Genomic DNA, 55838 nt, shown 5'->3' on the forward strand with positions numbered 1-55838 from the left:
GCCCCTGCCGGGGTGCTGCACCAGCTGACCAGCGACTCCATGACCGAGCTGGGGCACCTGGAAGAAGCCGTGCGCGAGGCCGACCTGCGCGCCGCCGTGAAGCTGGTGGCCGCCGCCAGCCGTGTGCACGTGCTGGCCCAGCGGCGCGCCTTCCCCATCGCCTGCTACCTGAGCTATGCGCTCGGCCAGCTCGAGCTCAAGACCCACCTGCTGGACGGTGCCGGCGGCATGCTCGACGAGAACCTGCGCTCCGTCGACAAGAACGACGTGCTGCTGGTGGCGAGCTTTCGCAGCTATTCGCCCGACGTGGTGCACGCTGCGCAGACCTGCAGCCGCCGCGGCGTGGCGGTGATCGCCATTACCGACGGGCCGCTGTCGCCGCTGGTGGAGCCATCCAAGGTCTGCTTCGAGCTGGCGGACGACTCCTCCAAACCGTTTCGCTCCCTGGTCGCGCCCATGTGCCTGGCACAAGCGCTGGTCATGAGCACCGGCCACCACCTGGCCGAAAAAACCGCGCCCCAGCAGCGCACTGCACGAAAGACCCGCACATGAGCAATCCATCCCCCCGCCGGCTGGACGTGGTCTGCATGGGCCGCGCCGCCGTCGACCTGTACGGCGAGCAGATCGGTGGCCGCCTGGAAGACATGCAGAGCTTCAGCAAGTACCTGGGCGGCTCGCCCGCCAACACCGCGGTCGGCGTGGCACGCCTGGGCCTGAGGCCCGCCATGCTGACCCGCGTGGGGGACGAGCACCACGGCCGCTTCGTGCGCGAGGCCCTGGCCGCCGAAGGCGTGGACACCAGCCACGTGACCACCGACCCCCGGCGCCTCACGGGGCTGGTGTTCCTGGGCATCCAGGACCGCGAGACCTTTCCCCTGGTGTTCTACCGCGACCACTGCGCCGACATGGCGCTCACGGCCGAGGACGTGGACGGCGACTTTATCGCATCGGCCACGGCGCTGCTGCTGTCGGGCACGCACCTGTCGCAGCCCAGGACCTTCGAGGCCTGCCGCCGGGCGATTGCGCTGGCGCGCGAGCGCGGCACGCGCACCGTGCTCGACATCGACTACCGCCCCGTGCTCTGGGGCCTGACCAGCCCCGGCATGGGCGAGCAGCGCTTCGTGGCGGACGACAAGGTCACGGCGCACCTGCAGGGCGTGATCGCCGACTGCGACCTGGTGGTGGGCACCGAGGAAGAGATCCACATCGCCGGGGGCAGCACCGACACCTTGCAGGCGCTGCGCCGGCTGCGCGAACTCACCCCGGGCCTGCTCGTGGTCAAGCGCGGCCCCATGGGCTGCGTGGCCTTCGACCGGGCCATCCCGGACAGCCTGGAGGACGGACTCAAGGGCCCTGGCTTCCCGGTCGAGGTGTTCAACGTGCTGGGCGCGGGCGATGCCTTCATGGCCGGCTTTCTGCGCGGCTGGCTCAAGGACGAACCGCTGTCCCTGTGCTGCGCCTGGGCCAACGCCTGTGGCGCCATCGTGGTCTCGCGCCACGGCTGCTCGCCGGCCATGGCCAGTTGGCAAGAGCTGCAGCACTTCCTGCAGCACGGCTCGCCCACGCGCCGCCTGCGCGAAGACCCGGTGCTCGAGCACCTGCACCGCAGCACCACGCGCACGCGCCGCTGGAGCGAGCTGGTGGTGCTGGCATTCGACCACCGCTCGCAGATCGAAGAAATCGCCGCACGCCACGGGCAGGGCGAAGCCCGCATCCGCACCTTCAAGCAACTCGTGGCCCAGGGCGCGCGCAACGGCGCCGGCACGCACGTGGGTGCCGGCGTGCTGCTCGATGGCCGCTTCGGCGAGGACGTGCTGCCCTCGCTCACCGGCAAGGGCTGGTGGGTGGGCCGGCCGGTGGAGCTGCCAGGCTCGCGCCCGCTGGCCTTCGAGGCCGGGGAGCACCTGGCCATCGAGATGCGCAGCTGGCCCGCCGAGCATGTGGCCAAGTGCCTGCTCTACTGGCACCCCGACGACACCCAGGAGCTGCGCCAGGCTCAGATCGCCCGGTTGCTGGAGCTGCAAGCGGCCAGCCATGCCACGCAGCACGAATTCCTGATCGAGGCGATACCGCCGCGCGAGATGCAGCGCGATGCATCCACGCTGAGCCGCACGCTGGAACAGATGTACGCGGCCGGCCTGCGCCCGGAGTGGTGGAAGCTGCCCCCGGCCGAGAGCGATGCCGAGTGGGAGGAGATCAGCCGCACCATCGCGCGCAACGACGCCCACTGCCGCGGCGTGCTGATGCTGGGGTTGGAGGCGAGCGAGGAAACCCTGTCGCGCAGCTTTCGCATCGCCGCCGCACACCCCGTGTGCCGGGGCTTCGCGGTGGGCCGCACGATCTTCGCCGAGGCCGCGGACCGCTGGTTCGCGGGCCAGATCAGCGATGCCCAGGTGATCGACGACATCGCCAGCCGCTATGCCCGCCTGGTCGTCCTGTGGGACGAAGCCCGTGCAGGCATGTCCGAGTCCGTCAGCGCCATTTTTTGACCAAGGAACACACACATATGACTACACCGAACATCGGCTTCATCGGCATCGGCATGATGGGCCACGGCATGGCGAAGAACCTGCTGTCCAAGGGCTACGCGCTGACCTTCAAGGCCAACCGCAACCGTGCCAACCTGGCGGACCTGCTGGAGGCCGGTGCCAAGGAAGCCACCAGCAATGCCGACTGCGCCCGCCGAAGCGACATCGTCTTCCTCTGCGTGACCGGCTCGCCCCAGGTCGAAGAGATCGTCTACGGCAAGGACGGCCTGCTGGAGGCGGCACGCGAAGGCCTCTTGGTGGTGGACACCTCCACCGCCGAGCCCGAGTCGAGCGCGCGCATCCGCGCCGACCTGGCGGCGCGCGGCGTGAAGCTCATCGACGCACCGCTGGCACGCACGCCCAAGGAGGCCGAGGAAGGCCGCCTGAACACCATGGTGGGCGCCGACGCCGAGGACTTCGCCACGCTGGAGCCAGTGCTCAAGGCCTTCTGCGAGAACATCTTCCACGTCGGCCCGCCCGGCCACGGCCATGTGCTCAAGCTCGTGAACAACATGATGGCCATGAGCTTCGCCGCCTGCATCGCCGAGGCCTTCGCGGTGGCGGCCAAGTCGGGGCTGGACCTGAACAAGCTCTACAGCGTGGTCACGGCCGGCGGCGTGAACTGCGGCATCTTCCAGATGATGACCAAGGAGACGCTGCAGAACGGCGACGTCACCGGCTTCAAGTTCGGCATCTCCAACGCCCGCAAGGACCTGCGCTACTACACCCACCTGGCCGAGATGCTGCCGGTGGCGAGCTTCATGGGCGAGGCCGCGCACCAGAGCTTCGTGCAGGCCGTGAACCTGGGCTTCGGCGACAAGCTGATCGCCTCGCTGTTCGAGGCCCAGGAGCAGGCCAACGCCGTGGCCATCGTTCCCCGCTGATTCGATCCCCGCAAGACACACAACAGGCACCCGCCACCCGAAGGAGACAACCATGAGCGATTCCAAGGACAGCATTTCATCGCGCCGCTCGCTGCTCAAGCAGTCGGCCCTGGCCCTCGCGGGGGCCGGTCTGTACGGCGCGGCCCCCTTCTACGGGCCATGGAAGCACCACCACGCCTGGGCGCAGACGGCGCAGAAGAAGCCGCTGGTCATCGGCCTGACGATGGACGCCTCGGGCCTGTACGCGGCCTCGGGCGGCGAGGAGCGGCTGGGCGCGATGATGGCCATCAAGGAGTTCAACGACCGGGGCGGCGTGCTGGGCCGGCGCATCGAGGCCATCCACATGGACACCGAAACCACGCCCGCCACGGGCTCGCGCATCGCCGAGCGCATGATCACGCGCAACGACGCGGCCTTCCTCATCGGCGCGGTGCACTCGGGCGTGTCCAACGCCATCTCGCAGGTGGCGCAGAAGTACGGCACGGTGTTCCTCAACACCAATTCGAGCTCGCCCACCGAGGCCGGCAAGGACTGCCACCGCACCAAGTTCGTGTGGGACGGCAACGGCACCAATTTCTCGAACGCCATCGTCAAGAACGCCATCAAGGCCAGCGGCCGCAACTGGGTGCTGCTGACCAACGACTACGTCTGGGGCCACAGCACGGCCAAGGCCACACGCGCCGCGGTGGAGGCCAACGGCGGGCGCATCATCGAAGAGCTGATGGTGCCGCAGAACACGCGCGACTTCTCGGCCTACCTGCTCAAGCTGCAGCAGCTCAAGCCCCAGGTGGTGGCCACCGCCGTGGGCGGCGACGACATCAAGGCGCTGCGCCAGCAGGTGGTGCAGCTGAAGATGAACACCAGCATGGCCTGGATCAACAACCAGCAGGACTGGCCCGACGTGTACGGCCTGGGGCCGGATGCGATCTTCGGCGTGTTCGGCACCACCTGGTACTACCGACTGAACCTGCCAGGCGTGCGCGAGTTCGTGGCTGCCTACCAGAAGCAGTTCCCGGGCATGGCCATCCGCGTGCCGGGCAACGTGTACCACAACGCCTACATGGCCACGCGCGAGCTGTTGCGCTGCGTGGAAGAGGCCGGCACCACCAACAACATCGCCATCATCAAGAAGCTCGAGGGCCGCAAGATGGCGGCTGCCGACCGGCTGCAGCACTTCGACGCCTGGATGGACCCGGTGACGCACCAGTGCCAGCAGACCATCTACATGGCCAGCTACAACGACCAGCCGGCCGAGAAGGACGACATCTTCAAGATCCTCTCGCAGATCGAACCCCAGGAGGTGGTGGACAAGGATGCGGCCGGCGCCTGCAAGCTCGAGAGCTACGAGGCCACACCCAGCTACGAGGCCTGAGTCCGCACGCCATGAGCAGCAGTAGCAGCATCACCCGGCGGCGGCTGGTCCGCGGCGCGGCAGCGGCCGTGCTCGGCGCCATGGGGCCGTGGCAGGCCCACCACGCCTGGGCCCAGGCGCGCGGCAAGAAGCCGCTCCTGCTCGGCCTGACCACCGACGACACCGGCCAGTACGGAGCCAGCGGGCAGGACGAGCAGCGCGGCATCCTGATGGCGGTGCACGAGGCCAACGAGCGCGGCGGCGTGCTGGGCCGCCGCATCGAGACGGTGCATGCCGACACCGGCGGCGACGCCGCGAAGGCCGCGGCCGTGGCCCGCCACATGGTCGCGCAACAGGAGTGCGCCTTCCTCATCGGTGCCGTGCATTCCGGTGCTGCCAGCGCGATCTCGACCGTGGCCCAGCAGCACGGCTGCATCTACTTCAACACCAATTCGAGTTCGCCCACCGAGGCCGGCAAGGACTGCCACCGCACCAAGTTCGTCTGGGACGGCAACGGCACCAACTTCTCCACCTCCATCGTGCGCGGCGCCATGACCGGCTTTGGCCGCGAGTGGGCGCTGATCACCAGCGACTATGCCTGGGGCCACAACACCGCCAAGGGCATCCGCGCCATCGTCGAAGGCAACGGCGGCACCATCGTGCAAGAGCTGGTCGTGCCCCAGAACACGCGTGATTTCTCGGCCCAGCTGGAGCGCATCCGCCAGGTCAAGCCCGGCGTGATCGCGACTGCCGTGGGCGGCGACGATGTCAAGGCCCTGCGCGAGCAGGTTCGCAGCGCCCGCATGGACCGCGCCTTCGGCTGGATCAACAACCAGCAGGACTGGCCCGACGTGTACAGCGCGGGGCCCGAGGCGCTGTTCGGCATCTTCGGCACCACCTGGTACTGGGGCATGCGCCTGGCCGGCATCGCCGACTTCAACGCCCGCTACGAGAAGGCCAACCCCGGCTACCGCATCCGCAAGCCGGGCAATGTCTTCTACAACGGCTACATGGCCACGCGCGAGCTGCTGCGGTCCATCGAGCGGGTGGGCGGCACGAACAACATCCGGCTCATCAAGGAGCTGGAGGCGCTGCGCATCCCCGCGGCGCAGCGCATGCAGCACTACGACGCCTGGATGAACCCCGCAACGCACCAGCTGCAGCAGACCATCTACATGGCCGCCTACAACACCCAGCCGCGCGAACCGGACGACACCTTCCGCATCCTGGGCCAGCAGCGGCCCGAGGAAGTGCAAGACCGCGACAGCCTGCGCACCTGCCAACTCGAGTCGTACGCAGCGACTCCCACCTACGAACCCTAGGACCTCCATGGACTGGCTTTTTCAATTGCTGCCGCACCTGGTCAACGGCATCTCGCTGGGGCTGCTGTTCGCGCTGATCGCGCTGGGCTTCATGCTCATCGTCGGGGTCATGGAGACCATCAACCTGGCGCACGGCTCGCTGTTCGCTTTGGGCATGTACGTGGCGCTGTTCTTCGTTTCGCCCCAGCTGGGCTGGTTCCCGGGCCTGCAGGCCTGGTACATGGCCCTGCCGATCGAGACGCGCTACCTGGTGGCGCTGCTGCTGGCGCCGGTGTTCGTGGGCCTGTTCGGCATGCTGCTGGAGCTGTGCATGCGCCGCACCTACGGGCGCGACCCGCTGTATGGGCTGCTGCTGACCTTTGGCGCGGCGCTGGTGATCGAGGAGACCATCCGCCTGGTGTGGGGCTCCAACGAGAAGCAGTTGGCCCTGCCCGCCGCGATCTCGGGCGCCTTCCTGCTCGGCGACCTGATCTACTCGAAGTACCGCTTCTTCGCCAGCGGCTTCGCGGTGCTGATGATCCTGGCGCTGTGGCTGTTTCTGGAGCGCACGCCCTACGGCGCCATCATCAAGGCCGGCGCGCACGACAGCGAGATGGTGCGCGCGCTGGGCATCAACCTCAAGCGCCTGCGGCTCCTGGTGTTCGGCATCGGCGTGGGCCTGGCGGCGATTGCCGGGGTGGTGATGGCGCCCATCTGGGGCATCCGCCCGCACGTCGGGGTGGACGCGGTGGTGCCCGCCTTCCTGATCATCGTGCTGGGCGGCGTGGGCTCGCTCTGGGGGGCCGTGATCGCCGGCCTCATGGTGGGCATGGTCGTGGGGCTGACCGGGGCGTATGCTTCGGAGTGGTCGCTGATGTCCATGTACCTGTTGTTCATTGCCGTGGTGACCTTCCGCTCCCGTGGCCTGTTCGGAAAGAAGAGTGTGCTGGATGTCTGAACCCCTGAAAGACAAGGTGGCCATCGTCACCGGTGCCGCGGGCACCATGGGCCTGGCGGCCGTGAAGGTGCTGCTCGAAGACGGCTGCAAGGTGGCCCTGGTGGACGTGAACGAGAAACGCACGGCCGAGCTGGCCACCGCGCTGGGCCCGCGCGCCCTGCCCTTCGCCTTCGACATCAGCGATGCGGCCGCCGTGCAGGCCGGCCATGCCGCCATCGAACGCGCGCTGGGGCCGGTGGACATCCTGCTCAACAACGCTGGCGTGCTCTCCAACAACAAGGCCGAGGCCACCAGCCCCGCCGAGTGGCGCCATGTGCTGGGCGCCAACCTCGATGGCGCCTTCTACCTGGCGCAGTGCGTGGTGCCCGCCATGAAGGCGCAGCGCTTCGGCCGCATCATCAACACCTGCTCGCTGGCCGCCAAGACCGGCGGGCTCACGGCGGGCACGGCGTACTCGGTGTCGAAGGGGGCCATGACCTCGCTGACGTTTTCACTCGCGCGCGAGCTGGCGTCCTTCGGCGTCACGGCCAACGGCATTTCTCCCGCCTACGTGAAGACGCCCATGATCACCGAGCAGCTCGACGAGGAGCAACGCCAGAAGCTGCTGCGCGACATCCCCGTGGGGCGCTTTTGCGAGCCCGAGGAGTTCGCCCACGTGGTGCGCTTCCTCGCATCGCCGCTGGCCGGCTTCATCACCGGGGAGATCGTCGATCTCAACGGTGGCCTGCTGATGGACTGACGCATGGCAGCCAACGACACGGCGGACCAGGGCATCACGCCGCGCATCGCCTTCACGCAAGAGCTTTCGGGCCTGTTCGACCTGGCCGGCAAGGTGGCCTATGTGCCGGGCGGCTACGGCGGCATCGGCGAGGCCATCGCCTGGGCGCTGGCCCTGGCCGGTGCGAAGGTGGCCATCTCGGGCCGCGATGCCGCGCGCGCGCAGGCACTGGCCAGCGAGCTGCAGGCCGCAGGCCACCAGGCCCTGGGCCTGGCCATGGACGCGCACTCCGTGCAGGACATCCGCGAGAGCGTGGACGCCGTGGCCACGCACTTCGGGCGGCTGGACATCCTCGCCAACTGCGTGGGCATGCAGCGCGAGGAATCGCTGCTGGAAGTCACCGAGGAGGCCTTCGACGAGGTGATGCAGGTGAACCTCAAGTCCGCCATGTTCCTCGCCCAGGCCACGGCGCGCCATCAGATCGCGGGCGGCCAGGGTGGCAGCCAGGTGCATCTGCTGTCGGTGCGCGCGCAACTGGGGCTGCGCGGCCGGGGCTATTCGGCCTACTGCGCGAGCAAGGGTGCCCTCACCCTGCTGATACGCCAGCATGCGAGCGAACTGGCGCCGCACGCCATCACGGTCAACGGCATCGCCCCCACCGTGGTGCGCACCGAGATGGCCCGCCACTGGCTGGAGAACCCCGAAACCCGCGCCCAGGTGCTGGGCCGCATCCCCCTGGGCCGCGTGGCCGACCCCAAGGACGTGGCCGGCGCGGCCGTGTTCTTCACCAGCCCCGCGGCCTCGTTCGTCACCGGGCAGGTGCTGTACATCGATGGGGGCATTACGGCGAGCCAGTGACACACGCCAACGGCAGCACCATCCCGATGCGCGTGAGGCCCCCCACCGACGTGGCCAGCGTGCGCCCACCATGCATGCGCGCGATCGCGTCGGTGATGGCCAGGCCCAGGCCATGGTTGGCCTGGCTGTGGCTGCGCGCAGGGTCGGCGCGGTAGAAGCGGTCGAACAGGCGCGCCAGCACCTCGGGCTCGACCCTGGGCCCCAGGTTCTCCACCACCAGTTCCACTGCGCCATCGGGCAAGCGCGCTATGCAGACGCGCACCATGCTGCCGTGCAGCGCGTAGCGCGTGGCATTGCCGATCAGGTTGGACAGGGCGCGGTGCAGCAGCGGCACGTCGAAGTCGCCCGCGGCATCGCCCACGACCTGCAGCGCGAGCCCCGCCTCCTGCAGCGCCGCCTCGTGGTAGTCGGCCACCTGCGCGGCGACGGCCGCGAGGCTGGCCACCGGCGCGCGGCGCGCGCGTGCGCCCCGGTCGGCCTGCGACAGGAACAGCATGTCGCTCACGATGCCGGTGAGGCGCTGCAGCTCCTCGAGGTTGGAGGACAGCACCTCGGCCACCTCACCCGCCTCGCTCGCCTCCCGGCCGCCCCGCCCCAGCGAGCGCAGCGCCAGCTCGTTGTTGGCCAGCAGCGTGGCCAGTGGCGTGCACAGCTCGTGCGCCACATCGGCGTTGAAGCCTTCCATCTGGGCATAGGCCTTCTCCAGCCGGCCCAGCAGCGCGTTGAACTGCCCGACCAGCGGCTGCAGCTCGGCCGGCTGGCCGGTGCCGTCGAGCCGCTGGTGCAGCGTACGGGCCGAGAGCTCCCGCGTCTGCGCCGCCATCTGGCGCACGGGCGCCAGGCCCAGGTGCACCAGCACGAAGCCGCCGAGGGACACCACCACGGTGCCGGCCAGCGCTGCCAGCGCGAGCGTGATGGCCAGGCGGTGCAGCAGTGCCTGGTCGGGCTGCACGTCGATGCGCAGCAACACCTGCAGCGGGGCCCCGGCTGCGCGCGCCACCTCGAAGCGCAGCTCGCGCGAGGCGGCGAACGGGGCCGCGCCGGGCGCGGTGGGGTACATCCGCTGTCCATCGGCGGTGGTGACCTGCAGGCGGAAGTTCTCGTGCCCGGCCAGAAAATCGTCGAGCGCATGGCGGCCCTGGGCCGTGGCACCGGGGTGCCCTTCTTCGCCGGCCAGCAGGTGCCGCAGGATGCCCTCTTTCTGCCGCAGCGCATCGTCCTGCCGCGCCCCGAAGCCCGCCGCCGTGACCAGGTAGACCACCAGGCACACGGCGCCCAGCCCGGCCAGGCTCTGCACCGCCAGCCACCACGACAGCCGGCTGCGCAGCGAGCGCGGCGGCAGCAGCACCAGCGCGCCATGCGTCATGGCGCGCGCGCCTCCAGCACATAGCCCATGCCGCGGATGGTGTGCAGCAGCGGTGCCGGGAACGGCACGTCCATCTTGCTGCGCAGCCTGCGCACGGCCACCTCGACCACGTTGGTCTCGCTGTCGAAGTTCATGTCCCAGACCTGCGAGGCGATCTCGGTGCGCGACAGCACCTCGCCCTGGCGCCGCATAAACAGCGTGAGCAGGAGGAACTCCTGCGCTGTCAGGTCCAGCCGCTGGCCGGCACGCGTGGCCTTGCGGCGCAGCAGGTCGAGCTCCAGGTCGGCCAGTTGCAGCAGGGCCTGGGCCTGGGCCGCTGGCACGCCGGCCGGGCCGCGCCGCGTGATGGCCTCGATGCGCGCCACCAGCTCCGAGAACGCGAAGGGCTTGACCAGGTAGTCGTCCGCCCCGGTCTGCAGGCCGCGCACGCGGTCGTCCACGCCGACGCGGGCGGTCAGCATGAGCACGGGGGTCTGGCGCGTCTTGCGCAGCGCGGCCAGCAGGCTCAGGCCGTCGATGCCCGGGAGCATCACATCCAGCACCAGCACCGCATGGTCGCCCTCCAGCGCCAGGTGCAGGCCATCGACGCCATCGTGCGCGACGTCGACCACATGGCCCGCCTCGGTGAGCCCCTTGCGCAGGTACTGCGCGAGCTTGACCTCGTCCTCGATGAGCAGAATTTTCATGCCCGGATTGTCGAAGAACCGGGCCCGGGCGCAGATTACAAATTCGTCATCTGCGCGTGGGGGTTTGGACGGTGGCGGCTTCCTACAGTGAGGCCATCCATCCACCCAAGCAACCCACCGAAAGGACCCAACCCATGACCATGACCACCGCACGCAACGCCCTCTTCCTGTCGCTGGCCGCACTGGCCATCACCGCCCCCGTTCAGGCCTCGGCCGTGTACCACGCTGCCGGCGGCGAGATCGGCTACACCCAGCACCCCGACCACCAGCCGGCCAGCAGCCGCCAGCGCAGCGAAGTGCTCGGCGAGATCGAGGCCGCGCGCCAGGACGGCACCTTGGTCCTGCTCTCGCGCGGCATCGCACTGCCCGAACCCAGGACGGCCCCAGCCAAGACCCGGGAGCAGGTGCAGGGCGAGTTCCTGGGCATGGACGATGCCGAGAAGCGCCGCCTGCAGGAGATGCATGGCGCGGGCGGTTGATCCAGGGCCCGCACGCCGCACCAGATCCCCGCAATGGTGCGCGCAACGTGGGTGAAGATCTGGATGCTGTAGGCCTGGCTGGGGTGCGCGACGTCGCCGGTGATGCCATCCCAGCAGTCGGTGATGGCCACGCCATTGCGGATGTCCACGTACAGGTACTTCTGGTAGGCGCATGTCTGGCGCAGCAGCTCGGCTGCCGCGGCCAGCGTGCAGATGGCCACGACCCGCCTCACCTTGGCGGGCAGGGCGACAGGGTCTGCAGGGTCGGTGCCGCCCAGGCCGAACAGCACGGCCCCGGCATCGCACCGATGTCAGTGCAGCAGCAGTTGCGGCTGCTGCCCGCTGCCGTCGATCTTGAACACCGAGACCGACTTCACCAGGTCGTCGGCCTGGGTGCGCAGGCTGGATGCAGCGGCCGCCATCTCTTCCACCAGCGCCGCATTCTGCTGCGTGGCCTGGTCCATCAGCGTGACGGCCTCGCCGACCTGCGACACGCCCGAGCTCTGCTCCGAGCTCGCGGCGCTGATCTCGCCCATGAGGCGCGTCACGCTGCCGATACTGGCCACCACCTCGCCCATGGTGGTGCCGGCCTTGTCCACCAGGGCCGTGCCATGCTCCACGCGGCCCACGCTCTCGGTGATGAGCTGCTTGATCTCCTTGGCCGCCTGGGCGCTGCGCTGGGCCAGGGTGCGCACCTCGCCGGCCACCACCGCAAAGCCGCGCCCCTGGTCGCCCGCGCGGGCGGCCTCCACGGCGGCATTCAGCGCCAGGATGTTGGTCTGGAAGGCGATGCCGTCGATCACGCTGATGATGTCGTTGATCTTGCGGCTCGAATCGTTGATGCCCTTCATGGTCTCCACCACCTGGGCCACCACCTCGCCGCCCTGCTGCGCGATGGTGGAGGCCGAATGCGCCAGCTTGTTGGCGTTGACGGCGTTGTCCGCGTTCTGCCGGACGGTGGAGCCCAGCTCCTCCATCGAGGCGGCCGTCTGCTGCAGGGCGCTGGCCTGCTGCTCGGTGCGGGTGGACAGGTTCTGGTTGCCCTGGGCGATCTCCGAACTGGCGGTAGACACGCTCATCGACCCCTCGCGCACACCGGCCACCAGGCCCGAGAGGCTCTGGCGCATGTCCTCCATGGCGGCGACGAGCGAGGCGATCTCGTCATTACCCCGGGCCACCAGCGGACGCGCCAGGTTGCCCTGGGCAAACTCCTGGGTCGCGGCGCCGGCCTCACCCAGTGGCCCGATGATGGAGCGCGTGGTGAGGTAGCCGAGCACCACCGCAAAGAGGACCACGGCCACGCTCAGCACGATGAGCTGCATGCGCAGGGATTCGAACTGGCGCATCGAGCGCTCGATGGCCTGCTGGCTGATCTTGTCGGTCTCTGCCAGGAAGGCGTCGAGGTTGCCCACCAGCCGGGTCAGCAGCGGCCGGCATTCGGCATTGATTTTCTTGATCGCCGTGTCCTTCTCGCCCACACTCGCCAGGCGGGTGATCTCCAGGGCGATGGGGCCATAGGCCGCCTCGGTTTCCTTGATCTGGGCCAGCAGCTTTTGCAGCGGCTCGGCCGCCTCGGGCGGCGCCTTCTTCAAGGCCTCCTCCAGGTTCTTGAGCCCCTTGCCCACGGCCTCATGGGCCGTGCCGATCAGCTTGATCTCTGCAACCTCATCGGGCTTGGAACTGGCGATCACCAGGTTGCGCGCCGACACGGCCCTGGCATTGGCAGCATCGAGCACGCTGTTGCCCAGGCCCTTGATCACCTCCAGGTGGTTGACCTGGACCTCCAGGTTCTGCTGGGTGAGCGACTGCCCGCGTATGCCCATGATCGCCACCAGGACAAGGGCGAATGCGAGGACGGCGTAGCCGATGGCCAGGCGCGTCTTGATGGTCAGACTTTGCAGGAAATTCATCGCGAGGTTCTCCCTGTGTTGGGCGCGCATGCGCGCAATCCGCCGGCCAACGCCGGTCTGCAGCGTGATTTGCCCCAGACCCTTCCTTGCCAGCCAACCTTCACTGGCCGTCTGCACCAATCATTTTTTATGGATTTTTGGCCCCGCGCAGACTTGGGGGAGATCCTTCAACACCGATACCTTGCGCCTCCTGCAGCCGACTGGCAAGCATTTTCTTGTCAACCTGGCACACAACACCCGCGTGGTTCACGCCCTGCGCGCAGCGCCGGAGGCCGCAATCCGCGGGTACGCCACCACCAGCGCCCCCACAAGCATGGCCGTCCCGTTCGCATACACCCACAGCTCCCCCTCGAACAGGAGCGCGGTGAAAACGGTGATCCCGAAGACGATGGCCACGATGGTGAAAAGCGCCATCGCCACCTGCCGGCGGTGCGAAGGCGCCATCGCCACCCCGGCCAGCACGAACACCGCACCCAGCATCGCGCCGGACCCCAGCTCGATGAGCAGCGTGCCAAGCATGCCGTGGCCCATCTGCCAGGCACTGATGAACTTTGTCAGGCGCTGCGCCACAAACGCGGCCGCGAAGGCGGCTGGCAACAGGCAGATCCAGCGCATGAACTTGCTTTTCAACATTCCCTCTTTGTCCTTGTTGGTATCGGCACCGCCGGCGGGATTTCCTGGTTGGCAGGATTCGGGCCCCTGGGAAATGTACCCATTTGTCGGCAGGCCGGGGCACAGGCCTGTCGGTCCCGCCGGTGCGCCCCATCCCCCGAATCGGTGATGGTCAGACGCCCCAGCGGTAGCGACAATGAAGCGCGTTCAAAAAGGGGGAAACCATGCGTTGGATCGTGGTGGCCATCTGTTTCGTTCCAGCCATTGCCTTTGCGGCGATGGACATGCCACGGGCTTCCGTGGCCTTGGTCGGCGTGCTGAACCTGGCCTACCTGCTTGCATTGAGCAGCGGTGTAGGCTGGCTGGTCCAGCAGGTCGCCCAGACCTCGGGGCGCTTCACCCCGAAAGCCGAAGCCGTCCTCAGCGGCTCCTGCGCCCTCATCCTGGGGCCGCTGCTCTGGTTCATGCTGCTCCGGTAGATTCCCGGCTTCCTGGGCACCAGGCAGGTAATCTGCCAGACAGGATGCGCCTTGACTGCTGTCAACGCGCTACAGAAACACCAACACCCCATCCAGGCCAAACAACAAAAAAACCCCAAGCAGATCAACTGCGTGGGGTTTCCTTTTTTTGGCGTAAACGGAGGGATTCGGACCCTAACCCGGCATATTCCAGCACATCCCAGCAAACCGCCCAAAGGCGGTTTTATGAACTACATGCCGTTGACCGGCAACTTCAATGTGCTCTATTGAGCCGAGTACGTCATGGAAGGAACCGGCCGCTTGCTTGGGCGAGTCACGTCCCAGTCTTTTTTGTAGTCGCGGTAACTGGAAATCTCAGCCACCTTCCAATTTGAGCCAAACTTTTCAAGCACATATTTGTACATTTCACCCTCGTCGCGGCGCTTACGATCAAAGCTGTCCGGCACTTCGTCCGGAGCAAGTTGCGTGTTGTTCTTTATGTTCACCAGCACGACTGCGCGCGACTCAGTTTCTGTTTTGACTTCTTTGATGGTCCTCTCGAATGTCTCTCTTCGCCAAGGAGTGCGGCTCTCCTTGTTGATTTCCTCGCTCACCAGCAGATCTTCCAATTCCCGTTTCTTTTTCTCGGCTGGAGAAGATTGGCGCTGGGTGTGGTCGGCGTGACTGATATTGATGTACCAGTCGCGCATCGCCCAATAGGACTTGATGGCGCGATCTGGTGTGCTGGTGTCTGCGGCAGGAGCGGGCAACTTTGCAGTGAGGTCCTCCCCCTCCTTCTGCAAACACCCCGCAACCAACACCGCCACAAGTGCACCCATCAAAATTCGCATATCTCCTCCTCGGTTAAAAAAGGCATGGTAGCCGCTCACGGCTTCGAGGGCTCGGCTCAAACTCTCGGATGGTGAGCAGGACCGATTCCCCATTCACCTGCAGGTTGTCATGCAGATCCTGTCATTCCTTGTCCAACAACCCCAGCTTGCCCATGTCGGGAGTGGTCGCCAGGGTTGACGCGGGCGCCCAGGCTGCGGCGGGGACTTCGGCCTTCACGGCGTGCAGGGCGGCGCGCTGCACATCGTCCTTCAGCGTGGACCACTGCGTCTTGTCTTGCGCAGGGCCTTGCACTGCAAGTCAACCTGCACGGGCGTGCCGTCGAGGCGCTTGAACTCCACAGGCATGTGAAGGATGGCACCCGGCCCTCAGCGAGGCATGCAGCTGTGAACACCTCGATCGCAGGGCCTGCTGCCCCCGATATTGGCGCGGGCCCACTCACTTCCCGGCCGCACAAACAAAAAACCCCTAAGCAATAAATCACTTAGGGGTTCATGTTTGGCGGAAACGGAGGGATTCGAACCCTCGATGAGGCTCTACACCCCATACTCCCTTAGCAGGGGAGCACCTTCGGCCACTCGGTCACGTTTCCAATCCAGCTATTATGCCCCATTTTTGGGGCACTTCAGCCGAGTTGGGGGCTGATGGGTCGATCAGGCGACCGGCTGGTCCAGCTCGAAGGCCTTGTGCAGCGCGCGCACGGCCAGCTCGACGTACTTTTCGTCGATCACGACCGAGGTCTTGATTTCCGAGGTGGAGATCATCTGGATGTTGATGCCCTCTTCGCTCAGTACGCGGAACATCTTGCTGGCCACGCCGACGTGGCTGCGCATGCCGATGCCGACGATGGAGACCTTGCAGATCTTGGCGTCGCCCACGACTTCCTGCGCGCCCAGCTCGGGCACGACCTTTTCCTTGAGCAGCTCGACCGTGCGGGCATAGTCGCCGCGGTTCACGGTGAAGCTGAAGTCGGTCTTGCCGTCCTTGCTCAGGTTCTGGATGATCACGTCGACTTCGATGTTGGCATCGGCCACGGCGCCCAGGATCTGGTAGGCGATGCCTGGCTTGTCGGGCACGCCCAGCACGGAGATCTTGGCCTCGTCGCGGTTGAATGCGATGCCGGATACAACGGCTTGTTCCATTTTTTCGTCTTCCTCAAAAGTGATCAGCGTGCCGGACTTGGCTTCTTCGTTGATGTCGATGTCCCAGGGCGTGAAGCTCGACAGCACGCGCATGGGCACCTTGTACTTGCCTGCGAACTCCACGGAGCGGATCTGCAGGACCTTGCTGCCCAGGCTGGCCATTTCGAGCATTTCCTCGAAGCTGACGGTGTGCAGGCGGCGCGCTTCGGGCACGACGCGGGGGTCGGTGGTGTACACGCCGTCCACGTCGGTGTAGATCAGGCATTCATCGGCCTTCATCGCGGCGGCCACGGCCACGGCGGAGGTGTCCGATCCCCCACGGCCGAGCGTGGTGATGTTGCCTTCGTCGTCGATGCCCTGGAAACCCGTGACGATCACCACCTTGCCGTTGGCCAGGTCGGCGCGCACGCGCTGGTCGTCGATGGACTCGATGCGCGCCTTGGTGTAGCTGCTGTCGGTGCGGATCGGCACCTGCCAGCCAGCGTAGCTCACCGAGCCCATGCCTTCGGTCTGCAGCGCAATCGCCAGCAGGGCCGAGGAGGCCTGCTCGCCGGTGGAGGCCAGCATGTCCAGCTCGCGGTTGTACGCCTCGGTGGCGCGCGGGGGTGCGAGTTCCTTGGCCAGGGCGAGCAGGCGGTTGGTTTCGCCACTCATGGCGCTGGGCACGACCACCAGTTGGTGGCCTGCGCGGGCCCACTTGGCCACGCGCTTGGCGACGTTGCGGATGCGCTCTGGGGAGCCCATCGACGTGCCGCCGTATTTGTGAACGATCAATGCCATTGGATTTCTGGGGTGACGAAACACTTGCCACGGCGCCGGTTGGACACTGTTTTGGCGCGCCGCTGTTTTTCGTGCAGATGGGAAAGCAGGGCCTGGTCCCAGTCCTGTTTTGAAACCACGGGCGGGTTTCATCCAGAAGACACGGATCAGTCCCCAGGGACCAAAACCTGGGGATTGTACCAATCGAGCCCGGTGCCCGAGCGCACCACGAAGCCCGCCCCCACCTTGATGCGGATGCGGTGGCCGCGCGTGGTGCAGGCGCGCACCTGGTCCAGCAGCTCGGCCAGTTGCGCAGCACTGGGCGTGGTGCGGTGCACGCTGCGCAGCCAGTGGCGCAGCACATTGGCCTGGCGCGCACGCCCCAGGCCCTGCAGCGCGGCCAGTTGCGGGGGCACGCCCACCTGGGCCAAGTCGGCCACGGCCACTTCGTCGAGCAATTCGCTGGCCTGCGCCGCGTTGGCGGCCGAACGGGCAAAGGTATCGCGAAACGCAGGGAACGCAGCCTCAAGCACGGGCAGGATCTGCGCGCGGATGCGGTTGCGGGTGTAGTGCTCGTCCGCGTTGGTGGGGTCCTCCACCCAGCGCTCACCCTGCGCCTGCAGCCAGTCGCGCACGGCCTGGCCGGGTACCTGCAGCAGCGGGCGGTGCCAGGGCAGACCGGCACGCTGCCACCGCGCGGGCATGGAGGCCAGCCCGGCCACGCCGGCCCCGCGCGACAGGGCCAGCAGCAGCGTCTCCACCTGGTCGTCGGCATGCTGGGCGAGTGCGACGGATGCCGCGCCCTGCACGGCCGGTGCCTGCAGCAGGGCGTTGTCGATGGCAGCATAGCGGCCCTGCCGCGCGGCATCTTCCGGGCTCTGGCCCGGCTCGGGCCGGGCATCGATGCGCTGCACGACCAGCGGCACCTGCAGGCGGGTGCACAGCGCTGCGCAGTGCTGCTCAAAGCCATCGGCCGCCGCCTGCAGCCCATGGTGCACGTGGATGGCGCGCACCTGCCCCGGCCAGCGCCGCGCGCAGGCCAGCAGCAGGGCGGTGGAATCGGCTCCGCCGCTCAGGCCCACGGCCAGGGGCAGCGCAGGCGCAAAGGCGGTGATGGCGGCCTCGAACGTTTGGGTCATGCCCAGGCCCCGGGTGCCCGGCCTGCGCAGGGCGGGGCACGGTGTACGGAGGGGGCAGGCTGGCAGCGCATGGCTGCCGATTATCGCGGCCCCTGCTCAGCCGCCGGGCCCGGCCAGCCGCGGTGCCGCATGCGCGCCGCCATCGGCCGACAGCCGGAAGGTGCCCACCACCTCCGACAGCCGCACCGACTGGTCCTTGAGGCTTTGCGCCGCCGCCGCGCTCTCCTCCACCAGGGCCGCGTTCTGCTGCGTCATCTGGTCCAGGTGCGAGACGGCCTGGCCCACCTCGTTGATGCTGGTGCTCTGCTCGTTGGTGGAGGCGGTGATCTCGGCCATGATGTCGGTCACGCGCTGCACCGAGTTGACGATGTCGGTCATCGTGGCGCCGGCATCGTGCACCAGCCGCGAGCCGTTCTCCACCTGCGCCACCGAGGCGCTGATCAGCTGCTTGATCTCCTTGGCCGCCTCGGCGCTGCGCTGCGCCAGGCTGCGCACCTCGCTGGCCACCACGGCAAAGCCCCGACCCTGTTCGCCGGCACGCGCAGCTTCCACCGCCGCATTCAGCGCCAGGATGTTGGTCTGGAAGGCAATGCCGTCGATGGTGCCGATGATGTCGCTGATCTTGCGCGACGCGGCGTTGATCTCGTCCATGGTGCTCACCACATTGCCCACCACCGAGCCGCCGTGCCGCGCCACGCTGGAGGCCTGGGCCACGAGCTGGTTGGCCTGGCGCGCCGCATCGGCGTTGTGGCGCACGGTTTCGGTCAGTTGCTGCATGGAGGCCGACGTCTCCTCCAGGCTCGAGGCGGTGAGCTCGGTGCGCCCGCTCAGGTCGTGGTTGCCGGTGGCGATCTCTTCGGCAGCCACGCGCACCGAGTTGCTGGCATCACGGATCTGCGCCAGCACGCCCGAGAGCTTGCCTGCAAAGCTGTTGAAGCTGGCGGCGATCTGCGCCAGTTCGTCCTCGCCCTGCGCGTCGATGCGGCGCGACAGGTCGCCATCGCCTGCGCCGATCTCGTGCATGGCGTCGCGCACCAGGGTCAGCTGGCGCAACCGCCGCGAGAGGATGCCCGCCAGCACCACCAGGGCCACCAGCAGCACCACGATGCCCGCCCCCAGCGACACCTGCAGCATGGTGCGGATGGCGGCCAGCCCCTCGCCCCGGTCCAGCGCAATCGCCAGCAGCCAGGGCGTGCCGGTCACGGGCGCCACGGTGAGCAGCATGGCCCGGCCCTGCAGGTCCACGGCATTGAGGTCGGCGCGCTTGGCCATGTCGGCCAGCGCCGTGGCCGTGAGCGACGGGGCCAGGTCGGTCGCGGGCTTGAGCGCCAGCTTCACCTCGGGGTGGGCGATGATGTTGCCGTCGCTGCCCACCAGGAAGGCATAGCTCGCCGGCGTGGGTTTGATCGATGCCACGTTGGCCACCACGGCCGACAGCGACACGTCGCCCGCCATCACGGCCTTCACGCCTGCCCCCTCGCGTGCGGCCTTGGCAAAGGTGACCACCAGGCCGGCGCCGCCCGCATCGGCGTACGGCGCGGTGAGGATGGTGGCCTGCGCCTCGGCGGCCTGCTTGTACCAGGGGCGCGAGGTGGGGTCGTAGTCGGGCGGCAGGTTCTGCTTTTCCGAGAACACCGTGCGCTTGTCGGCATAGCCGAAGTAGGTGGTCAGGAAGTTGCCCGCCTTGGCCAGCATGAGCAGCGGCTTGGCGGCGTCGGCATCGTCGAGCGCGGCAGCGGCCGACTCGACCACCGTGGCCTTGCCGCGGGCCCAGTCGCGCAGGGCTTCGATGTGGCTGTGGGCCAGGGCCTGCGACTGCGCGGTGAGCGAGGCATAGGCCTGGGATCGGGCCGTGAGGTAGTTGGCCACCGTGAGGGCCAGCAGGCCCGCCACCAGGCAGGCCACGGAGACCAGCAGGATCTGGCCCTTGAGAGTCTTCAGGAACGACATGCTGCCCCCTTCGGATCTACCCGCTACCCAACGGGCGGCGACCCACCATGCTACATCCGGTTACGGCTGGGGCGCCAGAGGGCTGGCACGCCCGGGTTGCGCCGGGCGTAAAAACAACAACGGCCCGCGAGGGGCCGTTGGAGTGGAGGCGTCGGCAGCCGGGTGCTCAGCGCACATCCGCCTTGGTATCGCTGTAGCGGCCGTAGCTCTGCAGGCGCTCGTAGCGGCGCTCCAGCAGATCCTTGGTCTTGAGGTCTGCCACCTGGCGGAAAGCATCGCCCAGGGCACGCTTCAAGAAGGCAGCCATCTGCTTGTGGTCACGGTGGCCACCGCCCACGGGCTCGTTGACAATCTTGTCCACCAGGCCCAGGGCCTTGAGGCGGTGGGCGGTGATGCCCAGGGCGTCGGCCGCTTCCTGGGCCTTCTCGCTGGTCTTCCAGAGGATGGAGGCGCAGCCCTCGGGGCTGATCACGGAGTAGATGGCGTACTGCAGCATCACCACCTGGTCGGCCACGCTGATGGCCAGCGCGCCGCCGGAGCCGCCTTCGCCGATGATGGTGGTGATGATGGGCACTTCCAGCTGCGCCATCTCGAAGATGTTGCGGCCGATGGCCTCGGACTGGCCGCGCTCCTCGGCATCGATGCCGGGGTAGGCGCCGGGCGTGTCGACAAAGGTGAACACGGGCAGCTTGAACTTCTCGGCCGTCTTCATCAGGCGCAGGGCCTTGCGGTAGCCCTCGGGCTTGCTCATGCCGAAGTTGCGCATCGCGCGCTCCTTGGTGTCGCGCCCCTTCTGGTGGCCCAGCACCATGCAGGCATGGCCGTTGAAGCGCGCCAGCCCGCCCACGATGGACAGGTCGTCCGCATAGTGGCGGTCACCGTGCAGCTCGACGAAGTCGGTGAAGATGTCGCGCACATAGTCGAGCGTGTAGGGGCGCTCGGGGTGGCGGGCGATCTTGGTGATCTGCCAGGGCGACAGCTCGGCGTAGATGTCCTTGGTGAGCTGCTGGCTCTTCTTGCTCAGCTGGTCGATCTCTTCCGAGATGTCGACGGCGCTCTCGGTCTGCACGTAGCGCAGTTCTTCAATTTTGGTCTCGAGTTCGGCAATCGGCTGCTCGAAATCCAGAAAGGTCTTTTTCGCCAACGTTGTTCTCCTTGGGTCGCGCCGGAAGGCGGCGTGCCATGAATGAGGCACGCACTGTAACCGACGCGTTACGAGTTTGGTATGACGCTTGTCCAATGCTCAGTAAGAGACGACTGGCTGGGGGTCCATGGACCGCCAAATATACCAAGTCGCCACACTGGCCCATGGCTTCCAGGCCTCGGCGACTTCGCGGGCTTCGCTGCGGCTCACCGTTTCGCCCGAGAAGTAGTTGTGGCTGATGCCGCTGATCAAGCCCACGTCGTCAAGGGGCAGCACATTCGGGCGCATCAGGTAGAAGATCAGGAACATCTCGGCCGTCCAGCGGCCGATGCCGCGGATGGCCACCAGCTCGGCGATGATGGCCTCGTCGTCCATCGAGGCCCAGTCCTTCACGTGCAGCTTGCCGCCATCGAAGTGCAGGGCCAGATCCACCAGGTAGTCGACCTTGCGGGCCGACAGGCCGGCCGCGCGCATGTCGTCCACCTTGAGCTTGAGCACGTTGGCCGGCTTCATGCTGCGCGGCAGCTTGGCAAAGCGTTCCCACACGGTCTGGGCGGCCTTCACCGAGATCTGCTGGCCCACGATGGAGCGCGCCAGGGTGGTGAAGGCATCGCCCTGGGTCTGCAGCGCGGCATCGCCGAACTGCGGGATCAGGCGCTTCATCACCCGGTCCTTCTTCATCAGGTGCTTGCAGGCTTCGGCCCAGTAGGTGGGCGTGGAGACGACCACGGACTTGGCAGGTGCCGCAGCAGACGACGACGCTGCGGCAGATACGACGGCCGCAGCGGCGGCAGCGACTTCAGGGGCCAGCAGTTCTTCTTTAGCCATTTTTTTGCGTACCGCAGCCATGTTGGTTGTTCTTCTTGTCGTGTTCGTTCATTCGTTCTTCGATCGGGGGCATGCGGTTCTTGGTTGTTCTATCTATCTATCTGTCTGACTAACTGACGGTCTATCTATCGGTCGCTTACTGGGCAGCTTCCCAGGTGGTGCCGGCGGCCGAATCCTTGAGCACGATGCCCTGGGCCAGCAGCGCCTGGCGGATGCGGTCGGCCTCGGCAAAATCCTTGGCGGCCTTGGCGGCAGCGCGCGCGGCGATCTGCTCGGCGATGGCGGCTTCGTCCAGCCCGGCACCGGCCTGCAGGAAGGCCTGCGGGTCGCCCTGCAGCACGCCCAGGCAGCCGCCCAGGGCCTTGAGCAGCCCGGCCAGTTCAGCGGAGCGGGTCTTGTTCACCTCGCCCGCCAGCTCGAACAGCACGGCCATGGCCTCGGGCGCACCGAAGTCCTCGTCCATCGCCGCCTTGAAACGCGCGGCATAGGGGTCCGCCCAGTCGATGGCGGCCACGGGGGCCGGGGCCACCAGGCTGAGCGCGGTGTACAGGCGCTTGAGGGCATTGCGCGCGTCGTCCAGGTGGGCGTCGCTGTAGTTCAGGGCGCTGCGGTAGTGGGCACGCACGATGAAGAAGCGCACCGTCTCGGCGTCGTACTTGGCCAGCACCTCGCGGATGGTGAAGAAGTTGCCGAGCGACTTGCTCATCTTCTCGTTGTCCACGCGCACAAAGCCGTTGTGCACCCAGAACTTCGCCAGGGGCTTGCCGTTGGCGCCTTCGCTCTGGGCGATCTCGTTCTCGTGGTGCGGGAACTGCAGGTCCATGCCGCCGCCGTGGATGTCGAAGGTCTCGCCCAGCGTGGCGCCGCACATGGCCGAGCACTCGATGTGCCAGCCAGGGCGGCCAGAGCCGAATTCGCTGTCCCACTTGGCCTCGGGCGGCTCCTCGGGCTTGGACGACTTCCACAATACGAAATCGAGCGGGTCCTCCTTGCCATCGAGCACGGCCACGCGCTCGCCGGCGCGCAGCTCGTCGACCGACTTGCCCGAGAGCTTGCCGTAGCCGTCGAACTTGCGCACGGAGTAGTTCACATCGCCATTGCTGGCGCGGTAGGCCAGGCCCTTGCCTTCCAGGGTGCTGATCAGCGCGAGCATCTGCGGCACGTATTCGGTGGCGCGCGGCTCGATGGAGGGCGGCTCGATGCCCAGGGCCGCGATGTCGGTGTGCATCGCGGCGACCATCTCGTCCGTGAGGGCGCGGATGGTGATGCCACGCTCCAGCGCGCGCTTGATGATCTTGTCGTCGATGTCGGTGATGTTGCGCACGTAGGTCACGCGCAGGCCACTGGCCTTGAGCCAGCGCTGCACCACATCGAACGCCATCATCATGCGGGCGTGGCCGATATGGCACAGGTCATAGATGGTCATGCCGCACACGTACATGCGCACATGGCCAGGTTCGAGCGGGGAAAAGTTCTCCAACTCACGCGAAAGCGTGTTGTAGATGCGCAAACTCATGGGATGTCAGTCAGGGGAAATCGGCAGGGGTGTGGATGAAGCCCGTTCACCCGGCAGCAGCGGGAACAGGCCCCTCGGGGGGCGCGTTCGTCAGCGAACGCCCATCGAAATCACCAGCGGCAACAGCGCACCGTCATGACCACCCCCTCAGCTACAATCCGCCGCAGTATAAGCCCCGCCAGGGTTCAACGCTGCCCATCACCTTGCATATCCTCATGAAGCAACCAGTCCGCCGCACACTCCCCCGACTCCTGCGCCTGCTGGCCCTGACGGCATTGGTGGGCACCACCCTGGCGCACGCGGCCGACGACTACGCCGACATCACGCAATTGCTCAAGGCCGGCAAGGCCGGCGAGGCCCTGGCCAAGGCCGACCAGCGCCTGGCCACCAGCCCGCGCGACCCGCAGCTGCGCTTTCTGCGCGGCGTGGCCCAGTCCGACTCGGGCAAGCCCACCGAAGCCATCGCCACCTTCACCAAGCTGACCGAAGAGTACCCCGAGCTGCCCGAGCCGTACAACAACCTGGCCGTGCTCTACGCCAACCAGAACCAGCTGGACAAGGCCCGCACCGCGCTGGAAATGGCCATCCGCACCAACCCCAGCTACGCCACCGCGCACGAGAACCTGGGCGACATCTATGCCAAGCTGGCCAGCCAGGCCTACAACAAGGCGCTGCAGCTGGACGCGACCAACGCCAACTCCGTCAAACCCAAGCTGGCGCTGATCCGCGAGCTGTTCTCGGCCGACCCCACAGGCAAGACCCGCCCTGCCGCTGCCGCCCCGGCACCCGCACCGGCCGTGGTCGCCACGCAGCGCCCTGCGCCGGCACCTGCAGCCGCACCCGCTGCTGCCCCCAGCCCGGCAGCCGCACCCACACCGGCACCCGCTCCGGCCGCCGCCGCAGCCCCGGCCGCCCCGGCACCTGCCCCTGCTGCGGCTGCACCCGCGGCATCGGCCGCCTCCACGCAGGACGTCACCGCCGCCGTGCAGGCCTGGGCCGCCGCCTGGGCCGCCAAGGACATGAAGGCCTACCTGGCCGCCTACGACAAGGACTTCGACCCACCAGGCCGCCAGACCCGCGCCGCCTGGGAGAAGGAGCGCGAGTCGCGCATCGTCGGCAAGTCCAAGATCGCAGTGCAGGTCTCCGATATCACCGTGAGCGTGAGCGGCACCAAGGCCACTGCACGCTTTCGCCAGGCCTACAGCGCCGACGCGCTCAACGTGACCAGCCGCAAGACGCTGGACCTGGTGCAGAACGGCGGCCGCTGGGCCATCGTGCGGGAATCCACCGGCGGCTGATGGACGTGCACGACATGGCGACGGCGCCCACCACCGCGTGGGCTGGCGGGCATTGCGCCACCAGCCCCTGAGCGAAGCACGGACATGATGGTGGAGCCGTCCCTCTGGGGCCGCCGCACGGCGGCCGTTGTTGTTGCCTTGGCCTGCGCGGTGCAGGCCCTGCCCGCCTTCGCCCAGAACCCGCAGGCCCGCATGCGCACCGGCGCCGCGGCCAAACCCGCCAAGGGCCCCGAGGCGCTGCGCGACGGCCAGGCCGAAACCCGCCTGCTCGAGGTCTACCGACTCACCGGCGAAGGCCGCGGCCGCGAGGCCCTGGCCCGCGCCGAAAGCCTGGCACGCGACTACCCCAACTTCCAGCTGGCGCAACTGGCCCTCGGTGACCTGCTCAACGCCCGCGTGCGCCCCGTGCGCAAGCTCGGCGATGTGCCCGAGGCCGACGCCGCACGCGCCCCCGAAGCAGGTGGCATGCTCGACGAGCTGCGCACCGAGTCGCTGCAGCGCGTGCAGGCGCACAGGAACCGCCCGGGTGCCGACCGCATACCCGCCCAGTTCCTGGAGCTGTCGTCACGCTCGCGCCACGCGATCGCCATCGACGCCTCGCGTTCACGCCTGTACCTGTTCGAGAACACGGACAAGGGCCTGCAACTGGTGGCCGACTACTACGCCTCCGTCGGCAAGCTCGGCATCGAAAAGCTCGTCGAGGGCGACCAGCGCACGCCGCTCGGGGTGTACTTCATCACCAGCCGGCTCGACCCTGCCACGCTCAAGGACTTCTACGGCGCCGGGGCCCTGCCCATCAACTACCCCAACCCGCTGGACCAGAGCCGCGGCAAGACCGGCAGCGGCATCTGGCTGCACGGCACCCCGCCCGACCAGTTCGCGCGCGCGCCATTGGCCACCGATGGCTGCGTGGTGCTGGCCAACCCCGACCTGGAGCGCATCCTGCGCCAGGTGGAGCCGCGCTCCACCCCCGTGGTGATTGCCCGCCAGCTGCAGTGGGTGGCCACGCACAGCGTGCAGGCCGAGCGCAAGGCCTTCGAGGCCGTGCTCAACGCCTGGCGCACCGCCAAGTCGCAGGGCGACATGGCACGGCTGACCAGCTTTTATGCCAGCGACTTCCAGAGCCACCGCCAAAAGCCCCTGGCCGAGTGGACCAGCGTGCTGCAGGCCGAAACGCGCGCCCTCAAGGGCCGCGAAATACAGCTGAAAGACAAGTCTTACCTGCGCTGGACAGACGCTGCCGACACCATGGTGGTAACGTTCGGCGAAGTCGCCGATGGCGCACGCACCGGCCCCGTCAAGCGCCAGTACTGGAAGCGCAAGGGCCAGCAATGGCAAATATTCTTTGAAGGAGTGATTGGATGATTTCCAAGAGAAACGCGGCCCTGTCCCTGGCCAGCATCGCATTGGCTGCCCTCGTCGGCATCGCACCCGCCCAGGCTCAGGACGCGCCCAAGGTCAAGCTCGCCACCTCCCTGGGCGACATCGTGCTGCAGCTCGACCCCGCCAAGGCGCCCAAGTCGGTCGAGAACTTCCTGGCCTACGTGAACGCCAAGCACTACGACGGCACCATCTTCCACCGCGTGATGAACGGGTTCATGATCCAGGGCGGCGGCTTCACGCCCGACATGCAGCAAAAGCCCACGCGCCCGCCGATCCCGCTGGAGGCCAAGAACGGCCTGAAGAACGACACCTACACCGTGGCGATGGCGCGCACCTCCGTCCCCGACTCGGCCACCGCGCAGTTCTTCATCAACGTGAAGAACAACGACAGCCTGAACGCCCCCAGCCCCGACGGCCACGGCTACGCCGTGTTCGGCAAGGTGGTGAGCGGCACCGAGGTGGTCGACAAGATCAAGGCCGTGGCCACCGGCAACAAGGGCGGCCATGCCAACGTGCCCAACGAGCCCATCGTCATCACCTCGGCCACGGTCGTGAAGTGATAATCCCACCCCTTTCCTGAAGAAAGCACTGCCATGAGCAACCCCCAAGTCGAACTGCACATCGCCGGCTACGGCGTCATCACCCTCGAACTCGACGCCGAAAAGGCCCCCAAGTCGGCCGAGAACTTCCTGGCCTACGTGAACAAGGGCCACTACAACAACACCATCTTCCACCGCGTGATCCCCGGCTTCATGGTGCAGGGTGGCGGCTTCGAGCCCGGCATGGCGCAAAAGCCCAGCGACGCCCCGATCCAGAACGAAGCCAACAACGGCCTGAAGAACGCCAACTACACCGTGGCCATGGCGCGCACGAGCGACCCGCACTCCGCGACCGCCCAGTTCTTCATCAACGTGGCCGACAACGGCTTCCTGAACCACACCGCTCCCTCGGCCCAGGGCTGGGGCTATGCCGTGTTCGGCAAGGTGGTCGGCGGCGCCGACGTGGTGGACAAGATCAAGGCCGTGAAGACGGGCCGCAAGGGCTTCCACGACGACGTGCCGAAGGAAGACGTGATCATCGAAAAGGCCGTGGCTCTGTAATCAAGAGCACCGGCAGCGTCACCCCGTGACCACGACCGTGCCCCGGTTCGAGGAGCTCATCGCTCCCTCGCACTGGCGCACGGTCGATTTCATTTCGGACCTGCACCTGCAGGCCAGCGAGCCCGCCACCGTCGCCGCGTTCCGGCACTACCTGCAGGCCACCCCGGCCGATGCCCTGTTCATCCTGGGCGATCTGTTCGAGGTCTGGGTGGGCGACGACGCCATCGAGGAGCCCGGCAGCTTCGAGGCCGAGGGCTGCACCGCACTCTTCGCCGCCGCGCAGCGCCTGCCGCTGTACTTCATGCACGGCAACCGCGACTTCCTGGCCGGCCCGGCCTTCTTGCAGCGCACGGGCATGACAGGCCTGGCCGATCCCACGGTGCTGGTCTTCGCTGGCCAGCGCATCGTGCTCAGCCACGGCGACCTCCTGTGCCTGGACGACGTGGACTACCAGCGCTTTCGCGTGCAGGCGCGCAGCAGCGCCTGGCAGCAGGCCTTTCTGGCCCAGTCCCTGGCCACACGGCGCGCCCAGGCGCGCGGCATCCGCCAGGAGAGCGAGAACAAAAAACAGTCGGGCGCCGTCTATGCCGATCTGGACGGCCCCGCCACCATCGCCTGGCTGCAGGCCGCCCAGGCCGGCACCCTGGTGCACGGCCACACCCACCGGCCTGCAGAGCACGCCCTCGCGCCCGGCCTCACCCGCGTGGTGCTCAGCGACTGGGACGCTGCCGCATTGCCCCCGCGGCTGGAAACACTGCGTTTGTCGCGGGCGGGCTTGGAACGCATCGGACTCACCCCCAGTTAGTAGGTGTCCTGATTCTCCGCGCCTGCCTTTTGGCATGCTCTGACACCATGCCCCCCATCCTCAACCGGCTCTGGCGCCGCGTGCGCACCACCGTGGCCCCCGTGCCCGACATCTCGGCCACGCTGTGGCTCGCCACACTGCAGCGCTACCCCTTCCTGGCCGCGCTGTCGCTGCACGACCAGTCCAAGCTGCGCGCGCTCAGCGCCCTCTTCCTGCACGACAAGCGTTTTCATGGCGCACATGGCCTGGAGGTGACCGACGCCATGGCCATCGACATCGCCGCCCAGGCCTGCCTGCCGCTGCTGTACTGGGGCGATCCGGCCAAGGCCCTCGCGTGGTACGACGATTTCGTGGGCATCGTGCTGCACCCCGGGGAGGCCGTGGCCAGGCGGCAGACCGTGGACGAGGCCGGCGTGGTGCACGAACACGAGCAGGTGCTGCTGGGCGAAGCCATGGACCGCGGCCCCATCATGCTCAGCTGGGAGCACGCCTCCAACGGCCGCGAGAACACCGAGCGCGGCACCAACGTGGTGGTGCACGAGTTCGTGCACAAGCTCGACATGCGCGGCGGCCGCGAACCCAATGGCTGCCCGCCCCTGCCCGCCGGCTTCATGGGCACGCGCACCGGCCGCGGCGCTTATGAAGCCTGGTGGAACGCCTGGGAGCCCGCTTACGCGGACTTTCGCGAGGCCGTGATCAAGGCCGAGCGCTTCGGCGCCGAGATGCCCTGGCTGGATGCGTATGGCGCCACCTCGCCCTCCGAATTCTTCGCCGTGGCCTGCGAGGCCTACTTCGTGAACCGCACGCGCTTTGCGCTGGAGTTTCCGGGGCTGATGCCCGTGCTGGACGCGTTTTTCAAGCGCCCCGCAGATGCCATCTGAGCCCTCAGCTCACACCAAGCATCCGTACCTCCATCGACAAGACCGGCGAGACGCCTCAGTTCGGAGAGGAGATAGGGCACATCGTCTCGAGCGGCAGCCATGAATTCGATGTCCGCGTCAGATGCACTATCGTAAGCGACCTGCGGAAACCGGTGGTGCGGTATGTATCCGCTTTTCACGCCTTTTGTAGGGTGCGGAACATCCGCAGAAAGTGTTACGGCCGCGATGACATAGTAGGCCGGAGTCATTGGCTTCCTTCCATGCACGTCCGCAGCTTGTTTTCGCCTAGCCCGGAAAAGCAACTCCATCTGACTTGGCCGTTTTCCAGCCGAGGTACAAGAACCAGAAGCTGACCACGCAGCTCACCCTGACCAACGATGGTGCCATTCGGAAATACCTTTAACTCAGCGGGCATGGATGGGGACGGCGTGCCCTCGCACGCATTCGTGCATGCCTTGTCCAAAAGCCGCGCTTCAACCTTCTTCTGCAAAGGATCCATATGCCGCAAAAGCTCTTCCAGTCTTGCTTGAACCCTGTAATCCGCATATTGCGATTGAACCAAGGCCCAAAGACCGAGAGCAACAATGGCTCCGAGCATTCCAAGTAAAAGAGATTTCACAACCGATCACTCCCTATCCACGCCTAGACCCACCCTGCCAAGACGGCCCTGCAGCAACCAAATCGTCAAGCTGATCGTAGCCTTGTCTCGCCATGCGATGCCAGCACTGCTGCGCTACATCCAGCTCTTGAAAAATACCTAGCCTGCTTCGTACTCTGCAGGAGAAAGACACCAACGCATGATAGGACTGGCTGCCTCGCGTGCTACGGCTTTGGCATCCACCTCTGCTTGTATTCGCTGCTGAACATTTGTTCAAATTTTGACAATTCATCCAATTTTGGATAAATTGTCTACATGACTGCACGCCCCTCCCCCCGCCGCGCTGCCACCAAGCCCGCGCGCACCCCCGAACAAAAAGCCCTGCTCTCCCAGATCGAGCAGGTAGCCCAGGGCCTGGCCGCCACCTTTGCGCCATTTTGCGAGGTGGTGGTGCACGACCTGCTGGACCCGGGGCAGTCCATCCTGGCGATCCACAACAACCTTTCGGGCCGGGCCGTGGGCGAGCCGACGACCGAACTGGGCCTGGCGCGCATTGCCGACCCCGACTACCCGCAGGTGATCGCCAACTACGCCAACCAGTTCGCCGATGGGCGGCAGGCCAAGAGCACCTCGGTGGGCATCAAGGATTCGTCGGGCCAGTACATCGCCGCGCTGTGCCTGAACGTGGACCTCACGCTGTTCCGCAGCCTGCAGAGCGTGGTGGGGCAGTTCACGGCCATCGATGGCGACACGGGGCTTGCCGAGTCCCTGGACCCAGCCGGGGCCGACGCCATCCGCCAGCGCATCGACCAGTTCGCGGCGCGCCTGTCCACCGCACCGCGCGCGCTCAAGGCGGCCGAACGGCGCGCGCTGCTGCGCGAACTGCGCGAGTCGGGCAGCCTGCAGGTGCGCCGCGCGATGGAGGTGGTGGCGCAGCACCTGGGCGTGTCGCGCGCCACGGTGTACGGCGACGTGGCCGGCAAGTGAGGTGAAGGCATGACCACAGACCACGCCACGACCGGCCGCGCACAGGCCTCCCTGCTCCTGCTCGACACCCACCAGGTCAGCGCCCTGCTACAGCCGCACGATGTGCTGGCTGCCGTGCGCGAGGCCTTCACGCTGCACAGCCAGCGCGCGGGCCGCGTCTTCCCCGTGGTGCGCGAGGCATTGCCCACGGGCGGCGTGTTCGGTATCAAGTCGGGCGACGTGTCCGCGCAAGGGCTGCTGGGCTTCAAGGCCGCGGGCTTCTGGCCCGCCAACCGGGCACGGGGCGGCGAGCCGCACCAGGCCACGGTGCTGCTGATCGACCCGGCCACCGGCCGCCCGCTGTGCGTGCTGGACGGCAATGCCATCACCACCGAACGCACGGGTGCCGCCGGCGCGCTGGGCCTGCAGCACCTGGCGCGGACCGACAGCACGCGCCTGTGTCTTTTTGGCACCGGCGTGCAGGCACGCGTGCAGCTGCGCTTTGCGCTGCGGGTGCTGCCCGCGCTCACCCAGGTGCGCTACCTCACGCACGACGGCCAGCCGCGGCCCGATATCGAGGCGCAGTTCCAGGGCCGCTGCGACATCGTCCACGCCACCGACGCCAACGCCGCCGTGGCCGCCAGCGATGTGGTCATCACCGCCACGCCGGGCGGCGGTGCGCTGTTCGATGCCGCGGCCGTGCAGCCCGGCACCCATGTCAACGCCGTGGGCACCGACACCAAGGGCAAGCGCGAGCTGCCGCCCGGCCTGCTGGAACAACGTGCCCGCGTGTTCGTGGACGACGCCACACAGGCCCGCAGCATTGGCGAAGTCCAGTGGGCCGCGCCCGACCTGCCCTGTACCGAGCTGGGCGACCTGCTCACAGGCCAGACGCCGCCGCGGCGCAACGCGCAGGACATCACCGTCTTCGACATGACCGGCCTCGCACTGCAGGACCTCACCGTCGCCCGCATGCTGCACACCCAGGCGCTGGCGCAGGGCCTGGGCACCGCCCTGGCCTGGCCCTGGTGACACCTCCCCCTTTTCCCTCTGTCTCTCCTCCACCCATCCACCACCACCATCCACCCTTGCCATGACCACTGCCCTCCAACTTCCTACCTATGACGACGTCGTGGCCGCTGCCGGCCGCATCGCAGGCATTGCGCACCGCACGCCCGTGCTCACCTCGCGCACCGTGGATGCGGAGCTGGGCGCCCAGGTGTTCTTCAAGTGCGAGAACCTGCAGCGCATGGGCGCGTTCAAGTTCCGCGGCGCCTACAACGCGCTCGCCCAATTCGACGCCGCGCAGCGCAAGGCCGGCGTGGTCGCCTTTTCGTCGGGCAACCACGCCCAGGGCATCGCCCTGGCCGCACGCGAGCTGGGCATACCCGCCACCATCGTCATGCCGCAGGACGCACCCGCCGCCAAGGTGGCGGCCACGCAGGGCTATGGCGCCAACGTGGTGTTCTACGACCGCTACACGCAGGACCGCGAGCAGATCACGCGCGACCTGGCCGAGCGCAACGGCCTGACCCTGATCCCGCCGTATGACCACGCCGACGTGCTGGCCGGCCAGGGCACGGCAGCCAAGGAGCTGTTCGAAGAGGTGGGCGAGCTCGACGCCTTCTTCGTCTGCCTGGGCGGCGGCGGATTGCTCTCGGGCTCGGCCCTGTCCACGCGCGCGCTGTCGCCCCGCTGCAAGCTCTACGGCGTGGAGCCCGAGGCCGGCAACGACGGGCAGCAGTCCTTCCGCACCGGCTCCATCGTACACATCGACACGCCCAAGACCATCGCCGACGGCGCGCAGACGCAGCACCTGGGCAACATCACCTTCCCCATCATCCGCCGCGACGTCGACGACATCCTCACCGTGAGCGACGCCCAGCTGGTGGACGCCATGCGCTTCTTCGCCACGCGCATGAAGCTGGTGGTGGAACCCACGGGCTGCCTGGGCTTTGCGGCAGCGCGCGCTCGCGCTGCAGAACTCCAGGGCAAGAAGGTCGGCGTGCTGATCAGCGGCGGCAACGTGGACATGGAACGTTTCTGCAGCCTCCTGGCCGGCTGACCCACCAAGACAACGAGGACCTTTCGCCATGCAGGAAGCACCCACCGTCCATCTGCCGATCCCCCTGTCCCAGGTCGACACCCCCGCCGCGCTGATCGAGCTGCCGCGCATGCGGCGCAACATCGCGCGCATGCAGCAGCGCATGAACGCGCTGGGCGTGCGCTTTCGCCCGCACGCCAAGACGGCCAAGTGCCCCGCCGTGACCGAGGCGCAGATCGCCGCCGGCGCGCAGGGCATCACCGTGTCCACCCTCAAGGAGGCAGCGCAGTTCTTCGCCCACGGCGTCACCGACATCCTCTACGCCGTGGGCACGGTGCCGCACAAGCTGCCCCAGGTGCTGGCGCTGCGCCGCCAGGGCTGCGACCTGAAGATCATCACCGACAACCTCGCCGCCGCCCAGGCCATCGTGGACTTTGGCCGCGCCAACGGCGAGGTGTTCGAGGTGCTGATCGAGGTGGACACCGATGGCCACCGCTCGGGCATCCGCCCCGACGAGGCCGCGCTCATCGACGTGGGCCGCGCCCTGCACGAGGGCGGCATGCGCCTGGCCGGCGTCCTGACCCACGCGGGCGGCAGCTACGACCTGAACACCCCCGAGGCCCTCACCGCCCTGGCCGAGCAGGAGCGCGCCGGCTGCGTGCGCGCGGCCGAGCGCCTGCGCGCAGCCGGCCTGCCCTGCGCCGTGGTGAGCGTGGGCTCCACGCCCACGGCCCTGTCGGCAGCGGACCTTGCGGGCGTGACCGAGGTGCGCGCCGGCGTGTACGTGTTCTTCGACCTGGTGATGCACAACGTGGGCGTGTGCAGCACCGACGACATCGCGCTGAGCGTGCTCACCACCGTGATCGGCCACCAGGTGGACAAAGGCTGGGTGATCGTCGACGCCGGCTGGATGGCCATGAGCCGCGACCGGGGCACGCAAAAGCAGTCGCACGACTATGGCTATGGCCAAGTGTGCGATGTGGATGGGACGGTGCTGGATGGCTACGTGCTGAGCGGCGCCAATCAGGAGCACGGGATCCTGTCGTTGGTCGATGGATCCGGGTCGCCGGACGTGGGCGATATGGCGCGGCGGTTTCCGGTGGGGAGGCAACTGCGGATCTTGCCGAACCATGCGTGTGCCACGGGGGCGCAGTATGGGGAGTATCGGGCGGTGGAGGGTGGGGTTGTGGTGGGGGAGTGGGGGCGGTTTGGGGGCTGGTGATATCGGCTTTTGATGGCTCTGGTTGCTGCATGCCTGCGTTGAGTCCATGGGTGGCTTCTTCGGATTGTTCTACATGGTTGCCGCGTGCATGTTTCAAGGTCGGAGGCCGGGATGTGCGCCCGGCGGCGCAGTAACTTTCTCTTGGGCCGCCAAGAGAAAGTCACCAAAGAGAAGGCGGCCCCCAGTCTGCGTCCCCCGTACGCCCTGTCGGGCGAACGGGGGCAGCCTGCGATGCTCGGCTCTGGGGTGGTGCCGCAGAACTCGCTGCGTTCTTCGAACTTCGCTCAAACAGCTGCGGCAAGTCAGATCACGAAGCGTGTGTGTCCTTCGGCACACGCACCCACCCCAGCTCCTGCGCTTCTCGGCGCAGCCAGCAGGGGTGGGGAGCGGGGACAAAGACGGCTGCTGCTGCGCAGCTGCGCCGGGTGTCGGGTCGCGCTGCGCGCTGCCGACGCGTGGGCGCGATCGCCCTGGCGAGCCGAGCGCAGCGAAGGACCACAGGCCGAGCGAAGCAATGGCCCGTGTTGGTATCCACCCCCTTCTGACCGTGCCGAGAAGCGCAGAAGCTGGGTTGGCGCGTGTACACGCGCTTCGTCATCTGACTCGCCGCAGATGTCTGAACGGAGTTCACCCGCAGGGGGAACGCAGTGAGTTGCGAGGCGCACCCCAGCTTGGAGCATCGCAGGCTGCCCCAATCGCCGCCAGGCGAGTGGGGACACGGGCAGCGGGGTCTCCTTCTCTTTGGTGGGCGCACATCCCGGCCTCCGCCCTGAAGCAAGGCATGCGGCAACCACTGCGCGCTACAAGCCAAGCCGACGCCTTAAATGGCGGTGGCAGGCTGAACTACAGCGCCTTGGTACCGCGGCGACGCAGAAGCACCCGAAGAACGGAAACAGCCCTCAAGCCGCCAGCGCCTGCTCCACCGCCACCTTGGCTTCTTCAAGGCTGCTGAAGAACCGTGTGGGCTGGGGCAGCGCCTTGGGCAGATGCGAGGGAGGCGGCCACAAGCGCTCATCCGTCCAACCCGCCGTCCAGCCGCCAATGTCCTTGCGCTTGATGGAGCAGACGGCTTGCCCGCTGACCGTCGCTATCCAGGTCGTAGGCGGATCGTGGTCCCAGGTAACGTTTTCCATGGTGCCCTCCAACGGTTGGCTGCAACACATTGTAAGAAGGCTCTTACATGGCCGGCACTGGGGGTTCCCCGACTGCGCCACACCAGCCGTTTGCCGATGGCTTGGGCAACTACAGCAGCTTCCCCAGCATCACCACCCGCCCCTTGCGATAGCCCAGCCCCTCATAGAACCCAAAGGCCGGCGCCTCCTCCCGGGTCTGCAAGTTCACGCTCACCACCCCCTCGCCCCGCAGCCCATCCTCCAGCGCACCCATCAGCGCTGCCCCAGCACCTTGCCGCTGCAGATGCCCCGCAAAGCACATCTCCTTGATGTGAAACGTCCACCCATTCACCCAGCGCTCCTTCCAGCCCAGCGCCATCGCAACCGGCGCTCCCTCCAACAGCAGCGCCATCCCGCGCGCCGCTGGAAAAACCATGAACGCCGCCAGCCGCTCCCTCACCGCCGCGTGTTCCCACCCATCGTTCCAGGGCGGTGCATTGAACACGCCCAGGTACAGGTCCGCACAGTCGGCAATGTTCTCGGCCGTCAGGGCCACCGTGGCAAAGGGCAGGGTCATGGGGAAACAAGCGCAAAAAAACACCAGGGCGGCAAGCGTAGCGCACCACGCTTGCCGCCCTGAAAGAGCATGCTTTACAACGGCCTGCAGAGGGCTCAACGCGCTGCCGTGGCCCCCAGCGCAAACTTCGCGGCCTTCGCCACCGCTGCCGCATCCACCCCGAAGAACTCCCGCAGCGCCGCCCGCGTATCGCTGCGCCCAAAGCCATCGGTCCCCAAGGTCATGTACTTGCGCCCCTCGGGAATGAAGGCCCGCACCGTCTCGGGCACGGCGCGCACATAGTCGGTTGCAGCAATCACCGGTCCGCTTGTGGCGGCCAGCTGTGCTGCAAGCCAGGGGGTACCCGGCTTATCTGTTTCTCCTGCAATGGCGCGCTGCTCGCAGGCCACGCCATCGCGCGCCAGTTCGCTCCAGCTGGTCACGCTGACCACGGTGGCGGTGATGCCCTCGGCGGCCAGCTGCTGCGCAGCCTTCACCACCTCGGTGAGGATGGCGCCAGAGCCCAGCAGCGTCACCTGGCGGGCCGTGGCCGCCGCAGCGCCTTCGGCCTCGAAGCGCTGGAACACATAGCAGCCGCGCAGCACGCCTTCGGCCGCATCCACGGGCAGGTCGGGCTGGGCGTAGTTCTCGTTCATCAGCGTGACGTAGTAGAAGACGTCGCGCTGCTCGGTCACCATCTCGCGCATGCCGGCGTCGATGATCACGGCCATCTCGCCCGCATAGGCTGGGTCGTAGGCCTTGCAGTTGGGGATGGTCGCGGCCACCAGGTGGCTGCTGCCGTCCTGGTGCTGCAGGCCCTCGCCACCCAGCGTGGTGCGGCCCGACGTGGCGCCCAGCAAAAAGCCGCGCGCGCGCTGGTCGGCGGCGGCCCAGATCGCATCGCCCACGCGCTGAAAGCCGAACATCGAGTAGTAGATGTAGAACGGCAGCATGGCCAGGCCGTGCACCGTGTAGCTGGTGGCCGCAGCCGTCCAGCTGGCGATGGCGCCGGCCTCGCTGATGCCCTCTTCGAGGATCTGGCCGTCGAGTGCCTCGCGGTAGCTCAGCACCGAGCCGATGTCCTCGGGCGCATAGCGCTGGCCCACGCTGCTGTAGATGCCGACCTGCTTGAACAGATTGGCCATGCCGAAGGTGCGCGCCTCGTCGGCCACGATGGGCACGATGCGCGGGCCCAGCGTGGCGTCCTTGAGCAGGCCGCCCAGCATGCGCACGAAGGCCATGGTGGTGCTCATCTCCTTGGACTGCGGCTGCAGCGCGAACTGCGCGTAGCTTTCGATGGCGGGCACGGGCAGCGCCTCGCAGGTGGTGTCGCGGCGCGGCAGGTAGCCGCCCAGGTTCTGCCGGTGGCTGCGCAGGTAGCGCATCTCGGGGCTGTCTTCCGCGGGCTTGAAGAAGGCCAGGCTGGTGGCCTGCTCGTCGGTAAGGGGCAGGTTGAAGCGGTTGCGGAACTCGATGAGGTCGGTCTCGTCCAGCTTCTTCTGGCTGTGCGTGGTCATCTTGCCCTGGCCGGCCGTGCCCATGCCGTAGCCCTTCTTGGTGTGCGCCAGGATCACCGTGGGCTGGCCCTGGTGGCGCGCGGCCGCGGCATACGCTGCGTGGATCTTCACCAGGTCGTGCCCACCGCGTTTCAGGCGGTCGATCTGCTCGTCCGTCATGCCCTGGGCCAGAGCCGCGAGCTCGGGGTTCTGGCCGAAGAAGTTGTCGCGGTTGAAGCGCCCGTCCTTGGCCGCAAAGGTCTGCATCTGGCCGTCCACCGTGCCTTCGAGCGTGCGCACCAGCGCACCGGTCAGGTCGCGGGCGAACAGGCCGTCCCAGTCGCTGCCCCACACGAGCTTGACCACGTTCCAGCCCGCGCCGGCGAACAGGCGCTCCAGCTCGTCGATGATGCGGCCGTTGCCGCGCACCGGGCCATCCAGGCGCTGCAGGTTGCAGTTGACCACCCACACCAGGTTGTCGAGGCCCTCGCGCGCGGCCAGGGTCAGCGCGCTCATGCTCTCGGGCTCGTCCATCTCGCCATCGCCGAACACGCCCCAGACCTTGCGCGCCGAGCAGTCGAGCAGGTTGCGGTGCGTGAGGTAGCGCATGAAGCGCGCGTGGTAGATGCTGCTGATGGGACCGATGCCCATCGACCCGGTGGGGAACTGCCAGAAGTCCGGCATCAGCCAGGGGTGCGGGTAGCTCGACAGGCCCTGCGCGCCCGCGCCCGGCGCCGTGAGCTCCTGGCGGTAGTGCATCAGGTCCTGCTCGGACAGGCGGCCTTCCAGGAACGCCCGCGCATACACGCCCGGCGCGCTGTGCGGCTGGAAGAACACCAGGTCACCGCGGTGCTGCCCCTCGCCCAGGCCTTCGCGGGCCCGAAAGAAGTGGTTGAAGCCGCTCTCGAACAGGTCGGCCGCGCTGGCGTAGCTCGCGATGTGGCCGCCCAGCTCGCCATAGGCCTGGTTGGCACGCACCACCATGGCCAGCGCGTTCCAGCGCACGATGGAGGCCACGCGCTCCTCGATGGCCAGGTCACCGGGGAAGACGGGCTGGTCCTGCACCGCCACGGTATTCACGTACGGCGTGTTCAGGTCGGGATGCCAGCCCACGCGCTGGGCCCGCGCCAGGCGCACCATTTCCTGCAGCATGAAGCGCGCGCGCTCCGGTCCCTCGGTCGCGACCAGGGCCAGGAAGGCATCGCGCCATTCGGCGGTTTCTTGGGGATCCGTGTCAGCCAACACGGTGGCCGATGCAGGCATGAGCAGGTGGTGGGGGGCGGTGGGGGCGTTCATGCCGCAACTGTAGCCATTGCCGCCCCGAATGGGATGCCGTTTTGGCCCACAAAAGCCTCTGTCACAGCATTTCCTGCGGCAAACCACCTACACTGCAGCACATGAAGCTGGATACCCTGGATTTGCGCATTCTGGCCGAGCTGCAGGCCGACGGTTCCCTGTCCAACGTGGAGCTGGCGCGGCGCGTGCACCTGTCGCCCTCGCCCTGCCTGGCGCGCGTGAAGGCGCTGGAGGCCGCGGGCGTCATCAGCCGCTACGTGGCCCTGGCCAGCGCGGCCGCCCTGGGCCTGGGGCTCAACGTCTTCATCAGCATCAGCCTGAAGACGCAGAGCAAGGAGGCGCTGGGCGACTTCGAGCAGCGCATCGCCGAGCACGACGAGGTGATGGAGTGCTACCTCATGAGCGGCGACAGCGACTACCTGATCCGCGTGGCCGTGCCCGACATCGGTGCGCTGGAGCGTTTCATCCTGGAGCGGCTGGCCCCCATACCCGGCGTGGAAAAGATCCGCTCGAGCTTTGCGCTCAAGCAGGTGCGCTACAAGACGGCGCTGCCGCTGCCCAAGGCATAGAACCCGCAGCCGCCTCCCTCATTGCGCGCGCGCCGTGCTCGGTGGGTGCCCGATGATGCGCTTGTACGCCCGGCTGAACGAGGCCTCGGACTCATAGCCCAGCCGGTTGGCCGCCACGGCCACGCGCATGCCGTCGCGCGCGATCCAGCGGCGCGCCTGCGACATCTTGACCTTGGCCACGTAGCGCGCCGGGCTCTCGCCCATGGTGCGCGTGAACGATTCGGAAAAACTCGAGCGCGAGGCGCCCATCAGGTCGGCCAGCAGCGGCACGTTCCAGTCGCGCTCGGGGTCGGCGTGGATGGCGGCGATCACCTTGCCGATGCGCGGGCAGCGCACCGCCGCGATCCAGCCCGTGGGGTTGTTGCAGCTGCACTCCACCCAGGCGCGGATGATGCTGGCGGCCAGCGCATCGGCCAGGCGCGCGAGGATGGCGCAGGCGCCCATGCGGTCCTGCTCCACCTCGCGCTCCATGGCATCGAGCAGCACCGGCACGGTGGTGTCGCGCCGCGCCAGGTCGCCGGCCATCATCACCTCGGGCATCATGGCCATCAGCGGGTGCAGCGGGTCCAGGTTGAAGCGCAGCGCCCCGCAGAACATCACGTCGGGCGCCTGCGGCGGGGGCGGCGCCACGGCGGCGCCCAGGTGCGCGTTATTGGCATCGCGCCCGTCCACCAGGTAGATGTTCTCGGACACGGCCTTGCGCGCCAGCGAATCGATGTCCACCGGCGGCACGTCGGGCGAGCTGGCCAGCACGTGGAAGCTGCCGTGCGGCAGCAGCACCGCGTCGCCCGGGTTCAGGCGCTGCCAGTCGGTACCCGGCGTGCGCAGCCAGGCGCCGCCATGGCCCACGAAGTGAAAGCGCGCCGAGCGCTGCGCCGGGAAGGCAATGGCCCATGGCGGGTGCAGCACGCAGCGGCCATACTCCACGCCATCCAGGCGCAGGCCGAGCAGGATCTGGGTCAGCAGGTCCGGCGGGTCCGCGAACGGCTGCTGAGGCACCTGGTTGAATGGCTTGGATAAAAAGTCAAGCATCTCGGCTTTTAGGGCATGGAAACGCCGACATCTTATCCCTACGATGGCTTTCCATCCATCCCAAGGCCTTTCCCGTGTCCTCCTCTCCCTCCTGCTCCGCCTGCCTTGATGCGCCCACCGGTGCCGTCGTTGCCGAGGCCACGCCCGCCCCGCACTCCACCCCCGAGCCCACCGAGGCACGCTGGGCCGCCGTGGCCTCCATGGCCCTGGGGGTGTTCGGCCTGGTCACGGCCGAGTTCCTGCCTGCCAGCCTGCTCACCGCCATGGCCAGCGACCTGCGTGTGAGCGATGGCGCCGCAGGCCAGGCCGTAACCGTGACGGCACTGGTGGCCGCCGTGGCCGCCCCGTCGCTGCCGCTGCTCACGCGCCGCATCGACCGGCGGCTGGTGATGATCGCCTTCACGCTGCTGCTGGTGCTGTCCAACCTGATGTCGGCCCTGGCCGGCAGCATGGTCACGCTACTGGCGGCGCGGGTGCTGCTGGGCGTGGCGCTGGGCGGCTTCTGGTCCATGTCGGCCGCGCTGGCCATGCGGCTGGTGCCGGCGTCGCTGTTTGCGCGGGCCATGTCCTTCATCCTCACCGGGGTGTCGGTGGCCACCGTGTGCGCGGCGCCCATCGGGGCCTGGATGGGCGACCTGTGGGGCTGGCGCAGCGCCTTCATCGCGGCCGGCGGCATCAGCCTGATCACGCTGGCCGTGCAACTGGTGGCCCTGCCCGCCCTGCCCCCGCGCGACAACCCCAACCTCAAGGTGCTGGGCGAGCTGCTGCGCCGCCCGCCCGTGCGCGTTGCGTTGCTGGCCGTGCTGCTGGTCATCTCGGGCCACTTCGCAGGCTTCACCTACATCCGCCCGCTGATGGAGCAGGTCACCCACCTGTCGGTGGCCACCATCACGGCCGTGCTGCTGGGCTACGGCGTGGGCGGTTTCTTCGGCAACTTCGTGGGCGGCTGGATCGCCGGGCGCAGCGAGCGCCAGGCCATCGTGGCCGGCGGTGCCGTCATCGCCGTGCTCGCCGCCACCTTGCTGGTCGCAGGGCAGTCGGCCGCCATCACGGCCGTGGCCGTCACCCTGTGGGGCTTTGCCTTCGGCGCCTTCCCCGTGGGCTTCCAGACCTGGATCGTGCGCGCCGCGCCCGACCAGGCCGAGGGCGCGGGCGGGCTGCTGGTGGCGGCCTTCCAGATCGCCATTGCCAGCGGCGCCATCTTCGGCGGCCTGATGGTGGACCATGTGGGCGCCCTGGGCGGCCCGGCCTTCGCGCTGGCGGCCCTCACGCTCGGCACACTGCTCACGCTGCGCCACGGCCCCCGGCCTGCCGCGGCCGCCTGATCCAGGGGAGTACGCACCATGGCAAGCAACCGCCGCATCACACTCGCCGCGCGCCCGCAAGGGCTGCCTGAACCCAAGCACTTCGGGTTGGAGACGCAGCCCGTACCCGAGCCTGCCGAGGGCCAGGTGCTGCTGCAGACGCTGTACCTGTCCATCGACCCCTACATGCGCAACCTGATGGACCCCATCGGCCCGGGCTACGCGCCGCCTGTGGAGATCGGCGCGCCCATGGTCGGCGGCACGGTGAGCCGGGTCGTCACCTCACGCAACCCGCAGTTCCGTGAAGGCGAGCTGGTGCTGGCCAACGCCGGCTGGCAGGACTACGCCCTGTCCGACGGCAGCGACCTGCTGGCGCTGGGCGATGCGGCGCAGCCCTCGCAATCCCTGGGCGGCCTGGGCATGCCGGGCTTCACGGCCTATGTCGGCCTGCTCGACATCGGGCAACCGAAGCCGGGCGAGACGGTGGTGGTGGCAGCGGCCACCGGTGCCGTGGGCGCCATCGTGGGCCAGATCGCAAAACTCAAGGGCGCGCGCGTGGTGGGCATTGCCAGCGGCGCCGACAAGTGCCGCCATGCGGTGGAAGAACTGGGCTTCGACGCCTGCCTGGACCGGCGCGAGCCCGACCTGGCACAGCGCCTGGCAACCGCCTGCCCGCAGGGCATCGATGTGTACTTCGAGAACGTGGGCGGCGAGGTGTTCGATGCCGTGCTGCCGCTCCTGAACCTGCACGCCCGCGTGCCCGTGTGCGGCTTCATCGCGCACTACAACGATGAAGAGAACACGCCCAGCGGGCCCGACCGTCTGCCCCGCCTCACGTCCACGCTGCTGCAAAAGCGCGTGCGCATGCAGGGCTTCATCATCCTGGACCACTACGGCGAACGCTTCGACAGCTTTCGCCGCGAGATGGCCGCCTGGATCGCCCAGGGCCAGGTGCGCCTGCGCGAAGACATCATGGACGGGCTGGAGAACGCGCCGCAGGCGCTGCGCCGGGTGCTGCAGGGGCAGAACTTCGGGAAAACCGTCGTGCGCGTAGCGCAATAGGTCAGCAGGCGCTCACTGCACCTTGGCTGCTGGAGCGGGCTTGGCCGCAGCGGCCTGCTGCGGCTTGGCCTGCGCGCCCTTGCCCACGGCCTTGGGCCCTACGCCCGTGGCCACGCGCTTGCGGAACTCGGCCAGGCGGGCCTTCAGGCGCTTTTCGTTGTCCGGGCCCATGCGCACCAGCATCTTCTGCCCGCTGGACAGGCCCTGCAGCTGCGGGTCCACAAACTCGTAGCGCACCCAGGGCCGGGTGGAGGACACCTCGCCCTTCACCTCGGTCAGTTCCACCAGCAGCGGGCCGGTGGGCTCGGGGGTCTTGAGCAGGTGGTCGAGCACGGCCACCAGGCGGTCGTTGAAGTACTTGCCCGGATAGCCCAGCTCTTCGTACGCCTGCTGGAACAGCGGGTACAGCCGCGCATACAAGGCCACCGCCTGGTCGACGGGGATGGCCTCGGCAAAGGCCACGAAGGCGCTGTAGCGCCCGGCATTGCCGCCTGCAATGGCCAGTTGCCCGTGGGTGCCCGGCACGCCCTCCACGCTGAAGCGGCGCGGCGCCAGCTGCACCGGCCACATGCGCGATGGCGCCTGGGCACGCGGCAGGTTGTCCACCGTGGCCACCGCGCGGCGCACAAAGCCGTCGAGTTGCAGGAACGAGCCCACCGAAGGCTGGCCCAACAGCTCCGTCAACGCCTGGGCCACGGCCGCATCGGACTCGGCCAGGTCGGGCAGCGTGGCCGCTTCGGCCGGGGCCAGGGGATCGATCAGGTTCTGCGGACCGGCGGGCTCCGATGCCGCGGCGACGGGGGCCGATGCCGGGGCCGCGGCTTCAGGCGGCGCGGCGCTGGTGGCCCGTTCGGCAGGGGCATTGCCGGCCTGCCAGCGCCACCAGGCATAGCCCGCGCCGACCAGGGCCACGACCAACACGGTCGCCACCACCGCTGTGGCACCGCCCCCGCTGCGCGGCGGTGCCGGACGCTGGTCGCTGCGCAGTTCGGAGAAATCGCGGTCGTGGTCGAGCACTGGATCGGGCATGCAGGGGTCCTTGCGTCATGGGCCGGGGTGCGGCCAACGCAGCGGCCCGGGTCATGGCCTGACCATTGGAAACCCTTTAGGTTCCGGCAAGAGGTAACGCCCTGTTTTCGTCATGGGCACGCTGCACCCACGCAACAGCGCCCGCAGCACGCGGGAGATTCCTACAAGGTCTGCAACCAGTCCACCGTAGCGGCCAGCTCGGCCGGGCGGATCTCGTGCATGCCCGGGAACTCGCGGTAGTTCAGGGTCACGGGCAACTGCGCGAAGTGCTCGCGGATGGCATGCGCCTGCACCAGCGGGATCACGTTGTCCTGCGTGCCATGGCTCACCCATAGCTGCTTGCCCTGCAGCGCAGCAGCCGGCGCGGCCACGGGCAGCACCTGGGGCAGCAGGCGGCTGTGCCACACCATGGCGGCCTGCAGCAGCGCAGGCTGGGTGAGCAGCAGCGACAGCGACATGATGCCGCCCTGGCTGAACCCGCCCACCACCACGCGGCTGGCCGGCACGCCCAGTTGGGTCGCAGCGGCCTCGACCGCCTGGGCCACCAGCGCGCGGCTTTGCAGCTCCTGTGGCTCGTTGATGGTGCGGTCGCCGTTGGGCGCCACCGAGAACTCGAACCAGGCATTGGCACCCGGCCCCATGCGAAACGGCGCACGCAGGCTCAGCACGTGGAAGCGCCCGGGCACATGCGGCGCCAGGCCGAACAGGTCCTGCTCATTGCTGCCCACGCCGTGCATCAGCACCAGCAGCCAGGGCTCGGGGGTGCCGGCGGTGGCGGGGCGGTGCAGGTAGGTCAGCGGCAGTTGAGGTGTAGTCATGAATCTTGATATTGAAGGGATGCCGGAGAGCGGCGAACAAAGCTCAGCGAAGCGGTTCTGGCTAGGCGCTGCGTCGCAGACAGTACTGCAAGTACGGCAAGACGCAGCAACGACGCCAGAAGAGGTTTGTTCGTCGCTCAGTGTGCAGCGGGCTGGAGGGCAAAGGCATCCATGGACAACATGCTGTACATCACCTCGCGGCTCAGGTACTGCGGCTGCCGGTCATCGCCCGCCGCGCCCAGCGCGAAGAAGATGGGCAAAAAGTGGTCTTCCGTGGGGTGCGCGCGCGTGGCGTGCGGCGCCTGGCTGCGGTAGTTGAGCAGCGCCTGCATGTCGCCCCGGGCCAGCGCGCCTTCGATCCAGCGGCTGAACTCCAGCACATAGGGCGCCGGCTCGCGCGCCCCGCCAAAGAACTCCGACAGGTTGTGCGTCATGCTGCCCGAACCCACCACCAGCACGCCCTGGCTGCGCAACCCGCGCAGCGCCGCGCCCAGCGCATACACCTCGGCCGGGCCCGCGCCCGCAGGCAGGGCCACCTGCACCACGGGCAGGTCGGCATCGGGGAACAGATGCATCAGCGGCACCCAGGCGCCATGGTCGAAGGGCCGCGCGGCATCGCCCTGCGCAGCCACGCCAGCGGCCTGCAACAGCGAGAGCACCTCCTGCGCCAGCGCAGGCGAGCCCGGGGCCGGGTACTGCAGCTGGTACAGCGCCTGCGGAAAACCGCCAAAGTCATGCCAGGTGGCCGGCTGCGGCCCGGTCATCACCTGCGGGCTGCGCGCCATCCAGTGAGGCGACATGATCACCACCCCGCGCAACCCCGGAAACTGCGCCCGCAGCCCCTGCCCCCACTGCGTGAGCGCCGGGCCGGTGGTGCCGGCATCGATGGCGAACAGCGGCGCGCCATGCGATACGAACAGGGCGGGCACGGTGGCAGGCGACGAAGAAGGGGCTTGGGTGGTGGCGGACATAGGGCGTACTTTCTCTAGGGTCTGAGAGGTACTGTAGGACTTACCACGGCCGAGACCAAGCCCCGGGTGTCAAACGGATTGTTGCGATTTTGGCGCCAATGAAGGCCCTGACACGCTGACACGCCCCAAGAAAAACGCATCCCGAAGGATGCGTTGGAGTGTCCCCGTCAGTTGGCGGGCTGGTGAATGGGAATTCGCCTCAGTAGACCACCACCTTGCCCGTGGAGCGCGGACTGTAGCAGTCGTTGTAGAAGTACTCACCGGGCTTGTCGAACGTATGCTGGGCGGACTGACCGGGGGCCAGGCGAAAGTTGAAGCGCCCTTCGAAGAACTGCGTTGCGCAGTGCACGCCGGTGTTGTCGGCCGGGTTGGTGAACGTCACCGTCGTGTTGGCGGGCACGCGCATCCAGGTTGGCGTCACCGCGTTCACCGCACCGGACTCCACCGCCCCCGGCGCATTGGTCGCCGTGGGGATGCGGCCCAGGATGACGGTATTGGGCGTTGGCAAAGCGGCACCCTCCACAGGGTTACCGGACACGGGGCGGCGTACCTGTGGTGGAATGGGCGCGGGCGCCGGTGCGACGGTGCCGCCCACCTTGAAGGCCCAGAGGTGGTCGCCCCGCGGCGCATCGCTGTACGGGATGGACGTGCCGCCGGCATACACGGCAACATACTGCTCGCCGTCGATCTGGTAGGTGACCGGGCTGGCGCTGATCGACGCGCCGGTCTGGAAGCGCCACAGCTCCCGTCCGTTCTCGGCCTCCATCGCCAGCAGGTTTCCGTCCGGCTGACCGATGAACAGCAGGTTGGAGGCCGTGGTCAGGATTCCATTGCCGTGTGCCAGCGAGTACGGCATCTGTTTTTTCCAGCGGACCAGGTTGGTGCTCGGGTCGACGGCCACCACCGCACCGGTCACGTACGAGCCGGGTGGCCGCAGGCCATTGCTGGATTCGCTGAGCGAATGCGCGGCACCTACGTACCCCATGCCCGTGTAGACCAGTCCCGTGGAGCGGCTGAACGACTGGTGGTTCCAGTTGGCGCCGCCGCCATGGCCCGGCATGGACAGGATCGGTATGTCCCAGTGCGGATCGAAGAGGCAGCCGGTCTGGTAGTTGGGCACCGCACGGTTGGGATCGCCGGGCACCTCCGTGCCCAGGGGTTGCTGCACCACGCACAACTCGGTGAAGCCACCCTGCTTGGGATACGGCTGCGTCGGCCAGGTGGCCTGGCGCGCGTCCTGCTTCACGGGCCGCTCTTCGATTCCCAGCGGCGCACTGCCATCCTTGCGGTCCAGGATGTAGTACATCCCGGTCTTGCTTCCGTAGATCACCACCTTGCGCTCGCGCCCTTCGATCTGCACATCCGCCAGCACGGGGGACATCACGTTGTCCATGTCCCAGATGTCGTGATGGACCGACTGGAAGTGCCACTTGTAGGCGCCGGTGGTCAGGTCCAGAGCGACGATCGAGTTGGAAAAAAGGTTCTGCCCAGGCCGCTCCGAGCCGTCCTGCGACGAACCGCCGCGCACGTTGCCGAAGGTCCAGTACACAAGGTTGAGTTCGGGGTCCACGGCGGGGTGGATCCATGGCGTGGCCCCGGTCCGCTTGGCCTCTTCCGCACCGCCCCAGGTTTCATAGCCACGCTCTCCCTGGCGTGGTATGCCCCAGAAATAGTTCAGCACATTGCCGTTCGTGGCATCGGCGGCAAAAGCCGCCCCGCGGTTGCCGTCGTTGGTGCCCACGTGCAACCGGCGGTTGTGGTACACGATGGCCACCTTTTGCACGGCCCCCAGGTAGTTCGGGTCGGTGGCGTCGGTCGGGTACTGCTTGATCCAGGCAACCGCGCCTGTGTCCTTGTTCAGCGCCACCAGGCGGTTGCCGTTGGCGACGGTGTAGACCAGGCCAAGGTCCTTGGCCACGGCCACGCCGCGGCGGGTGATCACGCCGTACGGCGTGGTCCATTTCCACTTGGTGGCGCCTGTCTTGCCGTCCACGGCAATCACATTGCCCAGCGCCGATTCAATGTAGATCACGCCATCGACCACCACCGTGGTGCTCTGGTTGGTTCCGGTGTTCAGCCCCCCTTCGATCCGGTTGGTCCATGCGCCCCCCAGATTGGCGACGTTCTGCTTGCCGATCTGCGCCAGCGCCGAGTAGTTCTGGTTGCCCAGGTTGCCGCCGACCTTCGGGAAGTCCTTGTCTCCCGCAGTACAGCAGTTCTGCAGGTCTGCCGCTGCGCCAGCAGCGTTTGCAGGGCCGCCATTGCTTCCCCCGCACCCGTGCAGGAAGGCGCCCGTGGCCAATGCCACTGCCGTGAGCGACACAGCCGTGGTGAGTTTCTTGTGCATCGATGTCTCCTTGCAGATGGAACCCGGCGGGCTACTTGGTCGCGGTGCAGAACGGAGTAAGTCCCATGACGGACTTCACGCCCTGGACGACGAGCTTTTGAAACGCCTGGGCGCCCGGTCCTTCGGAGTTGGCCTGGAACGAGTGCGTGTTATGGCCCAGCGTGGTGAGCCAGGCCCGGCCGCCGTCGTAGTATTGGCACCAGGCGACGGGGTGGAAGTCCTTGTGGCCCGGATGCGGGCTGGCGGTCAGCGGATCGAGCGTGGCGGTGTCCACCTTCGCGAGGAACTTCACGTTCGTCGGAAACGGCGTGAGGTTGTACCACTCGTCCTGGAACGCGAACCGTGCCGGCACACCCTGGGTGGAAGGGTCGTCCGCCAGGATCTGCACGTCACCATTGCGGTTGGGGGCATGGTTGTAGAAGTTGGCGTTGCCCAGCAAGCCCTCGTAGTACGGCCAGTTGTATTCGGCCCCGAACGCGTTGTGCAAGCCCACGAAGCCGCCCCCGCGCCGCATGTAGTTGCGCAGCGCGGTGCGGGCGGCATCGTTGCTGGTGGTGACGGCTTCGTTCCACAGCGTATCGCGGTTGGAGCTGGCGAACACCACCGCCTTGTAGTTGTTGATGCGGTTGGCGATCACCGTGACGTCTTCCGTCCAGTCTGCGGCAATGCCCGCTTCCTCGAACATCCGCTTGAGGCCCGCCTGCATGACGTTGTCCGCATTCATCGCCGGATTGAGCCCGGCGGCCATCGGGGTACCCAGGTTCGCGTGGCGCGGCCCCGCCGTGCGCGAATAGATCAGTACCCGGTTGGGGGTGTTGGCGAAGGCACCCCAGTCGTTGTAGCAGGCCGGATCGACCCCGCGGCACACGTTGTAGTACGGGTCGATGCTGGGGGCCACCACCGTTTGCGGGTCGGAGTCGCCGCCGCCACAACCCGCCAATCCAATCAAGATCGCTGAAAGCATGCCCGCCAGATGCAGGGCGCGTGCCGAAGTGTTCAAAGTTGTCTCCTGTGTGGTTCTGCGTTTGTCGGAACGAAGGTCTCCCCCGTCCGCCAACGCATACTAAACAAAATGGAAACATTTTCCAATATGGAAACTCTTTCCTTTTTACACTTGAGAACACTTTTCAAAGGGCTAGAGGGCACCTCCGGTCCAGGGGGACAAGGTCAAGGGCATGGCCAATCCTTTTCAGTGGCGCTTGCGAAACAGCGCGGAAGCGCTACTGGCCCGTGAAACCTCTGCCGCCGTCGACAGGATGTCGGGGCCCAGCTTTGCCATGCGCTGCTCGGTCAGTCGCACCATGGGTCCGGCGATAGTGACCACTCCGACCGCAACCCCGTCGGCGCCAAACACCGGCGCAGCCATGGCCGTCATGCCAGGGGAAAAGACCTCGACAATCGTGCTGTAGCCTTTGTCACGGGCTGCATTCACATAGTCCATCACGGCTGCAATGGAAGTTGGTGCATTCGGGCCAAAGGCACGGGGATCCCACAGGCCTTTTCGCGCCACCAGGGACAGCGCATCGTCTTTCGGCAACGTGGACAGCCAGGCATGGCCCGCGGCACTGCATGCCAGCGTGACCGACAGGCCCATGTCGGGGTCATACCGCAAACCGCGGCGGGCACCCTGCGCCTTGGCGACGAAGATGAGTTCTTCTCCATCCACGACAGCAAGGCGCACCAGCTCCCCGGAAACGCTCGCCAGTTGGTCGAGCAGCGGCTGCGCCAGATCGACGACTCCCGTTCGGCTCAGGTAGGCGAGCCCGATCGACACCATCTTGGTGGTGAGCCGGTAGTGGCCATCATGGGGGTCCTGCGCCACATAACCGTAGCGGATCAGGTCGGCCAGTAGACGGTGGGCTGCAGACAAGGGCAGCTCCAACCGGCCGGCAAGCGCCGACACCGCGCTTCCTTCAGGATGTTCGGCCAGGTACTCGAGAACCTTCAGGCTGCGCTCTACTGCTCCGCTCATTGCACCACTCCACCGGTTCAACATCCCGGCACAGCAGGACTGTAGCAATCTCCCGAATCAGATTCCGTGCGGAATTTTTTTCAGATGATCCATGGCGTAGCGCCCACCTGCCCGCGCAACGTCCCCGAGTTGGGGCAAAACGGTCTGGTTCGTGCCAGGCGCCGGGTCGCGCCGCTCAATCCACCACCCGCCCCCGCAACGCCTTCGTCGCACTGCGCTGGCTCTTGCCTTCCAGCCGCCGCTGCTTGGACCCATAGGTCGGCTTGGTCGCCCTTCGCACCCTTGGCGGCGCGGCCACGGTGTTGACCAGGGCATTCAGCCGCTCCATCGCATCCGCGCGGTTCTGCTCCTGGCTGCGGTACTGCTGGGCCTTGATGACGACCACGCCCTCCTGGGTGATGCGCGAATCGCGCAGGGCCAGCAGGCGCTCCTTCACGCCTTCGGACAACGAAGACGCGGCGATGTCGAAGCGCAGGTGCACGGCGCTCGATACCTTGTTGACGTTCTGCCCGCCGGCTCCCTGGGCGCGCATGGCGCTGATCTCGACCTCGCGCTCGTCCACCTGCAGCACGGCGACCTGGCCGTTGACGCGCGGTGCCTCCTGCGGCGGGCGGGGTGGGCGCGGCGCGGCCTCGGGCGTCCCGGCAGGCAGTGGCGCCTTGGGTGGAACGAGGGGAAGCGTGTCGTCAGCCATCTCAGCCCCTGCCCACCGCACCATCGGCCAGTGCCGCCAGCAGCGCCTGCAAGAACGCCTCGGGCCGCTCGAACTGCACCCAGTGGCCGGCATCGGCCACCATGGCCATGCCGCGAAAATCAGGCGCGGCAGCGGCGTACGCACCCTCCAGTTGGCCGATCCAGCCCTGGTACAGCGCGTCGGCTTCGCCGTAAATGGCGTGCACCGGGCAGCCCACCTGGGCCAGCGAGCGGGCGAGGATGTCGGTGCGCGCCAGGCGGCGGCGCGTCATGCGGTCGCGCACCACATTGCCCACGTGCACTTCGAGCGCCAGGCCCTCGACCAGGGCCGGGTCGTGCAGCATCAGCGCGGCCAGGTTGTAGCGGTGCATGTCGAGCTGCTCGGCGGGCGGCAGGTGGCGCCAGCCCTTCAGGCGCACGGGCCGCTCGGGCACCACGCCCATGGCCGGGGCGCCCACCACCACCAGTTGGCGCGCCAGTTCGGGGTGGGCTGCCAGCATGAGCCCCGCCGTCATCCCGCCAAAGGAAAAGCCCACCAAGTCCACCGGCCGCGGCCCGAACAGGGCGCGCAGACCGTCGGCCATGGGCTCGACCAGCGCATCGGCATCGCCGCCCGTGGGCGGGGTGGCCGAGTCGCCAAAGCCCGGCAGGTCGGGTATCCAGACCTGGCGGCCGGCGGCAACCAGGGGTTCAATGTTGCGCACCCAGTGCGTCCAGCTGCCGCTGCCGCCATGCAGCAGCACCAGCGGCGGGGCGGCATCGGCCCGGGCCTCGCCCCAGCTGTGCCACACGGTCTCGCCACTGCCGCAGGGCGTGGTGTGGCGCTGCGCCAGGGCGCGCAGGCGGTCGATCTCGGGGGACGGCAGGCGGACGACCTCACGCGCAGGGGCTGCGGGGTTCGGATCCTCGTCGTCGTCCCCAGCGGCCATCACATGCCCGCCAGGCCGTCGATGGCCAGTGCATAGCCGCGCACGCCAAAGCCGCACATCACGGCCTTGGCCGCTGCGGCGATGTAGGAGTGGTGGCGGAAGGCCTCGCGCGCATGCACGTTGCTGATGTGCAGCTCGATCAGCGTGATGGCTGTGCCCTTGGTCGCATCGTGCAGGGCCACGCTGGTGTGCGTGTAGGCGCCGGCATTGATCACCACGCCTGCCAGTTCGCCGGCAGCGTGCAGGCGGCCGGCCTCGTGGATCCAGTCGATCAGGGCGCCTTCGTGGTTGCTCTGGTGAAAGCGCAACGCAAAACCATGGCGCTCGCAGGCCTCGGCGCACATCTGCTCGACATCTGCCAGGGTGTGCGCGCCGTACACGGCGGGTTCGCGCGTGCCCAGCAGGTTCAGGTTGGGGCCATTCAGGACAAAAACGGTTTTCTTCTGGGCAGACGACATGGTGCAGCAACTCTCCGGGCGTTGGGATGGGCCTGCCGATCATTTGCCAGGCAAGCCGTGGTGGAAGCGCCAAAACGCTTCCTGCCAACGCCGGATTATGCGGTGCCCGCCACCGTCGCACAGGGCCCCGCGCCACCCCGCAAGGGGTGGTAAGAGGCTTGGCCGCCCTCACGGGCAAGCCACGCGCAGCAGGTCAGCGGTCCCAGCGGCCATGGCCGTGGCCATGACCGTGGTGGCGATGGCCGTGGCCACCACCGCGGTAGTAGTACACGGGCGGGGGCGGTGCGTAGTACACCGGTGGGGGCGGTGCGTAGTACACCGGCGCTGGTGCCGAGTACACCGGGCGCGGCGCGTAGTAGACAGGCGCCGGGGCCGAGTACACCGGGTAGCCGTTGCCCACGCCCACCACCACACCTGGCGAACTCAGGCCTATCGACCAATTGACATCGCTGCGGGCCTGGGCGGAGCCGGCAGCTGCGAAGAGCGCCAGGGCCACACCAGCGGCAGCGGCCATGGACTGGATAGAACGGGTTTTCGTCATGGAAATCTCCTAGTAGTGGAGGCGGCCCCCTTGGTTGGGATTCGCCTCACTGGTACTCAACGCACCAGATGTCCGAAAGGATGGCACGAAAGACCATCTTTATTGTTTCTTTACGTACACGTGAGTGCGCACTCCTGCGCAATAGTTCACACCAAGCCGCTCCGGCGCAGGCCTGGCGGGCGCTTGCCTGCTTTCTCGGCCCACTTTCGGGCGGTCCGTGGTGTTACAAATCGCCGCGCAGCCCGGGTCCATGGGAGGCGCCTGGTGCCTGCCGGCAAGGCCGGGCACGCTGCACTGCAGCAGACGGCCCGGCCTCCCCCTAAAATGGGCCAATGACCACGTCCACCCCAGCAAATACCCCTGCCGCAGTACCCGAAGCGGCCCTTGAGACCGCAAAGACGAGCAATTTCCTGCGCCAGATCATCGAAAACGACCTGGACAAGGGCACCTACGCCAGCCGCCAATGGGGTGGCACGCCGGGCGACGCCGCCCACCACGCCAAGGGCCAGCCCGACCCGGCCAGGATCCGCACGCGCTTCCCGCCCGAGCCCAATGGCTACCTGCACATCGGCCACGCCAAGAGCATCTGCATCAACTTCGGCCTGGCGCGCGACTACGGCGGCGTGTGCCACCTGCGTTTCGACGACACCAATCCTGAAAAGGAAGACACCGAGTACGTCAACAGCATCATCGATGCCGTGAAATGGCTGGGCTTCGACTGGAACGGCAGCGCCGACGCCGCGCCCTACCAGGCGAGTGACTACTTCGACTTCATGTACCGCGCGGCCGAGTACCTGGTCGAGGCCGGCCACGCCTACGTGGACGAGCAGACCGTGGAGCAGATGCGCGCCAACCGCGGCGACTTCGGCAAGCCCGGGGTGGACAGCCCGTTCCGCAGCCGCACGCCGGCCGAGAACTTGAAGCGCTTTCACGAAATGCGCAACGGCGAGCATGAAGACGGCTCCATGGTGCTGCGCGCCAAGATCGACATGGCCAGCCCCAACATCAACATGCGCGACCCGGCCATCTACCGCATCCGCCGCGCAACCCACCACAACACCGGCGATACCTGGTGCATCTACCCGATGTACACGTACGCCCACCCCATCGAGGACGCGCTCGAGCAGATCACCCACAGCCTGTGCACGCTGGAGTTCGAAGACCAGCGCCCCTTCTACGACTGGCTGCTGGAGCGCCTCACCGAAGGCGGCCTGCTGGGCAACCCGCCCCCGCGCCAGTACGAGTTCTCGCGCCTGAACCTCACCTACGTGATCACCAGCAAGCGCAAGCTCGCCCAGCTGGTGTACGACCACAAGGTCAGCGGCTGGGACGACCCGCGCATGCCCACCATCGTCGGCCTGCGCCGCCGCGGCTACACGCCTGAATCGCTGCAGGTGTTTGCCGAGCGCATCGGCGTAACCAAGAGCGACAGCTGGATCGACTACAGCACGCTGGAAGGCTGCCTGCGCGAAGACCTGGAGCTCAAGGCCTTCCGCGGCATGGCCGTGCTCAACCCCGTCAAGCTGGTGCTCACCAACTGGGACGAGGTCATGGGCGCCGGCCACCTGGAGCCCTGCTCCCTGCCCTCGCTGCCCCACCCCCCCGAAGGCGTGGAGAGCCCCGAGCGCCACTTCACCATCGGCAAAGAGGTCTGGATCGAGCGCGAGGACTTCGAGGAAGTGCCGCCCAAGGGCTACAAGCGCCTGTTCCCGGGTAACAAGGTGCGCCTCAAGGGCGGCTACGTCATCGAGTGCACCGGCTGCACCAAGGATGCCGACGGCAAGATCACCGAGGTGCTGGCCACCGTGGTGCCCGACACCAAGAGCGGCACCCCCGGCGCCGACAGCGTCAAGGTCAAGGCCGCCATCACCTGGGTGGGCGTGGCCGACGGCGTGCAAGCCGAAGTGCGCATCTACGACCGCCTGTTCCTCGAAGCCCAGCCCGACGCGGGCGGCAAGGACTTCATCGAAGGCCTGAACCCGAACAGCCTGAAGACCGTGGCGGCCATCGTGGAACCCTCGCTGGGCCACGCCCACAAGGACGACAAGTTCCAGTTCGAACGCCACGGCTACTTCGTCGCCGACCGGGTGGACCATGAGCCGGGCAAGCCGGTGTTCAACCTGGCGGTGGGGTTGAAGGACTCCTGGGGCAAGTAAGCAGGCTCTTCACATCGACAAAGGCGCCCTGGGCGCCTTTGTGCTTCATGGGGCTTGTGACGGACAGGATTGGCGTTCGCTGCTGTCAGCCAACCCCTACCTGCCCCGTCGCCTCCAGCCGATGCCAGCAGAGGCCGCCACGGCGCACCATGGACCCTTGTTCGTGAAACAACGGAGGTCCCATGCCCACGACAACCGCCCCTCGCCAGACCCTCATCGATCTGGAAACCCAATTCTGGCAAGCCATGGTCGACGAGAACGTCGGCGCCGCCACCGACCTGCTGGCCGAGCCCGCGATGATGGTCAGCAGCCACGGTGCGCTCAAGTTCGACCGCGCCATGTACGGCAAAATGGCCCAGGAAGGCCCGATGGTGGTCACCGCCTTCGAGTTCAGCGACATGCAGGTGGAATTTCCGACTGACGCCATGGGCATCCTGACCTACCGCGTGAAGCAGGGCGTGGCGCCGCGCGACGACAAGGCCAAGACGACCGAACAGGTGATGCACGACAGCTCGACCTGGATCCAGGCCGACGGGCGCTGGCAGTGCGTGATGCACACCGAGACGCCGGTCGATGATTCGATGAAGCTTCCGACCAAGCACTGATCGCAGGAGTGGAGTTGCGGCGCGCGCAGGGGCTCTAAGATCGGCGGTTTTCCACCGTCAACCCGGACCGATTCCCCACATGAATTTCGCCGCCCGCCTCCAGCAACTGCCCTCCGCCTCGCACCTCGCGTCCCTGCAACTGCTGGGCGCCGATGGCCAGGTGATCGCCACCATCGAGAACAAGCCCGGCCAGACCGGCTCGCTGGTGGTGTATTCCGCCCTGGCCGCGCTCTATAGCGGCAGCATCACACCCAAGGCGGCCGCCCTGGGCCTCGAGTGGTATGCCGAGCACGTGGCCGATGCCAAGGCCTTCCCGGGCAAGCATCCCAATATCGACCGCCTGCTGGGCTGGGCCGAAGGCAGCGAGAGCTACCGCGCCAAGGCCATCGCTCAGGCTTGATGGCAGGATTCACCGGGCCCACGCCAGCCCGGTGAAACTAGCTGATTACTTCAGCCATTTGTCTGAAGCGCCCTTGAGGATGCCCCGGCTGTCGATCTGGCCCCACACGAAGTTCATCACGCGCGTGTAGTCCGCATCGTCCTTGGGCAGCATGAAGCCCAGGTAGCTCTTGGGCGTGAGCGGTGCGTCGATGAAGGCGGCGTGAAGGCGCGGGTCGGCCTTGCTGTAGACCAGGGCCTCGTAGGTCTCGGTGATCATCACGTCGCCCTTGCCCTCAGCGATCAGGCCCGGGATCTCGGCGTTCTTCTCGTGCGTGCTGACCTGCGCGGTCTTGAGGTTCTGCAGCACGAAGGTCTCGTTGGTGCCGCCGGGGTTCTTGATCACGCGCACATTGGGCTTGTTCAGGTCGTCCACGGTGTTGTACTTGGCCTTTTCGGCCGAGCGCACCAGGGCCACCTTGCCGAAGGGCGCGTAGCCCGGCAGCATCTCGATCAGGCGGATGCGCGCCACATTGCGCGTGATGCCGCCCACGGCGATGTCGAACTGGTCGGCCTGCAGGTCCGCCATGAGCTTGGGCCAGGAGGTCTGCACGTACTCGATCTTCACGCCCAGCTCCTTGGCCATGGCCTCGATCACGTCGATGTCGTGGCCCGACAGGCCGGCGTCGGTCTTGATGGCGAACGGCCTGTAATCACCCGGCGTGCCCACGCGCAGCACCTTGGTCTCCATGATCTTGTCCAGCCGCGGGCCGGCCTGGGC

Annotated in this window: 55 protein-coding genes and 1 tRNA gene (2 of these 56 running past the window's edge); 27 read left to right on the forward strand and 29 right to left on the reverse strand. The window is 67.5% G+C overall.

The window, feature by feature from the left end; genetic code table 11:
- The 8 genes in view from AC07PF_RS29265 to AC07PF_RS29300 are tightly spaced (at most 52 nt apart) and all read left to right on the forward strand, a layout consistent with a single transcriptional unit that may run on beyond the window.
- Window positions 1-552, forward strand: the 3' portion of a protein-coding gene (locus AC07PF_RS29265; protein WP_145696006.1) for a MurR/RpiR family transcriptional regulator. It extends 312 nt beyond the left edge of the window; the window shows 552 of its 864 coding nt (coding positions 313-864); its start codon lies beyond the left edge, outside the window; the stop codon is at window positions 550-552.
- Window positions 549-2489, forward strand: a complete 1941-nt coding sequence (locus tag AC07PF_RS29270; protein WP_494614248.1) for a bifunctional 5-dehydro-2-deoxygluconokinase/5-dehydro-2-deoxyphosphogluconate aldolase — start codon at window positions 549-551, stop codon at window positions 2487-2489. Before AC07PF_RS29265 ends, AC07PF_RS29270 begins: the two co-directional genes overlap by 4 nt.
- 17 nt (window positions 2490-2506) lie before the next feature.
- Window positions 2507-3412, forward strand: coding sequence for an NAD(P)-dependent oxidoreductase (locus AC07PF_RS29275; RefSeq protein WP_494609683.1), 906 nt, complete (start codon window positions 2507-2509; stop codon window positions 3410-3412).
- A 52-nt stretch (window positions 3413-3464) separates the two neighbouring features.
- Complete coding sequence (locus AC07PF_RS29280; RefSeq protein WP_145696003.1) at window positions 3465-4784, forward strand: ABC transporter substrate-binding protein; 1320 nt, start codon at window positions 3465-3467, stop codon at window positions 4782-4784.
- Window positions 4785-4795: 11 nt separating this feature from the next.
- The gene (locus tag AC07PF_RS29285; protein ID WP_494614249.1) at window positions 4796-6085 is read left to right on the forward strand and encodes an ABC transporter substrate-binding protein; all 1290 of its coding nucleotides are present in this window, start codon (window positions 4796-4798) and stop codon (window positions 6083-6085) included.
- Between the two features lie 7 nt (window positions 6086-6092).
- Window positions 6093-7022, forward strand: a complete 930-nt coding sequence (locus tag AC07PF_RS29290; RefSeq protein WP_007856869.1) for a branched-chain amino acid ABC transporter permease — start codon at window positions 6093-6095, stop codon at window positions 7020-7022.
- Window positions 7015-7761, forward strand: a complete 747-nt coding sequence (locus AC07PF_RS29295) for an SDR family NAD(P)-dependent oxidoreductase (protein WP_494614250.1) — start codon at window positions 7015-7017, stop codon at window positions 7759-7761. The genes AC07PF_RS29290 and AC07PF_RS29295 overlap by 8 nt, the downstream gene beginning before the upstream one ends.
- A gap of 3 nt (window positions 7762-7764) precedes the next feature.
- Window positions 7765-8598 carry an SDR family NAD(P)-dependent oxidoreductase gene (locus AC07PF_RS29300; protein WP_494614251.1) on the forward strand — a complete coding sequence of 278 codons (834 nt, stop codon included), beginning with the start codon at window positions 7765-7767 and terminating at the stop codon, window positions 8596-8598.
- On the opposite strand, the gene AC07PF_RS29305 is transcribed toward AC07PF_RS29300, so the two are convergent.
- Complete coding sequence (locus AC07PF_RS29305; protein ID WP_494614252.1) at window positions 8582-9964, reverse strand: heavy metal sensor histidine kinase; 1383 nt, start codon at window positions 9962-9964, stop codon at window positions 8582-8584. The genes AC07PF_RS29300 and AC07PF_RS29305 overlap by 17 nt on opposite strands.
- The gene (locus AC07PF_RS29310; RefSeq protein WP_494614253.1) at window positions 9961-10650 is read right to left on the reverse strand and encodes a heavy metal response regulator transcription factor; all 690 of its coding nucleotides are present in this window, start codon (window positions 10648-10650) and stop codon (window positions 9961-9963) included. The genes AC07PF_RS29305 and AC07PF_RS29310 overlap by 4 nt, the downstream gene beginning before the upstream one ends.
- 134 nt (window positions 10651-10784) lie before the next feature.
- On the opposite strand from AC07PF_RS29310, the gene AC07PF_RS29315 reads away from it, so the two are divergent.
- Window positions 10785-11129 (forward strand): DUF4148 domain-containing protein, encoded by a 345-nt coding sequence (locus tag AC07PF_RS29315; protein WP_494614254.1) that lies wholly within the window; start codon window positions 10785-10787, stop codon window positions 11127-11129.
- Between the two features lie 311 nt (window positions 11130-11440).
- On the opposite strand, the gene AC07PF_RS29320 is transcribed toward AC07PF_RS29315, so the two are convergent.
- On the reverse strand, window positions 11441-13039 hold the full coding sequence (locus tag AC07PF_RS29320) for a methyl-accepting chemotaxis protein (protein WP_494614255.1): 1599 nt from the start codon (window positions 13037-13039) through the stop codon (window positions 11441-11443).
- Window positions 13040-13285: 246 nt separating this feature from the next.
- A complete protein-coding gene (locus tag AC07PF_RS29325) occupies window positions 13286-13672 on the reverse strand; it encodes a hypothetical protein (RefSeq protein ID WP_007862200.1) in 387 nt (128 codons plus the stop codon).
- A 203-nt stretch (window positions 13673-13875) separates the two neighbouring features.
- Between AC07PF_RS29325 and AC07PF_RS29330 the strand changes: the two genes are divergently transcribed.
- On the forward strand, window positions 13876-14130 hold the full coding sequence (locus tag AC07PF_RS29330) for a hypothetical protein (RefSeq protein WP_007862197.1): 255 nt from the start codon (window positions 13876-13878) through the stop codon (window positions 14128-14130).
- Between the two features lie 51 nt (window positions 14131-14181).
- Complete coding sequence (locus tag AC07PF_RS29335) at window positions 14182-14400, forward strand: hypothetical protein (protein ID WP_494614256.1); 219 nt, start codon at window positions 14182-14184, stop codon at window positions 14398-14400.
- On the opposite strand, the gene AC07PF_RS29340 is transcribed toward AC07PF_RS29335, so the two are convergent.
- The 9 genes from AC07PF_RS29340 to cysS all read right to left on the reverse strand — a co-directional run bounded on the left by AC07PF_RS29340 (window position 14394) and on the right by cysS (window position 23436).
- A complete protein-coding gene (locus AC07PF_RS29340) occupies window positions 14394-14999 on the reverse strand; it encodes a hypothetical protein (RefSeq protein ID WP_146187910.1) in 606 nt (201 codons plus the stop codon). The genes AC07PF_RS29335 and AC07PF_RS29340 overlap by 7 nt on opposite strands.
- A gap of 82 nt (window positions 15000-15081) precedes the next feature.
- Window positions 15082-15252 (reverse strand): hypothetical protein, encoded by a 171-nt coding sequence (locus AC07PF_RS29345; protein ID WP_157405931.1) that lies wholly within the window; start codon window positions 15250-15252, stop codon window positions 15082-15084.
- A gap of 205 nt (window positions 15253-15457) precedes the next feature.
- Window positions 15458-15550, reverse strand: a tRNA-Ser gene (locus tag AC07PF_RS29350).
- 61 nt (window positions 15551-15611) lie between these two features.
- The gene (locus AC07PF_RS29355) at window positions 15612-16880 is read right to left on the reverse strand and encodes an aspartate kinase (RefSeq protein WP_035206523.1); all 1269 of its coding nucleotides are present in this window, start codon (window positions 16878-16880) and stop codon (window positions 15612-15614) included.
- Window positions 16881-17026: 146 nt separating this feature from the next.
- Window positions 17027-17998 carry a tRNA lysidine(34) synthetase TilS gene (tilS, locus tag AC07PF_RS29360; protein ID WP_494614257.1) on the reverse strand — a complete coding sequence of 324 codons (972 nt, stop codon included), beginning with the start codon at window positions 17996-17998 and terminating at the stop codon, window positions 17027-17029.
- 96 nt (window positions 17999-18094) lie between these two features.
- Window positions 18095-19948, reverse strand: a complete 1854-nt coding sequence (locus AC07PF_RS29365; protein WP_494614258.1) for a methyl-accepting chemotaxis protein — start codon at window positions 19946-19948, stop codon at window positions 18095-18097.
- A 166-nt stretch (window positions 19949-20114) separates the two neighbouring features.
- Window positions 20115-21092 (reverse strand): acetyl-CoA carboxylase carboxyltransferase subunit alpha, encoded by a 978-nt coding sequence (locus tag AC07PF_RS29370; protein WP_007862187.1) that lies wholly within the window; start codon window positions 21090-21092, stop codon window positions 20115-20117.
- A 99-nt stretch (window positions 21093-21191) separates the two neighbouring features.
- Complete coding sequence (locus AC07PF_RS29375; RefSeq protein WP_494609670.1) at window positions 21192-21920, reverse strand: DNA-3-methyladenine glycosylase family protein; 729 nt, start codon at window positions 21918-21920, stop codon at window positions 21192-21194.
- Between the two features lie 136 nt (window positions 21921-22056).
- Entirely contained in the window at window positions 22057-23436 is a 1380-nt protein-coding gene (cysS, locus tag AC07PF_RS29380; protein WP_007854934.1) for a cysteine--tRNA ligase, read from the reverse strand.
- 215 nt (window positions 23437-23651) lie between these two features.
- Between cysS and AC07PF_RS29385 the strand changes: the two genes are divergently transcribed.
- The 6 genes from AC07PF_RS29385 to AC07PF_RS29410 all read left to right on the forward strand — a co-directional run bounded on the left by AC07PF_RS29385 (window position 23652) and on the right by AC07PF_RS29410 (window position 28903).
- A complete protein-coding gene (locus AC07PF_RS29385; protein WP_007854932.1) occupies window positions 23652-24734 on the forward strand; it encodes a L,D-transpeptidase Cds6 family protein in 1083 nt (360 codons plus the stop codon).
- A gap of 84 nt (window positions 24735-24818) precedes the next feature.
- A complete protein-coding gene (locus tag AC07PF_RS29390) occupies window positions 24819-26099 on the forward strand; it encodes a L,D-transpeptidase family protein (protein ID WP_007854931.1) in 1281 nt (426 codons plus the stop codon).
- Window positions 26096-26677, forward strand: coding sequence for a peptidylprolyl isomerase (locus AC07PF_RS29395; protein ID WP_494614259.1), 582 nt, complete (start codon window positions 26096-26098; stop codon window positions 26675-26677). The genes AC07PF_RS29390 and AC07PF_RS29395 overlap by 4 nt, the downstream gene beginning before the upstream one ends.
- Window positions 26678-26710: 33 nt before the next feature.
- Complete coding sequence (locus AC07PF_RS29400; protein ID WP_007854929.1) at window positions 26711-27217, forward strand: peptidylprolyl isomerase; 507 nt, start codon at window positions 26711-26713, stop codon at window positions 27215-27217.
- 25 nt (window positions 27218-27242) lie between these two features.
- The gene (locus tag AC07PF_RS29405) at window positions 27243-28022 is read left to right on the forward strand and encodes a UDP-2,3-diacylglucosamine diphosphatase (RefSeq protein WP_494614260.1); all 780 of its coding nucleotides are present in this window, start codon (window positions 27243-27245) and stop codon (window positions 28020-28022) included.
- Window positions 28023-28069: 47 nt separating this feature from the next.
- A complete protein-coding gene (locus AC07PF_RS29410; RefSeq protein ID WP_494614261.1) occupies window positions 28070-28903 on the forward strand; it encodes a M90 family metallopeptidase in 834 nt (277 codons plus the stop codon).
- A 244-nt stretch (window positions 28904-29147) separates the two neighbouring features.
- On the opposite strand, the gene AC07PF_RS29415 is transcribed toward AC07PF_RS29410, so the two are convergent.
- The gene (locus AC07PF_RS29415; protein ID WP_494614262.1) at window positions 29148-29522 is read right to left on the reverse strand and encodes a hypothetical protein; all 375 of its coding nucleotides are present in this window, start codon (window positions 29520-29522) and stop codon (window positions 29148-29150) included.
- Between the two features lie 294 nt (window positions 29523-29816).
- On the opposite strand from AC07PF_RS29415, the gene AC07PF_RS29420 reads away from it, so the two are divergent.
- The 4 genes from AC07PF_RS29420 (at window position 29817) to AC07PF_RS29435 (ending at window position 33733) form a co-directional block, all read left to right on the forward strand.
- On the forward strand, window positions 29817-30488 hold the full coding sequence (locus tag AC07PF_RS29420; RefSeq protein ID WP_494614263.1) for a helix-turn-helix transcriptional regulator: 672 nt from the start codon (window positions 29817-29819) through the stop codon (window positions 30486-30488).
- A gap of 9 nt (window positions 30489-30497) precedes the next feature.
- Window positions 30498-31499, forward strand: a complete 1002-nt coding sequence (locus AC07PF_RS29425; RefSeq protein WP_494614264.1) for an ornithine cyclodeaminase family protein — start codon at window positions 30498-30500, stop codon at window positions 31497-31499.
- 61 nt (window positions 31500-31560) lie between these two features.
- On the forward strand, window positions 31561-32532 hold the full coding sequence (locus AC07PF_RS29430) for a threo-3-hydroxy-L-aspartate ammonia-lyase (RefSeq protein ID WP_494614265.1): 972 nt from the start codon (window positions 31561-31563) through the stop codon (window positions 32530-32532).
- A gap of 28 nt (window positions 32533-32560) precedes the next feature.
- Window positions 32561-33733 carry a DSD1 family PLP-dependent enzyme gene (locus AC07PF_RS29435; protein ID WP_494614266.1) on the forward strand — a complete coding sequence of 391 codons (1173 nt, stop codon included), beginning with the start codon at window positions 32561-32563 and terminating at the stop codon, window positions 33731-33733.
- Window positions 33734-34632: 899 nt separating this feature from the next.
- Here the strand turns inward: AC07PF_RS29435 and AC07PF_RS29440 are convergent.
- The 3 genes from AC07PF_RS29440 to mdeB all read right to left on the reverse strand — a co-directional run bounded on the left by AC07PF_RS29440 (window position 34633) and on the right by mdeB (window position 38193).
- Complete coding sequence (locus tag AC07PF_RS29440; RefSeq protein WP_145699136.1) at window positions 34633-34866, reverse strand: hypothetical protein; 234 nt, start codon at window positions 34864-34866, stop codon at window positions 34633-34635.
- A gap of 109 nt (window positions 34867-34975) precedes the next feature.
- Entirely contained in the window at window positions 34976-35422 is a 447-nt protein-coding gene (locus AC07PF_RS29445) for a GNAT family N-acetyltransferase (protein WP_494614267.1), read from the reverse strand.
- A gap of 95 nt (window positions 35423-35517) precedes the next feature.
- Entirely contained in the window at window positions 35518-38193 is a 2676-nt protein-coding gene (mdeB, locus tag AC07PF_RS29450) for an alpha-ketoglutarate dehydrogenase (protein ID WP_145699134.1), read from the reverse strand.
- A 101-nt stretch (window positions 38194-38294) separates the two neighbouring features.
- Here mdeB and AC07PF_RS29455 point away from each other — a divergent pair, with 101 nt between their 5' ends.
- A complete protein-coding gene (locus tag AC07PF_RS29455) occupies window positions 38295-38762 on the forward strand; it encodes an Lrp/AsnC family transcriptional regulator (RefSeq protein ID WP_007854911.1) in 468 nt (155 codons plus the stop codon).
- An 18-nt stretch (window positions 38763-38780) separates the two neighbouring features.
- Here AC07PF_RS29455 and AC07PF_RS29460 read toward each other — a convergent pair whose 3' ends face one another.
- Complete coding sequence (locus AC07PF_RS29460; RefSeq protein WP_494609829.1) at window positions 38781-39794, reverse strand: AraC family transcriptional regulator; 1014 nt, start codon at window positions 39792-39794, stop codon at window positions 38781-38783.
- Between the two features lie 74 nt (window positions 39795-39868).
- On the opposite strand from AC07PF_RS29460, the gene AC07PF_RS29465 reads away from it, so the two are divergent.
- Entirely contained in the window at window positions 39869-41119 is a 1251-nt protein-coding gene (locus tag AC07PF_RS29465) for an MFS transporter (protein ID WP_007854909.1), read from the forward strand.
- Between the two features lie 18 nt (window positions 41120-41137).
- Window positions 41138-42160 carry an NADPH-dependent curcumin/dihydrocurcumin reductase gene (gene curA / locus AC07PF_RS29470; protein WP_494614268.1) on the forward strand — a complete coding sequence of 341 codons (1023 nt, stop codon included), beginning with the start codon at window positions 41138-41140 and terminating at the stop codon, window positions 42158-42160.
- Between the two features lie 12 nt (window positions 42161-42172).
- Here curA and AC07PF_RS29475 read toward each other — a convergent pair whose 3' ends face one another.
- The 10 genes from AC07PF_RS29475 to AC07PF_RS29520 form a co-directional block, all read right to left on the reverse strand.
- Window positions 42173-43189, reverse strand: coding sequence for a DUF3014 domain-containing protein (locus AC07PF_RS29475; protein ID WP_494614269.1), 1017 nt, complete (start codon window positions 43187-43189; stop codon window positions 42173-42175).
- Window positions 43190-43350: 161 nt separating this feature from the next.
- Window positions 43351-44007 carry an alpha/beta hydrolase gene (locus AC07PF_RS29480; protein ID WP_494614270.1) on the reverse strand — a complete coding sequence of 219 codons (657 nt, stop codon included), beginning with the start codon at window positions 44005-44007 and terminating at the stop codon, window positions 43351-43353.
- Between the two features lie 137 nt (window positions 44008-44144).
- Entirely contained in the window at window positions 44145-44978 is an 834-nt protein-coding gene (locus AC07PF_RS29485; protein WP_494614271.1) for a DODA-type extradiol aromatic ring-opening family dioxygenase, read from the reverse strand.
- A gap of 199 nt (window positions 44979-45177) precedes the next feature.
- Window positions 45178-47325 (reverse strand): outer membrane protein assembly factor BamB family protein, encoded by a 2148-nt coding sequence (locus tag AC07PF_RS29490; protein WP_494614272.1) that lies wholly within the window; start codon window positions 47323-47325, stop codon window positions 45178-45180.
- Window positions 47326-47356: 31 nt separating this feature from the next.
- Entirely contained in the window at window positions 47357-48325 is a 969-nt protein-coding gene (locus tag AC07PF_RS29495; RefSeq protein WP_494614273.1) for a ThuA domain-containing protein, read from the reverse strand.
- A 189-nt stretch (window positions 48326-48514) separates the two neighbouring features.
- Complete coding sequence (locus AC07PF_RS29500) at window positions 48515-49297, reverse strand: IclR family transcriptional regulator (RefSeq protein WP_007854887.1); 783 nt, start codon at window positions 49295-49297, stop codon at window positions 48515-48517.
- A gap of 175 nt (window positions 49298-49472) precedes the next feature.
- Window positions 49473-49991, reverse strand: a complete 519-nt coding sequence (gene arfB / locus AC07PF_RS29505) for an alternative ribosome rescue aminoacyl-tRNA hydrolase ArfB (RefSeq protein WP_494614274.1) — start codon at window positions 49989-49991, stop codon at window positions 49473-49475.
- A 1-nt stretch (window position 49992) separates the two neighbouring features.
- Window positions 49993-50919 (reverse strand): alpha/beta fold hydrolase, encoded by a 927-nt coding sequence (locus AC07PF_RS29510; RefSeq protein ID WP_494614275.1) that lies wholly within the window; start codon window positions 50917-50919, stop codon window positions 49993-49995.
- Window positions 50919-51377, reverse strand: a complete 459-nt coding sequence (gene aroQ / locus AC07PF_RS29515) for a type II 3-dehydroquinate dehydratase (RefSeq protein ID WP_494614276.1) — start codon at window positions 51375-51377, stop codon at window positions 50919-50921. The genes AC07PF_RS29510 and aroQ overlap by 1 nt, the downstream gene beginning before the upstream one ends.
- A gap of 193 nt (window positions 51378-51570) precedes the next feature.
- A complete protein-coding gene (locus AC07PF_RS29520; protein WP_007854883.1) occupies window positions 51571-51918 on the reverse strand; it encodes a hypothetical protein in 348 nt (115 codons plus the stop codon).
- A 332-nt stretch (window positions 51919-52250) separates the two neighbouring features.
- Between AC07PF_RS29520 and AC07PF_RS29525 the strand changes: the two genes are divergently transcribed.
- The 3 genes from AC07PF_RS29525 to AC07PF_RS29535 all read left to right on the forward strand — a co-directional run bounded on the left by AC07PF_RS29525 (window position 52251) and on the right by AC07PF_RS29535 (window position 55079).
- Entirely contained in the window at window positions 52251-54074 is a 1824-nt protein-coding gene (locus tag AC07PF_RS29525; RefSeq protein WP_494614277.1) for a glutamine--tRNA ligase/YqeY domain fusion protein, read from the forward strand.
- A 182-nt stretch (window positions 54075-54256) separates the two neighbouring features.
- On the forward strand, window positions 54257-54679 hold the full coding sequence (locus AC07PF_RS29530) for a nuclear transport factor 2 family protein (RefSeq protein ID WP_007854881.1): 423 nt from the start codon (window positions 54257-54259) through the stop codon (window positions 54677-54679).
- Window positions 54680-54758: 79 nt separating this feature from the next.
- Complete coding sequence (locus AC07PF_RS29535; RefSeq protein WP_007854880.1) at window positions 54759-55079, forward strand: DUF2322 family protein; 321 nt, start codon at window positions 54759-54761, stop codon at window positions 55077-55079.
- A 45-nt stretch (window positions 55080-55124) separates the two neighbouring features.
- On the opposite strand, the gene AC07PF_RS29540 is transcribed toward AC07PF_RS29535, so the two are convergent.
- Window positions 55125-55838, reverse strand: the 3' portion of a protein-coding gene (locus AC07PF_RS29540; RefSeq protein ID WP_494609816.1) for a transporter substrate-binding domain-containing protein. Its footprint extends 69 nt past the window's final position; 714 of the gene's 783 nt are visible here — the last part of the coding sequence; its start codon lies off the right edge, out of view — the gene reads right to left on this strand; the stop codon is at window positions 55125-55127.

It is taken from the genome of Acidovorax sp. GW821-FHT10A04, assembly GCF_059415825.1.

Bases quoted from the DNA above. Each gene is read 5' to 3' on its own strand.
- AC07PF_RS29310 (WP_494614253.1), bottom strand. From the start codon at position 10,650: ATGAAAATTCTGCTCATCGAGGACGAGGTCAAGCTCGCGCAGTACCTG.
- tilS (WP_494614257.1), bottom strand. From the start codon at position 17,998: ATGACCCAAACGTTCGAGGCCGCCATCACCGCCTTTGCGCCTGCGCTG.
- AC07PF_RS29390 (WP_007854931.1), top strand. From the start codon at position 24,819: ATGATGGTGGAGCCGTCCCTCTGGGGCCGCCGCACGGCGGCCGTTGTT.
- AC07PF_RS29530 (WP_007854881.1), top strand. From the start codon at position 54,257: ATGCCCACGACAACCGCCCCTCGCCAGACCCTCATCGATCTGGAAACC.
- AC07PF_RS29435 (WP_494614266.1), top strand. From the start codon at position 32,561: ATGCAGGAAGCACCCACCGTCCATCTGCCGATCCCCCTGTCCCAGGTC.
- AC07PF_RS29420 (WP_494614263.1), top strand. From the start codon at position 29,817: ATGACTGCACGCCCCTCCCCCCGCCGCGCTGCCACCAAGCCCGCGCGC.
- AC07PF_RS29460 (WP_494609829.1), bottom strand. From the start codon at position 39,794: ATGCTTGACTTTTTATCCAAGCCATTCAACCAGGTGCCTCAGCAGCCG.
- AC07PF_RS29285 (WP_494614249.1), top strand. From the start codon at position 4,796: ATGAGCAGCAGTAGCAGCATCACCCGGCGGCGGCTGGTCCGCGGCGCG.
- AC07PF_RS29425 (WP_494614264.1), top strand. From the start codon at position 30,498: ATGACCACAGACCACGCCACGACCGGCCGCGCACAGGCCTCCCTGCTC.
- AC07PF_RS29325 (WP_007862200.1), bottom strand. From the start codon at position 13,672: ATGTTGAAAAGCAAGTTCATGCGCTGGATCTGCCTGTTGCCAGCCGCC.
- AC07PF_RS29525 (WP_494614277.1), top strand. From the start codon at position 52,251: ATGACCACGTCCACCCCAGCAAATACCCCTGCCGCAGTACCCGAAGCG.
- AC07PF_RS29295 (WP_494614250.1), top strand. From the start codon at position 7,015: ATGTCTGAACCCCTGAAAGACAAGGTGGCCATCGTCACCGGTGCCGCG.
- AC07PF_RS29510 (WP_494614275.1), bottom strand. From the start codon at position 50,919: ATGGCCGCTGGGGACGACGACGAGGATCCGAACCCCGCAGCCCCTGCG.
- AC07PF_RS29485 (WP_494614271.1), bottom strand. From the start codon at position 44,978: ATGTCCGCCACCACCCAAGCCCCTTCTTCGTCGCCTGCCACCGTGCCC.
- AC07PF_RS29320 (WP_494614255.1), bottom strand. From the start codon at position 13,039: ATGAATTTCCTGCAAAGTCTGACCATCAAGACGCGCCTGGCCATCGGC.
- AC07PF_RS29455 (WP_007854911.1), top strand. From the start codon at position 38,295: ATGAAGCTGGATACCCTGGATTTGCGCATTCTGGCCGAGCTGCAGGCC.
- AC07PF_RS29275 (WP_494609683.1), top strand. From the start codon at position 2,507: ATGACTACACCGAACATCGGCTTCATCGGCATCGGCATGATGGGCCAC.
- AC07PF_RS29375 (WP_494609670.1), bottom strand. From the start codon at position 21,920: ATGGCTAAAGAAGAACTGCTGGCCCCTGAAGTCGCTGCCGCCGCTGCG.
- AC07PF_RS29475 (WP_494614269.1), bottom strand. From the start codon at position 43,189: ATGCCCGATCCAGTGCTCGACCACGACCGCGATTTCTCCGAACTGCGC.
- AC07PF_RS29300 (WP_494614251.1), top strand. From the start codon at position 7,765: ATGGCAGCCAACGACACGGCGGACCAGGGCATCACGCCGCGCATCGCC.
- AC07PF_RS29305 (WP_494614252.1), bottom strand. From the start codon at position 9,964: ATGACGCATGGCGCGCTGGTGCTGCTGCCGCCGCGCTCGCTGCGCAGC.
- AC07PF_RS29480 (WP_494614270.1), bottom strand. From the start codon at position 44,007: ATGACTACACCTCAACTGCCGCTGACCTACCTGCACCGCCCCGCCACC.
- arfB (WP_494614274.1), bottom strand. From the start codon at position 49,991: ATGGCTGACGACACGCTTCCCCTCGTTCCACCCAAGGCGCCACTGCCT.
- AC07PF_RS29490 (WP_494614272.1), bottom strand. From the start codon at position 47,325: ATGCACAAGAAACTCACCACGGCTGTGTCGCTCACGGCAGTGGCATTG.
- AC07PF_RS29400 (WP_007854929.1), top strand. From the start codon at position 26,711: ATGAGCAACCCCCAAGTCGAACTGCACATCGCCGGCTACGGCGTCATC.
- AC07PF_RS29315 (WP_494614254.1), top strand. From the start codon at position 10,785: ATGACCATGACCACCGCACGCAACGCCCTCTTCCTGTCGCTGGCCGCA.
- AC07PF_RS29440 (WP_145699136.1), bottom strand. From the start codon at position 34,866: ATGGAAAACGTTACCTGGGACCACGATCCGCCTACGACCTGGATAGCG.
- aroQ (WP_494614276.1), bottom strand. From the start codon at position 51,377: ATGTCGTCTGCCCAGAAGAAAACCGTTTTTGTCCTGAATGGCCCCAAC.
- AC07PF_RS29355 (WP_035206523.1), bottom strand. From the start codon at position 16,880: ATGGCATTGATCGTTCACAAATACGGCGGCACGTCGATGGGCTCCCCA.
- AC07PF_RS29395 (WP_494614259.1), top strand. From the start codon at position 26,096: ATGATTTCCAAGAGAAACGCGGCCCTGTCCCTGGCCAGCATCGCATTG.
- AC07PF_RS29410 (WP_494614261.1), top strand. From the start codon at position 28,070: ATGCCCCCCATCCTCAACCGGCTCTGGCGCCGCGTGCGCACCACCGTG.
- AC07PF_RS29290 (WP_007856869.1), top strand. From the start codon at position 6,093: ATGGACTGGCTTTTTCAATTGCTGCCGCACCTGGTCAACGGCATCTCG.
- cysS (WP_007854934.1), bottom strand. From the start codon at position 23,436: ATGAGTTTGCGCATCTACAACACGCTTTCGCGTGAGTTGGAGAACTTT.
- AC07PF_RS29385 (WP_007854932.1), top strand. From the start codon at position 23,652: ATGAAGCAACCAGTCCGCCGCACACTCCCCCGACTCCTGCGCCTGCTG.
- AC07PF_RS29445 (WP_494614267.1), bottom strand. From the start codon at position 35,422: ATGACCCTGCCCTTTGCCACGGTGGCCCTGACGGCCGAGAACATTGCC.
- AC07PF_RS29535 (WP_007854880.1), top strand. From the start codon at position 54,759: ATGAATTTCGCCGCCCGCCTCCAGCAACTGCCCTCCGCCTCGCACCTC.
- curA (WP_494614268.1), top strand. From the start codon at position 41,138: ATGGCAAGCAACCGCCGCATCACACTCGCCGCGCGCCCGCAAGGGCTG.
- mdeB (WP_145699134.1), bottom strand. From the start codon at position 38,193: ATGAACGCCCCCACCGCCCCCCACCACCTGCTCATGCCTGCATCGGCC.
- AC07PF_RS29280 (WP_145696003.1), top strand. From the start codon at position 3,465: ATGAGCGATTCCAAGGACAGCATTTCATCGCGCCGCTCGCTGCTCAAG.
- AC07PF_RS29430 (WP_494614265.1), top strand. From the start codon at position 31,561: ATGACCACTGCCCTCCAACTTCCTACCTATGACGACGTCGTGGCCGCT.
- AC07PF_RS29520 (WP_007854883.1), bottom strand. From the start codon at position 51,918: ATGACGAAAACCCGTTCTATCCAGTCCATGGCCGCTGCCGCTGGTGTG.
- AC07PF_RS29500 (WP_007854887.1), bottom strand. From the start codon at position 49,297: ATGAGCGGAGCAGTAGAGCGCAGCCTGAAGGTTCTCGAGTACCTGGCC.
- AC07PF_RS29270 (WP_494614248.1), top strand. From the start codon at position 549: ATGAGCAATCCATCCCCCCGCCGGCTGGACGTGGTCTGCATGGGCCGC.
- AC07PF_RS29365 (WP_494614258.1), bottom strand. From the start codon at position 19,948: ATGTCGTTCCTGAAGACTCTCAAGGGCCAGATCCTGCTGGTCTCCGTG.
- AC07PF_RS29330 (WP_007862197.1), top strand. From the start codon at position 13,876: ATGCGTTGGATCGTGGTGGCCATCTGTTTCGTTCCAGCCATTGCCTTT.